The sequence below is a fragment of the Streptomyces sp. NPDC051051 genome, assembly GCF_040682975.1.
Classification (GTDB): Bacteria; Actinomycetota; Actinomycetes; order Streptomycetales; family Streptomycetaceae; genus Streptomyces.
In genome coordinates this window covers 1-57,443 of sequence record NZ_JBFBCB010000028.1, presented here as the reverse complement: position 1 = coordinate 57,443, position 57,443 = coordinate 1, and the positions used below count along the sequence as shown (strand labels likewise).

Sequence of the window (57,443 nt, the reverse complement as noted above, 5' to 3'; positions counted from 1 at the left end):
CGGCGGGCGCCACCAGCATCTGACCGAGGGTGAGAAGGACGACGAACCCGGCGGCGGGCAGCAGCCCCGTCGTCCCGGTCGCCCCGGAGGGCACCGTGAGGGCGACGACGCCGGACCCGGCGGAGATCAGTGCCAGCCCGGCCGCCATGGAGCGGTGCAGGGTGAGTCGCTCCCCCACCCACCGGGTGACCGGCAGCTGCGCGGTCACCACCAGCAGGGACGACAGCGCGAACAGCCAGGCCAGCGGCGTCTGGGAACCGGCGGCGCGTTCGACCTCGGCGGGCAGGGCGAGGTAGAGCTGGTTGTAGGCGAGGAGGTAGGCACCGTACGCGCCGCACAGCGCGAGGAAACGCCGGTTGCGCAGCAATGGCCTTGTGCCACCACGCACGTGGACACGCACGCGTCCGGGAACGTGCTGGGGCAGCAGCCGGGCGTGGCCCGCGAGGACCAACACGAAGACGCCGGCTCCGGCCAGGCACACCGCGCGGAAGTCGACCGCCAGCAGCAGTGCGCCGAGCAGGGGTCCGACGAACGCTCCGGCCTGCCCGGCGACGGTGAACAGTGCCAGGACGCGCCTCCGGGAGCCGTGGCCCGACTCCTCCCACGCCACGGCCTGCCGCACCACCTCGGACTCGACGGCGGGCGAGAACAGCGCGGCGGCGAACCCGATGAGGAGCACCGCCCCAACGACCGCCCAGGCCCGCTCGGCGTACCCGAGCCATCCGAACCCGGCGATGCGCAGTACGCAGCCGGCGAGCACCACGGGCCGGATGCCGTACCGGTCGGTGAGCGCCCCGCCCACCACGAACAGCCCCTGCTGGCTGAAGGTCCGCAGCCCGAGCACGAACCCGACCGTCCAGCCGGCCATCCCGACCGCCCCGCCGAGGTGTGCGGCGAGGAAGGGCAGCACGGCGAAGAAGCCGACGTTGAAGGCGAGTTGCGTGAGGATGAGGAGCCGCAGGAGCGGCGAGAGCCGGGCCCTTCCCCGCACCCCGCGCACGATCGTCGGTGCGATCACGTGACTTCCACCGGCCGGTCCGACGCGGCGGCCGGAGTGTCGACGCCCGTCCGAGCCGTCGCGGCCGTACGGCGCCGGGTCCCCCGTGTCCCGCCTCCCGACGCCGTCACCGCGAGTGCGCCCAGGAGGGCGAGGACGGCGGCGGGGGCGAGGACGGCCCAGGGGGCGCGTTCGGCGTAGGGCTGGTTCTCGGCGAGGAGCAGCCCCCACTCGGGGGACGGGGGCTGGGCGCCGAGACCGAGGAAGCCGAGGGAGGCCAGCGCGAGGGCGATGCCGGGCAGCCGCAGGAGGGCGTGGCGGGTGACGGACGGCAGGACGGCCGGCAGGAGTTCGCTTCTCAGCAGGTACATGCGGCCGGCGCCCAGCGCGCGGGTGGCGGTCAGGTGGAGGGTGGCGCGCTCCTGCCGCAGCAGCGCGGAGGTGTGCGCGGCCAGGGGCGCCCAGGCCACGACGGCGACGGCGAGGACGGGAGTGCCGGCGCCGCCGCCCTGGACGGCGGTGACGAGGAGCGCGGCGAGGACGGGCGGGACGGCGTTGACGGTGTCGACGAGCGGCCCGGACAGCGCGGACAGGCAGCCGAGCAGAACGCCGGCGAGCCAGGCGAGCGCGCTGACGGCGAGGGCGAGCAGCAGGGTGTCGATGGCACCGTGGGCGACCCGCGCGAGGACGTCCCGACCGAGGGCGTCGGTGCCGAAGGGGTGGGTGAGGGAGGGGGCTCGGAGGCGGGCGGCGGTGTCGAGGGCGAGGGGGTCGCGGGGCAGGCCGAGCATGATGACGCCGGTCAGCAGTAGACCGTAGGCAAGGGGCAGGATCCTGCGGACGGTCGGCCGTGGTGGCGGTGGCGGCCGGTGCGGGCTCTGCAGGGCGCCGTCGCGCAGCGCGGGGCCGATAAGCCGCCCGGCGGTGAGGCGTGCGGCGGCCGTGGTGACGGCGGCGAGGGCGACGAGCAGGAGGGTGCCGGCCTGGAGGACGGGCAGGTCCTGGGCGATGGCCGCCTGGAGAGTGGTACGGCCGAGGCCGGGTATGTCGAAGATCTGTTCCACGGCGACCGAGCCGCCGGTGAGGCCGACGACGAACAGCCCGAGGTTGGGCAGCAGTCCGGGCGCACAGCGGCGCAGCGCCTGGCGGGCGACGGCACGGCCGGGCAGTCCGCGGGCGGCGGCGGCCAGGGCCCAGGGTTCGGCGAAGGCGCCGGGGAGTTGGTCGTCGAGGAGGCGGCCGAGGACCGCGCCCGCGGGCAGGCCGAGGGCGAGCGCGGGCAGCACCGTCCACTGGGGGCCGTACCAGCCGAGGGCGGGCAGCCAGCCCCACTGCACGCCGACGACGGTGGCGAGCACGGACGCGGTGAGGAACTCGGGCAGCGCGGCGAGCACCGCCGCACCCGAGCGGCCGGCCGGCCGTCCGGCGAGGCGGCGACGGGCCCCGAGGCGGAGGGTGCGGGCGCACACGGCGGCGGCCGTGGCGAGGGCGACGAGCAGGGCCACCGCCATCAGCAGCAGTGAGACGCCGAGCGCCCCGAGCACCTCGGGCGCGACCGCGGAGCCGGAGGTCCACGAGTGTCCGGCGTCCCCGCGCGGCAGGCCGGCGAGCCACCGGCCGAGCAGGCGCAAAGGTCCTTCGTCCAGGCCGAGTTGGGCTCGGATGTCGGCGAGCACCTCGGGGGTGGGGTCACGGTCGGCGGACCGGGTCCTGAGCACCGTGAGCGCCGGGTCGGTGCGCGAGAGCCAGGGCAGCAGCCCGATCCCGCACACCAGCAGCGCGGCCAGTCCGGCGCGCCACAGCAGCGCGCCCACCCCGCTCCCCCTGCTTCCCCCGTTCCCCCTGCTGCTCATGGATCAGCGCCGCGTCCCGGTGCCGACGAGGGTGCGCTCGTAGGGGTCGAGGAGTACGCCGCTCACCCGGGGGCCGACGCCGGTGATGACGCGCTGGTGGACCAGGGGGACGACGGCGTCGGTACGCAGGATCGCGGCTTCTGCGGCCATCACGGCGTCCTGGCGTTCGGCGGTGTCGGCTGCGCCCTCGGCCTTCGCCACCGCCGCGTCGACGGCCTTGTCGCAGAGCTGGGCGAGGTTGTACCCGCCGCCGCAGGTGTGATCACCGGCGAGGACGGCGACGGGGTCACCGGTGTCGACGAGGGTGTTGCGGGCGAGCACGAAGGCGTCGAACTTCCCGGCGAGGGCGTCGCTCTCCAGCCGCGAGTACTCGCCCACCGTCAGCTTCACCGTGAACCCGGCCTTCTCCAGCTGCTGCTTCAACACCTGTGCCACTTCGGGTAGTTCGGGCCGGTTGTCGTAGGTGGCGAGGGTGATGGAGGTGCCGGTGGGCTTGCCGGGACGGGTGGCCCCGGTGGACGGCACGCGCTTGCCCGCGGCCCAGGTGACGGCGGGGCCGTAGATGCCGGCGCCCGCGTCGGCGTGGCCCTCGTACACGTTCTTCGCGAGGACGGAGGTGTCGACGGCCGCGCGGGCGGCGGCGCGCAGGAACGGATCCTTGAGGGCGCCGGACCGGGCGTTGAGGAGGAGGCTCGTGGTGCGGGTGGTGGCGGTCTCGCGATGGGTGCCCGCGTCGAGAGTGGCGGCCTGGGCGACGGGGATCGCCTCGGCGACGTCGATCTGGCCGGTGCGCAGGGCGTTGGCGCGGGCGGTGCCGTCGGCGATGAAGCGGGCGTCGATGCCGGAGGCCTGGGCGCGGCCGCCCCAGTAGTCGTCGAAGCGGTCGAGCCGGGCACTGGTGTCGCCCTCGACGCCGGTGAGTTCGAAGGGGCCGGTGGCGGTGCCCGCCGGGTCGGCCGTGCCCTTGGCGTCGTACGCCTTCGGGGAGAGGATCGCCAGGCTGGGGCTGGACAGGCGCAGCGGCAGGACGGGGTCGGGTGCTTTCGTGGTGACGCGGACGGCACCCGCGCCACCGGCCCCGGTGTCGGCCTGGGCCGTGAGGGTCACGCCGGAGAGCGCGGCCGGGGCGGGCCTGGCCTCGACGGCGTGGGTGAGGGAGGCGGCGACGGCGGCCGGGGTGACGTCGGTGCCGTCCTGGAAGGCGGCCTCGCGCAGGGTGAACAGCCAGGTGCGGTCGTCCTCGCGCCGCCAGGACGCGGCGAGCGCGGGGGCGGCGGCGCCGTTGGCGTCGAGCGCGGTGAGCCCTTCGGTGACGCCGAGCCGGCTGAGGATCGTGGCGTCGGCGCCGTACGGGGAGAGGTTCTCGGCGGGCGGGAAGGCGAGGGCGACACGCAGCCGGGAGCCCTCCTTCGCGTCGGCGGTGCCGCCGTCGCCGCCGCCGGAGGCGAAGCAGCCGGCGAGGGAGGCGGACAGCAGCGGGGTGAGCAGGAGGGCGGCGAGAAGCCGCGGGCGGCGGTTGAGGCTCATGGAGGATTACCGGCCTGTGAGGTGGGGGGTGCGGATCCGGGCGTGCAGGGGGATGTCGAAGTGCACGATGCCCTGGCCGCCGCCGGGTTCCCGACGCTCGTCGTGCACGACATTGCCGAGGGACCGCCAGAAGGCTTCGGCGCCTTCGACGGACGGGTCCGTGTGCAGGTAGACGGCCCGGTATCCGCCGTCGGCGGCGGCGAAGGCCAGCAGTTCGGCGACCAGTTGCCGGGCGAGGCCGCGACGCCGGTGTTCGGGACGGACGTAGACGCGGCGCAGTTGGGCGGTCGCGCCCGAGGGGTAGCGCTCGGCGACGTGGCGCGGGTTCGGCGGGTGCAGGGGCCCGCGGGAATCGAGCGCGCCGGTGCCGACGACGTGCCCCTCGCCGTCCACGGCGACCAGCAGCGTGTGCCGGGCGGGCACCAGGTAGGCGGCGGCCGGGTCGACGATGTCACCGTGCCAGCGGGGCACGTAGCCGGTGCCGAAGTCGCGGTAGACGGTGTCGAGCATGACGGCTCGGGCACCGTCGAGGTCCTCGGGGCCCGCAGGCCTCACGCAGTAGTCACGCACTTGCACATCATATGCATTAAGCCGAGCGCCTTGATCCACTAGGGCACCAGGGCACATCCCCGACCCGTCCGACCGTCTCCCGCCTCCCCCTCCCCCTCCCCGCCTCCCGCCTCCCCCTCCCCGGCTACTCGGCTCCCGTCGCGTCGACGAGTCGGACCAGGTCCCTGCGTCCGTATCCGAGCAGGCGGGCGCGGTGAACGGCCATCAGCAGCAGATGCGCGACGACTGTGCCGGGGTGCCCGTCCCGGTCGTCACCGAGCCACTCCTGCGGTTTCTCGACGCCCAGGCTGTTCATCACCAGCCCGTGCGCGCGACGGATCTCCGCCACGGTCCCCGCGACCGCGTCCAGGAGCGTCCGCCCCGGGCGCTCGCACTCCAGGGCGAAGCAGCCCCGGTCGACCGGTACGCACCCCTCCGGCGGACGCGCCCGCAGGCCCTCGTACCGCTCGTCCGCGAAACCGGCGGCCTCGAACTCCTCGTGCACCAGGGAGAACCGGTGGAAGCCGGGCGGAACCGGGGGCGGAGGCGGCGTGTACTCCCACCCGGCGTCCTCGTACAACCGCCGCTTGACCTCCTCCGCGTCGGCGTGGGTCACGGTGAGACCCGACCCCTCGTTCCGGCCGGTGGTCGTGCCGTCCGGGTTGCGACGGAAAGTCAGACCCATGTGTGCCCCCGTTTGCCGCGATGAAGGATGAATGCGTTGAACACGATGAGCGTGATGAACGCGACCGAGATGTCCTCGTCACTGGATCAAACGGGCCGCCGGTCCGAAGCGTGCCCGCCGCTGGTGACCTCACCCGAACGTGTGACCAGAGATGCCCGGGGTGGCAGGCGTACACAACCGGGCAGGGCCGCCCGGAGTTCGCCGGTCGACGACCGCGAACCGCTCGGACGGCCCCGCCTTCACGCGTACTCGGCCGGCCGCGTCCGTGGACCCGACGCGTGACGAGGACCGGCACCGGCACCCATGCTCATCCACCCCGTACGCGGCCGGGGCGTCGCCCACGCCATCACCCCGAAGCCCCCTCGACCGAAAGGAATCACGAACCTCCCCCTTTGGGGAGCGCTTGCGTTCGTCCGGCACAACAGGGTTCCCCGGCGCGCCACGACGCGTCCGGGCACACGGTCGTCAGTCGTTCAGCAGCTCCTCGATCTCCTTCATCTGGTCCTCGCCCAGCGGCCCGTGCGTCATGGCTGCCGCGTTCTCCTGTGCCTGGGCCACCGAGCGGAAGCCGGGGATCGGCAGACTGTGCGGGCTGCGGGCCCACAGCCAGGCCAGTGCGCCCTGGGCCAGTGTGCGTCCACCGCTGGTCAGCACCTCCCGGACGGCCGCCACCCGCTCCGCCCAGGCGGGAGCGGGCACTCCGCCCTCGTCGTACCACGTGAGCCAGGCCGGGGGCACCGCGCGGATGTCGCCGGCGTCGACGGGTCCGCCGCCCTTCTGCGTCCTTCTGGCCAGCAGTCCCATCGCGAGGGGACTGCGGTTGATGCTCGTGAGGTCCCGGTCGGCGCAGAGCGCGAACATCTCCGGCGCGTCCTGCAGCACGTTGGCCGCGTGCTGGACGGCGACGCAGTGCGGGCCGTCGGCGAACAGCGCGGCTCTCCGCGGGTCGTCCGTGCTCCACGCGTAGCCGCGTATCAGCCCCTCCCCCACCAGCTCCTCGCAGGCGTCCCGCAGTTCGAGGGCCCGGTCGAGGGGTGCGTCGGACAGGTGGAGCTGGTACAGGTCCACGCGGTCGGTGCCGAGACGCTCCAGGGAGGCGGTGAGCGCCCGGCGGACGTAGTGGGGCGAGTCGTCGGCGCCCGTGAGGGTCCGGGTGCGCTCGTCGAAGGTGTTGCCCCACTTGGTCGCGATGACGACCTCGTCCCGTCGTCCCCGCAGAGCTCGTCCGAGGACACGTTCGCTGTGGCCGGCGCCGTAGGTGTCGGCCGTGTCGAAGAAGGTGATGCCGAGGTCCAGTGCCCGGTGCACCGCGGCGACGGACTCGTCGTCGTCGACCCTTCCCCACCCGAGCGGATTGCCGTCGGGGTCCTGCCACTCACCGCCGATCGCCCAGCACCCGAATCCCAGTGCTCCGACCTCGATGTCGCTGTGTCCCAGTTTTCTGTGCTGCAAGGCGTTCATACGAGGGGACCTTAGGGGTCCGGCGACGGCTGCGCACAAGAGCATGATCACCCCCGGTGATCGCACAGAACCTTTCCGGTCACTTCTCGCGTGCCCGATACGGGGTCTCGGCATGCGGCTTTCGCGCCCACATCGGCAACGTTGCCGACATCGTTGTCCACCAAAACGGGCGAAGCCGTGGAAGCGCTCCCACGCTCAACGCGAAGTCGACATGTCGGCGTCGTCCGCGCGACATCCGCCCGACACGGCCGACGGGGGACCGAGATCGGCTGCATGCTTTCGCTGACTGATCGTCAGATGACGATGCTTCTTCACCCGACACCTGACCCCATGTCATCGTTCCGGCGAGACGGCCCGCCAGCGCCGACGGGTGTCCCGCTCCAGCGTTCACCGATCTCTTCGCATGACGCAACGAACGGAATCAGCGTGAAACAGCCTTCTCCCCTCCACGCACCTCCAGCTCTGTCATATGCCGGAGTCTCGTGCCAGAGCGTTCCCGCCGTCGACACGCCGACGCTGCCGGAGCCGGCTCTCCCCGTGTCCCACGGCGCGCCCCACCGCCTCCCCGGCGCCGCACAGACGGAGACGCCGACGTGCTTAACCGCGTAGTGGTCACGGGCAGCAGCGGCATGCTCGGCACCGCGCTGGTGCGGCGGCTGGCCGAGAGCGGCTGCGAGGTCGTGGGAATCGATCTGGCGCACCGCGGCGACTCACCCGCCGCCCGGCTGGTCACGGGCGACATCCGCGACGCCGCCCTGCTGCGGCAGACCGTCAAGGGCGCCGACCTGGTGGTGCACAGCGCCTCGGCCCTCCCCAGCTACCCCCCGGCCCAGATCGACTCCATCGTCGTCGGGGGAACGCGCACGGTGCTCGCCGCGGCGGCGAGCGAGGACGTGCCGCGCGTCGTCCATCTGTCGACGGGGTCCGTGTACGGACTGCCCACCCTGGTACCGACGCCGGAGACACACCCCCGCCGGCCGATCGACCCCTACGGCACGGCGAAGGCCAGGGCCGAGGAGCTGGTGGAGAAGGCCCGCGCCGACGGCATGGTCGTCCCCGTGCTCCGCCCGAAGACGTTCCTGGGGCCGGGACGTCTCGGCATCTTCGCGATGCTCTTCGAGTGGGCCGACGAGGGACACCACTTCCCCGTGCTCGGCGACGGCCGCGTACGCAGCCAGATGCTGGACGTCGAGGACCTCATCGACGTCATCCTGCTGGCCGCCGAGGCCCCCGCGGAGGCGGTCGACACGGAATTCAACGTGGGCTCCGCGGAGTTCGGGACCCTGCGGGAGGACTTCCAGACGGTGCTCGACGCCGCCGGGCACGGCAAGCGTGTCATCGGACTGCCGATGAGACCCGCCGTGGCGACCCTGGAGCTGCTCGCCCGGGCCCGTCTCTCCCCCGTCTACATGCGACTCATCCACAAGCTGCGCATGGACTCCTACATGGACATCACCCGCATGCAGGAGCGGCTGGGCTTCACGCCGCGTCACTCCAACCGCGAGGCCATCCTGCGCAGTTTCGCGTGGTGGCGGTCGCGTTCACGCCGCGGTGGTGCCGGAGCGGGCGGCAGGACCAGCCGCGACGCCTGGGGGCAGGGAGCGCTCAAACTGGCGAAGGCGGTCTTCTGAACCGTTGTGAGACCGGCTCGAGAGCATTCGCGCACCCCCGCCCCTCACATCGGTCCTGAGGAGAGTCATGCCCGGCGTCAACTCCACGGTGTCCCCACTCCCTTCAATCCCCGCTCCCGCCTCGTCCGCGCCCACCGTCCCCGGCGCACCCGCCGCCACGGCGTCCACCCCCTCCGTCGTCCTCCCGACGCCCGCCGCGCACGGCGCTTCCCCGGTGGCGCGACCGCCCGGGGGCCCCCTGCACCGCGTGCTGCGCGTCCCCCGTGCGCTGCTGCGCCTGTCACGGCCCTACCAGTGGGCGAAGAACCCGGTCGTCATCGCCCTGCCGGCGGTCCTCCTGCACCGGGGTACGGCACAAGCGGCGCTCGCGGTGCTGGCGGCGACGGCCCTGTTCACCCTGGCCTCGATAGCCGTCTACGTGCTCAACGACATCCTCGACCGGGAGCGCGACCGCCTGAACCCGGCCAAGAGCCACCGCCCGCTGGCCTCCGGCGAGTTGTCCCCGGGTGCGGCCTGGAGCTACCTGGCCATGGTCTGCGCCGCCCTCGCGGCGGGCGTCGCCCTGGCCTCCCTGGAACGGGCCTGGCCGGTGCTGGTGTACCTGGCGCTCAACCTCGCCTACAGCTACCGGCTGAAGCACGTGTCACTCGTCGACGCCTTCGTGGTCGCCGTGGGCTTCGTCCTGCGCGCCGTCCAGGGCTACCTGGCGCTGGACGCCCGGCCGTCGTCCTGGTTGCTGCTGACCGTGTTGACCGGCTGTCTGCTGCTCGCACTCGGCAAGCGCCGCAGGGAACTCCTCGACGTCGGCGGGGAGCACCGGCCCGCCCTCGCCGGGTACTCGGTGCAGTTCATCGACTACCTCACCCTGGTCAGCGCCACCTTGTCCGCGGTGACCCTCGGGATCTACCTGACGGCCGCTCCCGACGAGAGCCCCGAAGCCACGGTTCTCGTCTTCCTGACGCTGGGCACCTCGGTGTTCGCCGTCTTCCGCTATCTGCAGTTGCTGCTCGTGGGCGACGGCGGCGCCGACCCGGTGCGCACGCTGTTCCGGGACCGGTTGATGGTCGGCTGCGGACTGGTGTGGACCGGCGCCTTCATGTTGCTCTCCTGAGGCCCGCACGACGCCCTGCGGGCGCGCCGCTCCCCGCCTCCACGCCCGCCGGCGCCACAGCCTCCGCCGCTCCTCCCTCCCCCTCGTATCCGCTGTTCCTGCGTGTCCCGCTGCCCTCCCGGCCGCGCCCCGCCGGTCGCGAGGCCCCTTCGTGACCGGCGGGAAGAACGCGGGCCGGGTGCGCGGCGGCGGCACGGGCCGTAGGGCACCGGGACACGGCGGACCGGCGACCGGCGACCGGCGACACGAACCGAAGAGTCAAGAAAGTAAGGACCCCATGGAAGAACCACTGGTCTCCCTGATCATCCCCAACTACAACTACGGGCGCTCCCTGGGCTTGTGCATCCAGTCCGCCAAGGACCAGGACTACCCGAACCTGGAGATCATCGTCGTCGACGACTGCAGCACGGACGGCTCCGAGGAGATAGCGCAGTCCCACGGTGTGACCGTGGTGAGCACCGGCACCAACAGCGGCGTCGCCGTCGCCCGCAACACCGGGGCCGCCCGGGCCCGCGGCAGCATCCTCTTCTTCCTCGACTCGGACGTGGCGCTGAGCGCCGGTGCCGTCCGCGCCGCCGTCGACCTGCTGCGGGACAACCCGGGGATCGGCGCGGTGTGCGGCATGTACGAGCCCGAGCCGCTGATCCGGGACAGCCTCGTCGAGGAGTGCCGCTGCCTCCAGGCGTACTACTGGAGGACCAGTTCCGAGGGCACGGTCAGCTTCCTGATCTCCGCCATGTGCGCCATGCGCGTGGAGGTCTTCGAGGAGATCGGCCCGTTCAACCCCAGGCTGCGGCAGACCGAGGAGGTAGATTACGGGCAGCGGCTCAGCCAGCGCTACGACCTGCTGCTCACCCCGGCCGTCCGGGGCGCGCACGACGACGATCACGAGATGTGGCCGCTGGTGCGGAAGATCTTCACCCGGGGGCGGCTGCGTGTCCCGCTCTACGCCCGGCGCAAGCGGTTCGCCAAGGGTTTCGAGACGGCTTCCCGTTCCTGGGCGAGCCTCGCCTCCGCGCTGGCGGTGGTGTCGCTGGCGGCTCCGGTCGTGCTGGGCCCGGCCGGGTGGGCGCTGCCGGCCCTGCTGTTCGGCGCCGCCATCGGTCTCGACTTCGGCATGTACCGTTTCGTCGCCGCGCGGCGCGGACTGCTGTTCATGCCCGCCTTCGTCGGCGTGCAGCTGACCTTCAACCTCACCGTCGTGGCGGGAGTGGCCTTCGGCACGGCGCACTGGCTGCTCTCCTCGTCGTTCCGCAGGCTGTACGACCGCGACCAGGCGGTCCCGTCCGCTGCGGCCGCCCTGTGACCGTCTTCCACGGGCCGGCTCCCGGGGGCACCGTCCTCGAGGAGCCCGGTCCGGACAACGGAGAACGGGCCCGTACGAGCCGTCCCGGGCAGGGCCGTGCGGTCCGCTTCCTGGTGACCCTGGCCGTGCTGTGGGTCTGTTACACGGTGCTGCAGCGTCTGATCAGCGGCCGGTGGTGGGTGATGCTGGCACCCGATCTCCTGCCGCCCGTGACCTTCCTGCTGGTGCCGGTGCTGCTGACCGCGGCAGCCGGTGTCCTGGCGCTGCGGCGGAACGGGCGGCGCGGGCGGGGAGCCGGCGTCGCGGTCGCGAGCGGAGCCGAGGAGGGTTCCGACACGTCGGGCAGCGTGGTCCCGGCGAGCGCCGGCACACCGGCCTCCGGTTCCGTCACGGGTTCGGGACTCCGCGGGCGTACGGCGCCGGGGCGCCGCCCGCGCGGTACGGCCCTGCTCCTGGTGTGCTGCCTGGCGCTCGTCTCGGCCGTGGTGAGCTGGCCCCGCAACGGGATACGGCTGTCCGCGCTGACCCACCAGGGCTCGTCGGCCACCGGTGACCTGCGCGTCGTCTCCTGGAACACCACCTGGTGGGGCCAGGACGTCGACACCGACCGGTTCTGGGCGACCCTGCGGGCCCAGCGGGCGGATGTCTACCTGCTGCAGGAGTACGTGCACGGGATCGACTACCGGCAGGAGAACCTGAGGCCGGTCGACGACCTGGCGCGCATCGGCCGTGAGTTCCCCGGTTATCACGTCGTCTCCCGGGGTGAGCTGATCACGCTGTCCCGCTTCCCCGTGACCGGATACGAGCTGGTGGGTCCGGGCGGCGCGATCGCCGACCGGCCCGACGCACCGTGGCTGGAGGTCTACCGCGCGGTGAAGACGCTCCGCGTCGACATCCGGGTGAACGGCCGACCCCTGTCCCTGTACAACGTCCACATCCCCGTGCAGATCGATCCCGGACCGCACCTCGTCTCCCCTTCGTTCTTCGGCATGTTGCGGGAGCGGCAGCGGACCCGGACGGCGCAGTTCGAAGGGCTCGAGGCGGAACTGCGCGAGCAGCGCCGACGTGGTGCCGCCGCCGTGGTCGCGGGGGACTTCAACAGCAGCCCCGTGATGGGGGAGATGGACGAACTGCGCGCCACCCTGCGCGACGCGGCGGACAGCGGCGGTGGTCTGTACCCCCGTACCTGGAACGAACTCGTCCCGGTTCTCGGCCTGTGGCGGCTCGACTGGGCGTTCTCCACCGGAGCGGTCACCGTGGACGGTTACCGCCTCGACGACATGAACAGCTTGTCCGATCACCGAGCGCAGATCCTGGAGGTGTCCCTGTGACCGGCACCGACCCCGCGACGGCGGCCGTTCCCGGTGACGGCGGCGGCGATCCCGGCGACGCGCCTCCCCGGGTGTCCGTGGTCATCCCCAACTACAACTACGCGGGGACGCTGGAACTGTGCCTGGCCTCCCTGCGCCGGCAGACCCTCCAGCCGTTCGAGATCATCGTGTCGGACGACGCGAGCACCGACGACTCCGTCGCTGTCGCGGAGCGCTTCGGCTGCCGTGTCCTGCGCGCCGACACCAACGGCGGTGTCTCCACCGCGCGCAACGCCGGTGCCGCCGCCGCGCGGGGCGACATCCTGTTCTTCCTCGACTCCGACCAGGCCCTGTCCCCCGACTCGCTGGAGAACGCCGTACGGCTGCTGCGGGCGGACCCCGGACTCGGCTGTGTGCACGGCATCATCGACCCCGTACCCCTCGTGGACCACGGGCCGGTCGAGTGGTACCGCACCCTGCACGCCCATCACTGGCGCCTCAAGGGAGTGGGTCCGACCCCCACCGCGTTCTTCGCCGCGGCGGCCGTACCCCGCCGGGTCTTCGAGGAGATCGGCCCCTTCCATCCCGCGCTGCGCGACAGCGAGGACGTGGAGTACAGCGAACGGCTCTCCGCCCGTTACCGCATCCTGCTCACCGACCAGGTGGTCGCCGCCCACGACGAGGAGCACCGGCTCGGTCCCATGCTGCGCGAGCAGTTCCGGCGGGCCCAGTACCTGCTCCCCTTCGCCGCCGCCCACCGCCGCCGCCCCGGAGCGCTGCGGGCGAACAGCATGGCGGGGGTGGCGGCGGCCACGTTCACCGTCGCCACCGTGCCGGCCGCGGTCTTCGCCGCGCCCTTCGGGGTGCTTCCCGTCCTCGGGATCCTGGCGTTCGCCTGCGCCGATCCGTCCCTGCTGCGCTTCGTGCGGCGCCGGCGGGGGCTCGGTTTCCTGCCGCTGTTCATCGGGCTGCACCTACTGGTCAACCTGCAGATCGCGCTCGGCGCCGGCACGGGCTGGCTGCGCAGCAGGTTCGACCCCGGCTTCGGCGGGGTCGCCGACGGTCCGTCCCACGGCACGGACCTCCCCGCCGGGTCCGACGCGGGCTCGGGCGTCGGCAGGCCCGACGCGATCGAAGGACGAACGGGATGACCGAAACCGTGCACGACACCGGGGGCGCGCCCGTCATCCACCCGGGACGGACAGGAGTGCCCCTTCCCGGACAGTCTCGCGGAACGCCCGGGGAAGCCCCCGGGGAGCCGGACTCCGGACATCCCGAGGTACCGGCCGTCCCGGCTCGGGAGCCCGGTATCCAGGCCGACGCGCGCGCACAGGCCGTGCGGGAACGAGCCCAGCCGCCGACCGGCGGTGTGCCGGAAGGCCCCGGGGGAACGCCGGCGGGCAGGCGCGGCTGGACCGCGCTGCTCCGGCCCCTCCTGGCGGCGGCGCTGATCGCCGGCGCCGGGTACGGGATGTGGCGGGCCCTCGGGGGCAGCGGTGATGTCGTCCGGGAGCTGCTCGCCCGTGACGGCGCCGCCCCCTGGCTGGTCGGCTCGGCAGTGGTCAACCTGGCGGGGCTGGCCCTGAGCATGGCCTCCTGGCGCAGCACGGTCACCGGTCTGGGGAGCCCGCTGTCCTGGGGTCCCACGTGCCAGATCTTCGGTGCGACCGTCCTCGGGAAGTACCTGCCCGGCCCTTTCTGGAGCGCCTTGGCCGGAGTGCATCTCGGGCGCCGCCACGGAGTCACCGCACAGCGCATGGTCACGGCCTACGTCCTCAACTCCGTGGTGGTGCTGCTGACCGCCGCGGTGGTGGGGACGCTGGCGGCACCGCGCGTGATGGGCGACGGTGCCTGGTGGTTGCTGCCGGTGGCCCTCGCCCTGGCGGTACTGCTGCGGAGGCCGGGCGTCATCGTACGGGCGGCCGGCCGGGCGGCCCGGCTGCTGCGCCGCCCCGCACCGGACCTGCACGTCGCGGACGGCGACCTGCGCCGTGCGGTCGTCTGGGAAGTGCTGTCCTGGCTCGTCGGCGGCGCGCACCTGTGGATGATCGCGGTGGTGCTCGGGGCGTCCTCGACGGGTTCCCTCGCCCTGTGCGTGGGAGGGTTCGCCCTGGCCGCGGCGGCGGGGGCGGCCGCCCTGGTGGTGCCCGGTGGTGCGGGCGTGCGTGAGGTCGTTCTGATGGTGGTCCTGACGGCCGACCTGCCCTGGGCGCAGGCCGGAGCGGCGGCCCTGGCCAGCCGTGTGTGCTGCACGGTCACGGAGATCGTCGGCGCGGGTGCGGCGCTGCTGGCCGTCCGGTGGGCCCGGCGCGGCCACGACCGGGCCACGTCCGAGGTCACCGAGGAGGTGCCCCGTGTCGCATGACACGCGTCCCGCGGCCCTGCGCGCCCTGGGCTCCCAGGTGGCGTGGAGCATCGTCCGCCGCGCCGAGGCGCTGCGCACCGGGAAGGCGGGCCACGGCGGGAGGGAGCCCCTCCTCGCGCGCGGCCCGGTGTTCCGCGTGCCGCACGGCGACGCGGTCGCCGGACCGGTCCCCGGCAGGGGTGGGGGAACGGCCGTCGGCGCCGGTGAGCCGTCCGACGTGGCGACGCCCGTCGCTCTCACCGTCGACGACGGTCCCGACCCCACGTGGACACCGGCCCTGCTCGACGTACTCGCCGCCCATGCGGTGGAGGCCACGTTCTTCGTGGTCGGCGAGCGTGCCCGGGAACACCCCGGGCTGCTGCGACGTCTCCTGGCTGCCGGCCATCACCTGGGCAACCACTCGTACTCGCACTTCCAGCCGTTCGCCGCACTGCCGGCGGCGGCCGTCGCCCGGGAGTTGCACGAGACCCAGCGGGTGGTGACCGGCGAGACCGGCGTCAGACCCGCTCTGTTCAGGGCTCCGGCCGGAGGCTGGTCGCGTCGTGTGCTGGCGGCCGCACGCGACCACGGTCTGACGCCCGTGGACTGGACGGTCGATCCCAAGGACTGGCGGGAGCCCCCCGCGGACCGTATCGCCGAGCGGGTCGCGCGGGCCCGCCCGGGCGACATCGTCCTCTGCCACGACGGCGGCGGCGACCGCTCCCGCACCGTGAAGGCGCTGGACCTGGCACTCACCCGGCTGCGCGAACGGGGCACCCTGTTCACCGCACTGTGACGTCCCGGCCCGGAGGAGAGCCACGAGCGGTGCCCGCCGGCCCGCAGCAGGCGGGAGGGGCGGGCACCGCTTCACGGTGTTCGAACGGCTCGTTCAGCCGACCCGCTTCCACTCCTGGCACCGGTTCGTCTTGAAGTACTCCCCCTTGTCGAGGGTCACCCGCCCCGGTCCCTCCAGGTTGTTGTTGGCGATGATCGAGCCGAACTCGCCGCTGGCGTCCTTGGCCCGCTCCCAGTAGCAGCCGAACGCGCCCTCGGAACCGGCCGTCTTGTACGTCCCCGGCTTGACGTCCTCGCCGACGAGGTACTCGCCCTCGCCCGAGAAGGTGGTCGCGGGACCGGCCGGCTCGGTCTTCTTCGGCCGGGCGGTGACCGTCTCGGTGACCGTGGGGGCGGGGGCCGCCTCACCCTTCGCGGTCCGGGTGACGGTGACGGTCGGGCGGGGCCCGGCCTTCGCGTCGGTGGTGGCGTCGGCCGCCGACTCACCGCCGCCGCCGGCCCCGATCCCGACGCCGACGAACAGGGCGACGGCGGCGGTGGCCCCGTACGTGATCCGCTGCTTGCGGCGGGCCGCGAGCGCGACGGAGGCCGACGGGACCGGCGGCATCGGGCCCCAGCCGGGCTGCGGGGCGAGGGGAGCAGGCGGCGGGGTGGGGCCGGGCTGCGGGGTGGGGTTCGGGGTGGTCATGGAGTACTCCGTTCGGTGTCGCCCGGGCTGACCCGCGGTGCGGGCGGGGGCGGTGAGCGAGTGGGTCGGTGCCGGCCTGTGGTGCGGAGCCGCCCGTCGGAGGGGCACGGAAGGCGCCCGCCGCGGTACGGCCCGGCGTGCCGGAACGGCACGACGTCGGGGCACGACGTCGGGGCACACCCCCGGCAGCGGACCTGCCGGACGACCGCTTCCCTTCGGAAGCATCCACAGATAAGCATGACACTGAAAGCATCGTCAAACATGCCGACAGATTTGACGGGTGCTATAGGTTGTTGACGTTCCCATCCGCACGCCAGAGAGCCAGGACTCCCCTCATGCCCCAGCCATCCGCCCAGGTGACCGCCGCCGAGATCTCCCGCATCGCGGGAGTCACGCGCGCCACGGTCAGCAACTGGCGCCGTCGGCATGACGACTTCCCGGCGCCGTCCGGCGGCACGGACAGCAGTCCGCTGTACGACCTGGAGTCGGTGCGCTCGTGGCTCGCCTCGCGCGGCCACATGTCGGCGGCGAGCCCGTCGGAGGAACTGCGCACGACGCTGCGCCTGCACGCGCAGGGCGGTGGAGGCACGTCGGGCTTCCTGCTCCTCGTCCTCGCGGCGGCGGGCCTGTCACCGGAGGAGCTGACGGCCGCCGCGCAGTCGCCGGACGCGGACCTCGTCTCCCGCGCCGGGCGCGATGTGGCCACCGCGGCCGACGCCGTGCCGGCCGCGGACGCCGTCCGTTTCGAGGCGGACGACGCGGCGGTGCTGCGCGCGCTGTACACGTGCGTACGCGACGAGGGCGGGCAGGCCGCGCTGGGCGTGCTCGCGGAGCGGGAGTTGGAGGACAGCGCCGCCTCCGGTGCGTACCGGACCCCCGCGCAGCTCGCGGACCTCATCGCGCACCTGGTCCCCGGCTCCCCGGCCCGCGTCCTCGACCCGGCCTGCGGCAGCGGCACCCTCCTGGCGGCCGCCGCCCGGCGGGGCGCACGCGAGCTGTACGGCCAGGACACGCTCCCCGTGCAGGCCCGGCGCAGCGCCGTCAGCCTGATGCTGACGGCACCGGAGGCCGCGGTCACCGTGCGCGCCGCCGACAGCCTGCGCGCGGACGCCTTCCCCGGCCTGGTCGCCGACGCGGTGCTGTGCAACCCGCCGTTCGGCGTCCGCGACTGGGGCCACGACGAGCTGGCGTACGACCCGCGCTGGGCGTACGGCGTCCCGCCGCGCGCGGAATCGGAGCTGGCGTGGGTGCAGCACGCGCTCGCCCACCTGGCTCCCGGCGGTCACGCGGCCCTGATCCTGCCGCCGGCCGTGGCGGGCCGTGCGTCGGGCCGCCGCGTACGGGCGGAGCTGGTACGGAACGGAGCCTTGCGCGCGGTGATCGCCCTGCCGGTCGGCGCGTCGGTGCCGCTGCACGTCGGTCTCCAGGTCTGGGTGCTGCAACGGCCCGAGCCGGGCGGCCCGGAGCGCAAGTCGGTGCTGTTCGTGGACGCGGCGGAAACGCCGACGGGCCCGGGAGGCGGCGGTACGGCCGGAGCCGGCCGCACGCGGGGCGGGGCGAGCCGGTCCGCTTCCCTGGACTGGGCCGCGATCACGGCACGGGTCCTGGGGGCGTGGCGGGCGTTCGCGGAGAGCCCGGACACGTTCGAGGGCGAACCCGGTGTCGCGCACGCGGTCGGGGTGGTGGACCTCCTGGACGACGTGGTGGACCTGACCCCGGCGCGTCTCGTACGGGCGTCACGTTCCGAGGTCGATCCGGCGCAACTGACGGCGGAGGTCGACGCGACGCGACGCGACCTCGCCGAGGCCGCGAAGTCTCTCGCACGGGCGGCCGGTCACGAGGAGTGGAGGAGCGCGGGCGCCGCGGTACGCGAGTGGCGGACGGCGACGGCGGCCGACCTCTCGCGCGGCGGGGCGCTCACCCTGCTGCGGACGGTGCCGGAGGGCGCGCGGGGCACACGCGCGGAGGGCGGCGACGGCGAGGGGGACGGCGGGACCGAGGCCGCCCGCGCGGTCCTCACCGGCTCCGACATCGCGTGCGGGTCGGGCCCCACGGGCGACCCGGCGGAGCTGCGCGGCGCGGTGGCGCCGCCGGTCGCCGTCGGAGACGTCCTCGTGCGGGCGGTCGCGGGCGGGGACGGCCCGATGACGCGGGTCGCCGGCGAGGAGGACGCCGGCGCGCTGCTCGGCCCGCACGTCCACCTCTTCCGGCCGGACCCGGCCCGCCTGGACCCCTGGTTCCTCGCCGGGTTCCTGGGCGCGGAGGAGAACATCGCGGGCGCGTCGACCGGCAGCACGGTCCTCACCGTCAGTCCGGGCCGGTTGCGCGTACCCCTGCTGCCGCTGGAGGAGCAGCGGCGGTACGGGGAGGCGTTCCGGCACGTGCACGAACTGCGGGCCGAGGCCCGGCGGGCGACGCGGCTGGCGGAGGAGACGGCACGGCTGCTGGCGGGCGGGCTGACCGGGGGGCAACTGCTTCCGGAGCGGGACGGGGCGCCACGGACACCGGGGGGCGGTCCGTCCTCGTGACTTCCGTGGCTTCCGCGCCGGGGGGGGTCGATGCCTCCGTCCCGCAATCCCCGCCCCCGGCCCCCACCGCGTCCACTACCGTGTCTCAGGCGCGCATCGCCGCTGATCAGACGCTCGCCATGATCGCCCACCGGCCTCCAGCACCGCGTCCGCCCGCTCGATGAACTCCGGCCCCGGGATGCGCCGCCCCAGCCCCACCGACGCGACCATGTCCTCGCCGTACCCGAGCTTCGCGCCCAGCTCCGCCCGCGTCAGCCCCCGGCTCGCCCGCGGCAACTGCAACTGCCGCCCGAAACACCGCAGGATGCCCCTCTCACCCTCACTGCCGCCCTGAGCCGTCACCGGTGACCTCACCCCGTCCGCCGTGCAGAGGCACCCGCCCCGCGTCCCGCCGCAGGCACCCCACCGTCACTCACACCTCACTCCAGGGACACGGACCGTGACTTTCGCGCCACTCGGCGCCGCTCCCCCCGTACCGCGTACCAGCACCCGCCCTCTCCACGCACAGCCCCCGCCTGTACACCAGCGCCCCCGTCTCCCGAGGCGGCGCCGATCGCGTGACGAGACGTTAGAGTTGCGCCTCCAGGGGAGGGCGTCGAGCGGCTGTTGTGCCGCTCGCCGAAGCAACGCGCGGAGACGGCAGCCGGGGCCCGCGCCCCGCAGCTCGGCCGGCCGGCCGCGGAACAGTCTGGGGGAACCGCCGTGACAGACGCGCCGACGCACGCTGCCGACACCGGTACGGACGAAGCCGGTGACGCCGCCGACCGGAAGGTCGTCGAACAGGAGCAGGCCGAGATCAAGGACTTCGTCAAGGGCCTGAGCGCGGACGACATCAAGTCGGGCAACTGGTTCACGAAGCTCGCCGCTCACGCCATGAACGCGTACACCGAGAAGGTCGACTGGCAGTACTTCCAGGACCGGTACGCGGGTGTGCCCGCGGACGTCATCGTGGATCAGCGGATCAAGATGGCGTCCCGGTACGCCGCGCTCGAAGGCGGGCTCTCGGCCGGGGCCTACACGGCGACCGTCGCCGCCACCATCGGGAGCCTCGGGGGTGCCTCACCGGTGACCGTCCCCGCGGCCGTGGCAACGATGATGGTCGACGTCGCGTTCCTCACCCAGCTCCAGCTTCGCCTGGCCTACGACGTCTCCGTGCTCTACCGGGTCCCGCTCGACGTGCACGACCCCGAGGACTTGTGGAAGCTCATCCGCGTGGCCTTCACGATCAAGAGCGGGGAAGCGGCCAACAAGACCGTGGTCAAAGCGGTCCCGGCCCTGGTGCGACCGTTGGTCAAGCGCTTCTACTCCGGATCGGCACTCACTGCAGGGAAGGCGCTCCCCGTCGTCGGGAAGCACCTCCTTCAGCGCAACATCATCAAGATCGGCATCCCCTTGGTCGGCGTCCCCCTCGCCGTCCTGCTGAACCGCTACACGACTCTGCTCGCCGGCCGGCACGCTCGGGCCGTCTTCCGGAACGAGGCGCGGGTGATCGAACTCGCCGAGGGGATGAGCAGGAACAGCCGGCACCCGCAGTTGATGCTGTGGGTCGCATGGCTCGTCATCGGAACGAACCCCAAGATCGCGGACGACGAGGCGCTGCTGATGCGGCATCTGGTGAGGCTGGTCCGGGAGCGGCACGAGGTGGTCGACGAACAGCTCGCGCACGTCATCGCCATCGACCCGGCCGAGGTGTGGAAGCGCGTGGACGCCGAGCCGGGCGATCTCGGCGACGTCCTCGACGCGGCCGAGCGCGTGGCCACCGTGGACGGTGACGTCAACTCCCGTGAGAAGGCGGTCCTCGCGGAGCTTCGTGAGCGGTGCCGCCGGGGCTGACCTCGTCGTGCGGCAGCACTCTCGTGCCGCTCCCCCGCCGCGGTCCGGCGTCCGTGTACAGCGCGCGGCCGTACAGGTGTCGCTCCTGGTGACACGCCCGGCCCGGCCGCGACGCCGGCCGCATGCACACGCCGCTTCCCCCTCCCCTCGGAGCCGCGAGGACCAGTGAGTTCGCCATGTCGTTCACGTCGGCCCCGCGGCGGGCGCCGGCCCGCCGTCGCCCCTCTCCCGGACGCCGACGCCGAATCCGGCCGCAGGCTGCTCCTCGTCACCGCCCTGGTCGACGACTGGGGCGTCACGGACCGCCGTGGCGGATACGCTGAGCCACACTCGACAAGGACACCGGCCGATTCGAGGACGCCAAGGAGGAGCTCAAGCGAGGGCTCGGCCTGCCGGTGCTCCGGGAGAGCGACGGCCCCGCGGTCGCCCGCGAGGCGCTGAAGCACCGGCTGATCCCCTCCCCGCGCGGCGGCAACCGCTCGTACGCGGACTTCGTCGGGGGCTTCACGGGCTGGAGCTGACCTCTGGTCCACCTCCCCGGTCCACCGGCGCGGGGAAGCCCGCGGGCCGGATCAGACGCCGGACAGGACTGTCGCCACCGACCGGAACCATGCTCCGTAGGAAAACGGCTCCGGCGGACCGACCTCCATGCCGAGTTCGGCGGCCGCCAAGGCGTAGTCGCCCTCGTCCAGGGGGAGGGCGAGCAGCTCGTGGAGTTCGCCCACGAGGCGTGCGACCAGGTAGGGGTCGGTGGTGGTGGCGTAGTCGGCGACGGCGGCGTCGTGGTCGGGGAACTCGTCGACGATGTCCTGCGAGAACCAGCCGCCGAGCAGCTGCGCGGTCTCCGGGAAACGCGCGTGCCACTCCCAGTGCGTCTGCGGGGACGACGATTCGGGGACGTCGCCCTCCTCGACGCTCCTCTTCAGGTGATCGGCCAGCACCACCAGCCAGTCACCGATCTCGGACTCTGCCGTCCCGGTGTCCGGGATCGCGTAGAACTCACCCAGCTTCTGCCGGACGCGACCGGGAGGGTTGCGGCTGTACTCGCGCAGCTGGCGCTCCGCCTCCGCGACGGCCCAGGGGCGGGTGTGCCAGGTGTGACGGAGGTACGCCTCCAGCGCGCGGCTGCGCCGCTCCGGGGTGTCGTCGGCCGGCTGCCCCAGGTACGCGCGCATCACCTGGTCCAGCTCGCCGTACCGGCGGTCGTGTTCGAGGGGCTTCATGAACATGTGCGGGCAGCCCCTACAGGTAGAACGGAACGGTCGTGCGGACGACGAAGCCGTGGGGGCTCGACGGCTCGCGGCGCAGCACCACGCGCGCCGCGCGGACGTCGACGGGCCCGCGCCCGGCCAGCAGGTCGCCCGCCAGCTGGACCCGCCCCACGGGCTCCTCACGGGACGGCCAGGCGGCCTCGATGGTCAGGCGGGCCCGGGTGCCCTGGGCGAGCCAGCGGTGGACGACCTGCTCGTTGGCGGTCACCACCTGCTGGGTGGCCCAGTGGGCGGTCTCCCGGTCGGGGTAGGAGGCGGAACGGGTCAGCACGGGGACATCCTCTCAAATGACCTGGTCAGGAGCTGCGCTCGTACGGGATCAGCAGCCGGGTCATAGGTCGTTGAAGTTCCAGAACAGACCGACCTCGGTGTCCGAGACGACGACGAGGCCGCAATCCTCCGTGAAGACGGTCATCGGGCTGTACTCCAGGCTCTCCAGCGTGAAGTCGAGTGTGCCGGGCGCGCTGCCGGTCTGGCCGACGTTGGTGTGAAAGGTGGCCGCGTCCCCGTACCGCGCGAGGACCGTGCGTGCCATCGCCCTCAGCTCGTCCGGGGACTCGTCGAAGTAACGGAGGTTGGACAGGGTGCAGCCGCCCTCGGTGAGGGCCAGGAGCAGGTTCTCAGCACTGTCCCGGTCAATCTCCTTGAGGCGCGGCCTGACGTACTCCGGGGGGTGGGCGACGAAGGGCCACGTAGGGTTCCCCACACGTTCGGGGTCCTCTCCCGCGTCGTCGACGCGGGCCCATCCCCTGGGGTCTGGCACGGCCCGGGCCATCAGTGCGAGGACATCGAGCGTCCAGTCCTCGTGACCGCGCAGGCCGGTGGCGATGTACGCGGTCGCATCCCTGTACAGGTGACGTACCGCAGCGTCCCAGGACGCCTGTTCGGCGGACATGTGGTGCGGGCCTTTCTCGGAGGGTTGCCAGGGCTTGTAGGGCATCGACGTCATGACGGTGAACGGCGGGTTGCGGCCGCTGTCATACCTGATACGCGTGTCGATGCCGGTGACGTCGTACGCCTTGGCGTTCATGCCGCCCTCCTTGTACCCGGACAGCGGGTCGTTCGGGTCCACCGGCTGCTTGAACACGCTGCGGCCGCTGGTCTCGCCGTTGGGCGCCGTCGAGTAGAACGGCTTGGATTTACCCTCCTCCGGCGGCGGGCCCTTGATCCACGCCTCGATGGCGGCCTTGTTCTGGTTGAGGTTGTATTCCGTCAGTTCCTCCGCCCGCTGGTAGTTCGGGAAGGACGACGCGGCGCCGGGGTACGGCTTGCCGTACGGCCAGGCCTGGGTCGGCCCGTTCGTCTGCTGGTCCCGCAGGCGCTGCGCGAGCTGCTCGTCCGTTTTGCCGACGTGCTTGTCCAGGGTGTGGCCGTTCTCCATGTACTCGTTGGCGCCGAGGTTGAGGTCGTACTTGCCCGCCGAGTCGATCTTCAGCCGGACCTGCGAGTCCTTGAACTCCTCCAGGGCCCGCATCCCGAAGCCCTGCGCCCGCGCCTCCTGAGCCTCGAACTTCGGGGCGCTCCGGTGCGCCTCGTCCAAGGGGCCCATGAGCGCGTCGAGTTTCGGAACGAGCGCGTCGACCCGTCGGTTGTACTCGGTGACGATCGCGTTCAGCTTGGCGGTGTCCATGTTCAGGACGATTCCCTGGCCCAGCTGGCTCGCGCCCTTGGCGACCCCCTTGGCCACGCCTTTGAGGAAACCCTTGACGTCGTCCATGCCGACGCCGTCCTTGAGGTTGACTTCGACCTTGGGGATCGCGTCGCGCACGGCCTCGATGTAGACGTCCCACACCTCGCGGTTGAGGTAGACGGCCGCCTCGGCGAACTCGTAGAGGAGGTCGCTGACCTTCTGAGCCGTGTCGAACAGCACGGTCATCACGGGGTGGGTGGCGGTCTGCGAGGAAGAGCTGTCGTGCTTCCACTCGTAGCCCTCACGGCTCTTGCCCCACGCCGTCGTGCCCCACAGCGAACTGCAGAAATGACGCATCGCGTCGTGCCACTCGCTGTTGCTCTGCTGCGTGATGCTGCTGACGTTCCCGGTCAACCCGCTCTCCGCCATGGAGAGCGAAGTGGTCGTCGCCATCCACGCCTTCGACAGCGAGTTCAGGTAGTGCTGCTGGGGAAACGGATAGACCTCGGCGACCTTGCCCATCCGGAAGGCGTGCTTCACCACCGGCCTCAGCACGTCCCGGACCGGCTCGGGCACCCACTCCAGGACCCTGCGGATGAAATCGTCGCCGCCGTCGTCGTCGCCCCACTTCAGATCGGGCACGGAGCCGTAGACGGGCGGCTTCTCGATGACCTTCGGCAACGGCTGGACGACCGGTTTCGCCTTCCCGGTGGGGTCGTTGGCCGCCTCGGCTTTCGCGTAGGTGTTGGCCGTCGTGGTGAAGCCGACCGCGGCACCGCCGATGCTGACGACGCTCTTGGCCCATACCTCGAGGAAGCGGTTGCCCACCTTGACGTACGACGTCGCGAAAGCCTGGGGCGAGGTCCCGTAACCGCCGGCGTCCGGGTACTTGTGCAGGTCTTCGAGCAGGGGTCTTGGCGCCTTTGTCCACCACCGTCTGCCGGCTCGCCACACCTGCGGAGACGCGGTGGAGGTCGGCCGGCTTGACGTCGATGGTGCCGGTTCTGGCCCGGCGGCGGCGTCCCCATCAGCCGGCCCCCCAGCCGCGCAGCACGGCCTGGTGTGCCGCCGCGTAGTTGACGTGGCTCGTGGTCGCGCACTCGTGCAGCCACTTCTGGGCCGCCTGGAGGTCCTGCGCCGAGCGGTCCCACTCGTCGAGTTTGTCGACGAAGACCTCGCGGGCCTCTCCCTCCCAGGACAGGACCACCGGCACGACCCGGTCGTGGAGGTCGTCCAGACTGTCGTTGAGCTTCTTGAGGATGTCCTCCAACTCGGCGGCGAGCTCGCGGAGGGTGGCGAAGGAGACGGTGATGTGGCCGTCGTCCGCACTCCCGGTTGTCATGGTTCCCCGTTTCACAGATGTCGTCGCGGTCGCCGCAAGGGCTGTCGGAGGAGCCGTCAGAAGGAGTCGAGGCTGCTGCGCGGAGGGACGGGCCCGGTGGCCTCCGGGTTCGGTGTCGACAGCTTGTCGACCTCGCTGTCGATGTCCACCGTGATCGCCCGCAATTGGGCCATCACCTCGAGTTCCTGTTCCGTGAAGCCGTCCCGGCTCAGACGGACGGCCTGCTCGATGTGCCGGATCACTTCACGGATGCGTACGGCGTCCTCGGCCGCCGCCCGGTGGAACCCGCGGTACGCCGTGGCCGCCGGTCCTCGCCAACCCGCTTCGATGCGGTCGACGATCGCGTCCATCCGCCTCACCTGCTTGTCCAGGTGATCCTGCATGTCGTCGAGGTCGTCGGCCAGTGTGGTGAGGTCCTGGCCCGACACCTTCAGATCGACGCCGCCCTCCTGGCTCGCGCCTGCTCCACCCATACCCATGCTTACTACCTCCGCCCCCGTGACTTCGGCATGGCAAACCGCGTGTGCACGGTGATCGTAACCTCGTGCTCTTCCGAAGTCGGCGCCCGGCGGCGGGCCCGTGGAAGGGCCGTCGAGGGGCAGGCACGGCGCCTTCGGCCATGGGCGTCACCGGGCACCCGCGCCCCGTCCGTGCCACGCGGCCGGCGTCCGGGATTCGACCAGGCGGGTACCGATGTCCGAGGTGGGCGTTATTTTTGACGCTGATCGTCACGATGTCCTCGCCGCCTGTCACGGCGTGATACATGCGGCCTTGGCCTCCCTCTCGAAGCGTGCCAGGGCGGTGCCGCGCCAGCCGGGCGGCGCGAGAAGATCCGCGGTGACGGTCCTGACCGCGACGGGGCGCTCCAGATACACGTCCGTCCCCTGCCAGACGTGTCCCATCGCCCCCCTGCCCAGGATCCGCTCCAGCCGGCACCTGCCGCGCAGAATCCTGCCCGCAGCGAACTGCTCCACGTTCATGTCCGCCGGTGAGTCCCCGCCGTGACCCGTCACGTACGTGTGCCGTGCATCGGGCACCGTACCCGAGCCGGTTCCACGAGCGTTGGAAGCCTGGACGACCACCGATAAATGAAAGCGCTGGTTAACAGGTTGACACGAAAGAGGATCGCATACGATCATCGGGGCGGTCGGGCAACGCAATTCTCGTGTCCGACCACCCAGGCGAGAGGCGCGCTTGCCTCCCGACGCACGATCCACGACGACCAGCGGAGAAGACACCCCACATGAACGACACGTCAGCCTCCTACCAGCTCCTTCCCGGAGCCCCCGACTCCCCCGTGATCCTCCACGTCCCGCACTCCTCGCGGGCGATACCGGCGGCGGTGCGGCAGGACATCGTGCTCGACGACGCCGCGCTGGAGCGGGAGTTGGACCACATCACCGACTCGCACACCGCGCAGATCGCGGCGGCCGCCGCGGCGCGCTGCTCCACCACGCCCTGGCGCTTCGTCAACCGGCTGTCCCGGCTGGTCGTCGACCCCGAGCGGTTCCCGGACGAGCGGGAGGAGATGCTGTCGGTCGGCATGGGCGCGGTGTACACGCGGACCACGCACCGGGAGGAGCTGCGCCCGACCGGGTACGACGGGCGGGCGCTCGTGGCGGAGTACTTCGAGCCGTACGCCGCCGCCATGACCGACGCGGTGGCCGAACGGCTGGCCGCGGTGAGGCGGGCGGTGGTCGTCGACGTGCACTCGTACCCGACCGAGCCCCTGCCGTACGAACTGCACGGCGACGGCCCGCGCCCGCCCGTCTGCCTGGGCAGCGACGGTTTCCACACCCCGCAGGAGCTGCGGCTCGCCGCCGAGCGGGTGTTCGCGGGCTTCGGCGGTACGGGGATCAACAGCCCGTTCGCCGGTACGTACGTCCCGCTGGCGTACTACGGGAAGGACCCGCGGGTCAGCGCCCTGATGATCGAGATCCGCCGGGACGTCTACATGACCGAGCCGGGCGGCCCGGCCGGTCCCGGGCTGGACGCCCTCGCCGGCGCGCTCGCGGAGCTGGTCGACGCGGTGGGCGCGGCGTGACCGGGGCGTGAGCAGGGCGTGACCGCGGGCGCCGGACACGGCGCCGAGCACCGGGGGCCGGGCAACCGGCCCCCGAACATGCCAAGATGCATGTTCGCGGCCTTGGTTGACGGACCCTCAGCATGAAGGTCCGTCGCCGCGGTGAACGAGTTCAGGAATCCAGGACGGAGTCAGGCCACATGTCCTCCCCCGGTAGCGGTGACCGGGGCGGTGCCCCCGCCGCCCACGTGATCGACACGAGCAGGCCCCACCCGGCCCGGATGTACGACTACTTCCTCGGCGGGAAGGACAACTACGAGGTCGACCAGGAGGCCGCCGAGGAGTTCATGAGGGTGGCGCCCGAGGTGCGGGAGGGCGTCCGCGCCAACCGGCGCTTCCTGCGGCGCGCCGTCGAGCACGTGGTCGCCGAGGGCGGGATCCGGCAGATCCTCGACGTGGGCACGGGCCTGCCCACCGAGCCCAACGTCCATCAGATCGCGCGGGCCGTCGCGCCGGAGACGCGGGTCGCCTACGTCGACAACGATCCCATCGTCAGCACGCACTCGATGGCGCTCCTCGACGAACCCGACACCTCGGTCGTCCTGGCCGACCTGCGTGATCCCCGGGCCGTCCTCGACCATCCCGAAGTGCGCGAACTCATCGACTTCGACCGGCCGGTGGCGCTGCTGCTGGTGGCCGTCGTGCACTTCATCGCCGAGGCGGAGGACCCGGACGGCATCCTCGCCACCCTCCGCGACGCGCTCCCGGCCGGCTCCTACCTCGTCCTGTCGCACGCGACCGGCGACGTCCACGAGGACCGGCGGGAGGACGCCGCCGCCGTCTACCGCAAGGCCACCGCGTCCATGAACCTCCGCCCGCACGCCCGAATCCTGGACTTCTTCGGCGACTTCACCCTGATCGACCCCGGCCTGGTCCGCGTCACCGACTGGCGCCCCGAGGAGCCACCGCGGCCCGACCAGCCGGCGATCGGCATCTACGGCGGAGTGGCCAGGAAGGACTCCTGACCCGGTCGGCCCGACGGTTCCGTCCCGACAGTTCGGTTCCGGCAGTTCCGTACCGACAGTCCTCGCTGATGACCGCCGAGGCGGTGGGGCTCCGCGTCCGGGGCGCCCTGCCGCCTCTCCGCCCGCTCTCCTTCTCCCTCTCCGCCGGGCCTCATCCGCCCGAAGCCGCGCCGTTGTCCACTCCGTGGGACCGGCGTCTCGACACTCATGTGCGGTGTGTATAGTCCCGCCCCATGGAATCCGGCGTCGAGCTCGTCAAGCGCGCGCACATCGACCTGCTCAGGGTAGCCACGGCGCTCTGTAGCTGATTCCGCACGCCCCGCGGGCGGCGCACGCCCGTCCGGGGCCGCGCCCGTCAGGGTCTGCCTCCCCCGTCCCACGTGCTTCCGGCGTGTCCGGCGTGGTTCGACGCTGCATCGGCACCACGTCCTCGGCCCCCGTCCCGTGGCCCTCGATCCTCGGTCCTCCGCCGTCGGTCCCACGTGACCGCGGGGGTTCCCCCTTCGTTCGCGCCCTTCGCCCCGGCGCTCGCCTCCCGTGCCCGACCGCCGTGCCCCCGGCACCCCTTGGAGATCTCATGACCGTGCGCCTGCACTGGTTCCTGCCCACCACGGGCGACGACCGCAACGTGGTGGGCGTGACCGCCCGCGACTCGCTCCAGTCCCGCGCCACCGCCCGTCCGCCCACCCTCGACTACCTCGCCCAGGTGGCCCGGGCCGCCGAGTCCGCCGGGTTCGAGGCGGTGCTGACCCCGACCGGCAGCGACTGCGAGGACTCCTGGCTGACCACGGCCGCGCTGATCCCGCAGACCAGTCGGCTGAAGTTCCTGGTCGCCTTCCGGCCCGGCGTCATCGCGCCCCCGCTGGCCGCCCAGATGACCGCCACCTACCAGCGGCTGTCCGGCGGGCGCCTGCTGCTCAACGTCGTCACCGGCTCCGACGCCGACGAGCAGCGCTCCTACGGCGACTTCCTCGCGCACGACGGGCGTTACGCCCGCACCGGCGAGTTCCTGCACCTGCTGCGCACCGCCTGGCGCGGGGAGGCGTACGACTTCGAGGGCGACCACTACCGGGTCGCGGGCGGGCGGCTGCGCAGGCCGCCGCTGGCCCGGCCGCCGGTCTTCTTCGGCGGCTCCTCCGAGGCCGCGCTCCCGGTCGCCGCCCGGTACGCCGACACCTACCTCACCTGGGGCGAGCCCCCGGCGGCCGTCGCGCGGAAGATCGGCCGGGTGCGCGAACTGGCCGCCGAGGAGGGCCGCGAACTGTCCTACGGCATCCGGCTGCACGTCATCAGCCGGGACACCGCGGCCGAGGCGTGGGCGGAGGCGGACCGCATTCTCGACGCCCTCGACCCGGTCGCGATCCGGGCCGCCCACGAGCGCTTCAGCCGCTCGGAGTCGGAGGGGCAGCGGGCGATGGCCGCGCTGAGCGGCGGTCGCACCGACCGGCTGGAGATCCACCCCAACCTGTGGGCCGGCTTCGGGCTGGTGCGCCCCGGCGCGGGCACCGCGCTCGTCGGCAGCCACGAGCAGGTCGCCGAGCGGATCGAGGAGTACGCCGCCCTCGGCATCGAGCACTTCGTCCTCTCCGGGCAGCCGCACCTGGAGGAGGCGATCCGGTTCGGCGAGTGCGTCCGGCCCCTGCTGACCCGGCAACTCAGCTACCTCTGAACCCTTTTGACCTTCCCTCACCTCACACCTCACCCCTCACACCTCACCCGAACTTCACCCCTCACCCGAACAAGGACTTCGCCATGCCCCGATCCCTCGACAGAAGGTCCGCCCTGCGTCTGTTCGGCGCCGCGGGCCTCGGCCTGGGTCTCGCCGCCTGCGCCGGCCCCGGCAGCAGCTCCTCCGACGCCGCGGGCGGCGCCTCCCCCTCCGGCCTCGCCACCTCCGGGGCCGTGAAGGGGACCGTCTCCTTCGCGCACTGGCGGGCCGAGGACAAGGCGGTGCTCGCCGGCCTGGTCAAGGCGTTCGTGAAGAAGCACCCGGACGCGGGCGTCGAGCAGGACATCGCCCCGTCCGCCGACTACCAGTCCACCGCCCTGCGCCGCATACAAGGCTCCAAGACGGGTGACGTGTTCACCGCCTTCCGGGGAGCCCAGTTCCAGCAGATCGTCAAGGCGGGGGTGTACGCGCCGCTGACCGGCACCGGCGTCGTCGACGCGTACCAGCGGAACCTCATAGGCCCCGGCGCGCAGGACGGCAAGCAGTACGGCCTGCCCTACCAGCTCGTCTTCAACATGCCGCTCGCCAACACCGACGCCCTGGACAAGGCCGGCCACACCGCCGCGCCCGCGGACTGGGACAGCTTCCTGCAGCTCCTGGACGGCCTGAAGGCCAAGGGCTACACGCCGCTGGCCTGGCCGGGCGGCGACTCGGCCAACGCTGGCCAGCTGCTGAACGTGATGGTGATGAACAACGCGCCGAGCGACGACGCGTTCGCCCGGATCGAGTCCGGCGCCCTGAAGGTCACCGACGACTGGTTCCTCGGCACGCTGGAGCAGTACGCCGCCCTGCGGCCCTACCTCCAGGAGCGGGCCACCGGGTCCGGCACCGACGCCGTCACCCGGCTGTTCGCCGAGGGCAGGGCCGGTCTGCTGGCCACCGGCTCCTTCCAGATGGCGGGCGTGCGCGCGCTCGGTGCGAAGTTCCCCTTCGACCTCGTCGCCCCCATCACCACCACCGCCGGGAAGGCGAAGTACGAGGGCGTCTTCAACACCACCTTCATCCTCGGCGTCAACAGCGCCTCCACGGTGCAGCCCGCCGCCTACGCCTTCCTGGAGTTCCTCAGCGACCCCGAGAACGCCGGCACCTACGCCAACGGCACCGGTCAGCACGTCACCGTCGAGGGCGTCGAGTACACCAACGCCGACCTGAAGGCGGTCGCGCCCTGGCTGACCCGGAAGACGCTGCTCGCGCCGCGCTTCCAGTTCCTGGACCTCGACATCCGCACGGCCGTCGAGAACGCGACCGTGGCGGTCGTCGGCGGCAAGAAGCCGGAGCAGGCCGCCGAGGAGGCGCAGCGTGTCATCGACCAGAAGCGGTCGTAGGCTGCGGCGCACGGCGCGGGCACTGTGGCTGTTCCCGGTGCCCGCCCTCGCCCTCTACCTGTTCTTCTTCGCCTACCCGGTCGTCCAGGGCGTGCAGTACGCGCTGACCGACTGGGACGGCTACAGCGCCGGCTACCACGACGTCGGCCTGCGCAACTTCACCGAACTCGCCACCGGCGACGACATGTTCCGGAACGCGGCGGAGAACAACCTCAGGCTCACCCTCACCGTCGTCGTCGCCCAGACCGCCCTGGCGCTGCTGCTGGCCCTCTGGCTGGTGCGCACCACCCGCGCCTCGACGCTGCTGCGGGCCGTCTTCTTCCTGCCGACGGTCCTGTCGTCGGTGTCGGTCGCGTTCGTGTGGCGGTTCGTCTACGACCCCGACGGCGGCCTGCTCGACTCGGCGCTGCGGGCGGCCGGGCTGGACTCCTTCCAGTCGGTCTACCTCGGCAACCCGGACACGGCCGTGTTCTGGCTGGCGCTGACCCAGGTGTGGTTCCACGCGGGCCAGATGATGGTCGTCTTCATCGCCGGGCTCCAGGCGATACCGAGGGAGCTGTACGAGGCGGCGGAGCTGGACGGCGCCGGCCGCCTGGCCCGGTTCCGGTACGTGACCTGGCCGCTGGTCGCCCCGGCCACCGCGATCGTCGTCGCGTACACCACCGTCCAGTCGTTCAAGGCGTTCGACCTCGTCCTCGGACTGTCGGGCAACCCGCCGGGCCCCGCCCTCGACATCCTCTCCACCCGCATCTACACGACGTTCTCCAACAACCAGTTCGGCTACGCGGCCGCCCAGTCGGTGGTGTTCATGGCACTCATCGCGCTGCTCACCCTGGTGCAGCGGCGGGCGACGGGAGGGGCGACCCGATGACCAGGACCGTACGCCCGATCGCGCTGGTGACGGGCGCCGCCGTCGTCGTACTGCCGCTGCTGGTGGTGGTGTTCGGCACGTTCAAGACGCTGCCGCAGCTGTTCGACGCGCCGTTGGCCCCGCCGTCGTCGCCGACCCTGGACAACTACCGGCGGGCGGTGGAGGAGGGCGGTCTCGGCGCCGCGTTCGCCAACAGCGCCGTCGTCACGGCGGGCGCGGTGACGCTGACCCTGGTGGTGGCGAGCCTGGCCGCGTTCTTCTGCGCCCGGATTCCCGGCCGGGTGGGCTGGGCCGTCTTCGGCGTCCTGGTCGCCGGGCTCGCGGTGCCCGCGCAGGCGGCGATCGTCCCGCAGTACGTCCTCTTCGACCGTCTCGGGCTGACCGACAGCCTGCTCGGACTGGTCCTCGTCGACGCGGTGACGACCCTGCCGACGGCCGTGTTCATCCTGGGCGGTTTCCTGCGCACGATCCCCGAGGAACTGTACGAGGCCGCCGAACTGGACGGGGCCTCGGCGCTGCGGGCGTTCCGCTCGATCGCGCTGCCGCTGACCCGGCCGGCCCTGGCCACCACCGGCATCTTCCTGTTCGTGATGGACTGGAACGACCTGCTCTACCCCTTGCTGTTCATCCGCTCCCAGGAGCACCGCACCCTGCCGCTGGCGCTGCTCGACTTCCAGGGCGAGTTCCTCACGCAATACCCCCTGCTGTTCGCGGGTGTCGTCATCGCCTCGGCCCCGGTGGTCGTCGTCTACGTCCTGCTGCAGCGCCACTTCGTGACGGGCCTGACGACGGGGGCGGTGCGGGGGTAGGAAGGGGGGGTGGTACGGGAGTGCGGGGTCGTGACGTCGCGGGGATGCGGGGGTGCGGGACCGTGACGTCGTAGGGTGTCGCGGCCTCTTCCTTTCGCGCCCTTCTGCGGCGGGCCCGCGCCCGTCACACTGGTGCCGCTCGGCACCGGTCCGGCCCATGTCCCGGGCGGGGTAAGCGACTTGGGGGGGAGCGGGTTTCGTGGTGGCACCAGACGATCCGTCCGACGACGAGGTGCGTGCGGCGCTCGCCGCGTCCCTGACGCGCGGCGGGAGCGGGCGTCCCGGCCCGCCGGCCGCGGATTTCCTCCTCACCCGCCTGCACCTCCTCGAGGGCACCGTCACCCGGCGCGTCGAGCGCCGCGCGGAGGAGACACGGCACCGGCCCGGCACCGTCGACCTCGCGGAACGGCCGGTCTACGACGTGCTGGGGGACTACGAGCTCGGCCCGCACGAGACGCCCCTCGACCAGCCGCTCGACCTGGTCAAGCGCGGCACGCCGCACCTCAGGTCCTGCGACTGCGGCAACGGCCGACGGCGCTGTGCCGACTGCGACGGCACGAAGTACCGCCCGTGCGAGCCGGCCCAGGTGTGCGCCGTGTGCCAGGGCGTCACCGCGTGCACGCACCACCTCAAGCACGGCGGCCTGCCCGGCACCCCGCCCCGGCCGCCCAGCCAGGGCCGGGCCCACCGCCCCGACGAGCGGGTGACCTGCGAAGGCTGCCACACCCCCGACAGCGCGTGCCCCGGGTGCCGGGGCTGGGGGAAGACCACATGCCAGGAGTGCCGGGCGAGCGGACGCATTCCCTGCGAGCCGTGCGGGCGTACGGGCACCGTCGAGTGCACCACCTGTAAGGGACACGGGAGCCTGACGTCCTGGACGGCGGGCCGGATCGAGTGGACCTCGCGGACCGAGAACGTGCCGCCCCCCGTCCCGCGGCCCCGTCGGGTGGCCTCGGAGCTGGGCTCGGGCGGCTGGCACACGAACCGGCTCGACGCCGGCGATCCGCTTCCCGACGACCTCTCCCCCGACCACCGCGCGGCCCTCGAACCCCACCTGCGCCGGGCGAAGGCGGAGAAGGACCGTCAGGTCGTTCTCCGGCGGCTCACGGTCGTCAAGGCGACGCCGCCCGGCTCCGGCAACCTGGAGTTCTACGTCTTCCGGAGCACCGACGGCCGGCTCAGCGTCCTGCGGCGGCTGTCGGAGGAGGCCCGGTGGAAGGCCTCCCTCGCCGTGGCGGCGGTCGTCGCCCTCGTCGTCCTCGTCCTGATCCTGGCCTCGTCCTGATCCTGGCCTCGTGACGATCCTGGTCCTCTGACCGGATGACCGGACGGCACTCCCGGGGCGCCGCCGCAGGGGTGGGACCGGCCACCCGGACGGCGGGAGGACCGGGGCGGGGCGGCGGCCGTGCGGCGGGGCGGGCGTGCCGACGGGGCGAACGCCCCTTCCCGCTCCGCGCACCCGCCTCCGGCTCCTGGGTCAGGCCGCCTCCGCCGCCCCCTCCCGGTGTCTGCGGATGATGTCCGCGTAGTGGCGTCCGGTGCCCTTGATGGTGCGCGCCTGGGTTCGGTAGTCGACGTGGACCAGCCCGAAGCGCTTGTCGTAGCCGTACGCCCACTCGAAGTTGTCCAGCAGCGACCAGGCGAAGTAGCCGGCCAGCGGGGCGCCCTTGCGGGCCGCGGAGGCGCAGGCCGCGAGGTGTCCGGAGAGGTACGCCTGGCGCTCGGGGTCGTCGACCGTGCCGTCGGGGCGGAGGACGTCCGGGTAGGCGGAGCCGTTCTCCGTGACGTACAGGCGGCGGGCGCCGTACTCGTCGGTCAGGCGCAGCAGCAGTGCCTCGATGCCGCTCGGGTCGACCTCCCAGTCCATGCCGGTGCGCGGGACGCCCGGGCGGCGTACGGAACGGGCGTACGGGGCGGGGCCGTCGGGGTCGTCGGTGACGGTCGCCGGGAAGTAGTAGTTCAGGCCCAGCCAGTCGAGGGGTGCGGCGATCGTGTCCAGGTCGCCGCTCCGTTCCGGGAGTTCGACGCCGTAGACCTCGCGCATGTCGGCCGGGAAGCCGCGGCCGTGGACCGGGTCGAGCCACCAGCGGTTGGTGTGGCCGTCCACCCGGCGGGCGGCGGCGAGGTCCTCGGGACGGCCGGAGGCGGGGTGGACGGTGGAGAGGTTGTTGACGATGCCGACCTCGGCGCCGGGTGCCGCCGCCCGGATGGCCTGGACGGCGAGACCGTGGCCGAGGAGCAGGTGGTAGGAGGCGCGGACGGCGGCCGTCAGGTCGGTCAGGCCGGGGGCCATCGTGCCTTCGAGGTGGCCGATCCACGCCGAGCACAGGGGCTCGTTGAGGGTGGTCCAGTGGGAGACCCGGTCGCCGAGCCGCCCGGCGACCACCGACGCGTACGCGGCGAAGTGCTCGGCGGTGTCGCGCTCGGGCCAGCCGCCGCGGTCCTGGAGCGCCTGCGGCAGGTCCCAGTGGTAGAGGGTGACGGACGGGGTGATGCCGGCGGCCAGCAACGTGTCGATCAACCGGTCGTAGAACGCGAGGCCCTTGGGGTTGACCGGGCCGTCGCCGCCCGGCATCACCCGCGGCCAGGCGATCGACATCCGGTAGGCGTTGGTGCCGAGCCGGCGCATCAGGTCGATGTCCTCGCGCCAGCGGTGGTAGTGGTCGCAGGCGATGTCGCCGTGGTCGCCGCCGGCGGTCTTCCCGGGGGTGTGCGAGAAGGTGTCCCAGATCGACGGCGAACGGCCGTCCTCCGTCACGGCCCCCTCGATCTGGTAGGCCGAGGTGGCCGTGCCCCACAGAAAGTCGTGCGGGAGTGCGGCGAGGTCGATGGTCACGGAAGTCCCTTCGGGATCACGGAGGTTGTTCACTTCACCGCTCCTGCCGTCAGGCCGGCGACGAGGTAGCGCTGCAGGAGGAGGAAGCCGGCCACCACGGGCACGCTGACGACCAGCGAGGCGGCCATGATCTGGTTCCAGTACACGTCGTTGAGGGTGGAGTAGCCCTGGAGTCCGACGGCGAGGGTGCGGGTGGTGTCGTTGGTCATGACGGAGGCGAACAGCACCTCTCCCCACGCGGTCATGAACGCGTAGACGGCGACCGCGACGATGCCGGGGACCGCGGCCGGCACCACGACGCGGAACAGCGCCCCGAGCGGGCCGCAGCCGTCCACCAGCGCCGCCTCGTCGAGATCGCGCGGCACCGAGTCGAAGTAGCCGATCAGCATCCAGATGGAGAAGGGCAGGGAGAAGGTGAGGTACGTCAGGATCAGCCCGCCGCGCGAGCCGAACAGGGCGATGCCGGTGGCGTTGCCGATGTTGACGTAGAGCAGGAACAGCGGGAGGAGGAAGAGGATGCCGGGGAACATCTGCGTGGACAGGACGGTGACCGTGAACGCGCGCTTGCCGCGGAAGTCGTAGCGGCTCACCGCGTAGGCGCTGAACACCGCGATCACCACCGAGCAGACGGTCGCCGCGCCCGCCACGACCAGCGAGTTCACGAAGTAGCGGGCGAGCGGGACGGTCGACCAGATGTCGATGTACGGCCGGAGCGTCAGATCGCTCGGCAGCCAGCGGAACGTGCCCGAGACGTCCGCGAGCGGCTTCAGGGAACTGGAGACCATCACGTACACCGGCACCAGCACGAAGCCGGCGAGCAGGGTGAGGAAGACGCGCCGCGACCACAGGAACGAACGCGGCGGCGCCATGGGCGGGTGGGGCGTCGGCCGGGGAAGGCGGGGGTCAGGCATCGGCGGGCCTCCGTCCGCGTGAGGTGACGGCCAGGTACACGCCGGTCACGGCCAGCAGGAACAGCAGCAGCAGGACCGACATGGCGGAACCGGCGCCGAAGTTCCAGGTGACGAACGAGGCCTGGTAGATGTGGACCGAGACGAGGTCCGCCGCTTCCGGAGCGGCCTTGCCGAACAGGACGTAGGGCGTGTTGAAGTCGTTGAACGTCCACAGGAACAGCACCAGGACCAGGACCTGGTTCACGGCGCTCAGCGACGGCAGGGTGATCCGGCGGATCTGCTGCCACACCCCGGCGCCGTCCAGGGCGGCCGCCTCGTACAGCTCACGGGGGATGTTCTGCAGGCCGGCCATCACGATGAGGAAGGCGAACGGCCAGCCCTTCCACACCGACACGGTGAGCAGCGCGTAGAAGCTGTTGTCGCCGATCAGCCAGAAGGACGGCTTGTCGGTGAGGTGCAGCTGGTCGTGCAGGACGTGGTTCACCAGGCCGTTGTCGTGCTGGAACATGAACACCCAGGTGATGACGGCCGCGTAGACCGGCAGCGCGTAGGGCACCAGGAACAGCGCGCGCAGCAGTCCGCGGCCGCGGAAGGTGTCCTGCATGAAGATCGCCGCGGCCGTGCCGATCAGCCAGCACAGCCCCACCGACAGCAGGGTGAAGGCCACGGTGACCAGGAACGAGTGCAACAGGGCTTCGCCGACGGGGGCGTTGAAGTCGACGGACATCGTGTAGTTGTCGAGACCGGCCCACGGGGCGGCGTCCCAGTCGCGGATGAAGAACTGGGTGAGTTCCTTGAAGCTCATCACGATGCCGATGACCATCGGCACGAGGTGGACGAGGAGTTCGAGGACCAGGGCGGGCAGGAGGAGCAGGTAGGGCAGTCCGATCCGGCGGATCCGTCCGGGGCGGCGGCGGGGGCCGTCCGCCGCTCCCGGGGAGTCCTTGCGCACGGTGGCCTGCTCGGTGACCGTGGTCGTCATCGTGCTCACTTCGTCGGCATCTGCTGCTGGGCCTTCTCCAGGCGGGCCTTCACCGACCCGGTGGTCACCGTCCGTCCGGCGGCCGCGTCGGCGAACAGCTCCTTCACGGCCGTACCGACCGCCGTCTCGAACTGCGACTCGTCGGCGACCTGCGGCAGCGCGGCGGCACTCTTGGCGAGGGTGTCCTTCAGCACGGCGTTGGCCGGGGTGTTGAAGGCCGGGTCCTCCTGTGCCGCGGCGACCGGCGGGATCGAGCTGTAGGCCTTGTTGAGGATCTTCTGCTCCTCGTCGCTGGTCATGAACTTCACGAACTTCGTGGCGCCGTCGAGGTTGTCGGTGTTCTTGAAGACGGCCAGGTTGATGCCGGCGACCATCGAGTTGACCTGTGTGCCGGTGCCGGGCGTGCCCGACCGCACGGGCACGGGCGCGATGCCGTACCGGTCCTCGCCCATGCCCTGGGACGTGAGGTTGGCGGAGGCCGACTGCCAGAGCAGGAACGCCGTCCTGCCCTTGGCGAAGTCGCTGACGGACTGGTTCTGGGCGTACTCGGCGTTGCCCTGCGGGATGGCCTTGTCCTTCGCCATCAGGTCGACGTACTGCTTGACCGCGCTCACCGCGCCGTCGGAGGTGAAGTCGGGCTTGCCGTCGGCGGTGAAGAAGTCCGCGCCGTGCTGCTTGGCGAAGGTGAAGACGTGGTGGACGTTCTCGGAGACGTTCGCGCCCTCGGCGCCCAGGACCTGCTTGCCCTTCGCCTGGATCTTCCTGCCGTCGGCGACCAACTGGTCCCAGGTCGCCGGGGGCCGGGAGATGCCCGCGTCGGCGAGGATCTGCTTGTTGTAGTAGAGCGCGTACGCCATCGAGTACAGCGGCACGGCGGCCGGGTCCTTGCCCTGCGCGCCGGTGGAGCCCAGCGCCGACGCCACGAACCGGTCCTTGCCGCCGATCCGGGCGAAGTTCGCGTCGTCCCAGGGCAGCAGCCCGCCGGTCGCCTGGAGCGAGGCCGACCAGGTGTTGCCGATGTTCAGGACGTCGGGGCCCTGTCCGGAGGTGGTGGCGGTGAGGATCCGGTTGAGCAGGTCGGACCAGGGCACGACCTCCAGCTTCACCTTGATCCCGGTCTCCTTCTCGAACTTGTCGAGCTCCGGCCGGAGGACCTTCTTGTCGATCTCCGTGCTGGCGCCCTGGTTGGACGCCCAGTACGTCAGTTCCTTCGGCGAGTCGTCGGACCCGCTCCCGTCCGTCGACGAACCGCCGCCGCAGGCCGTCACGGCCAGGGCGAGTGACATCACGACGGCGCCTGCGGCCGCGGCTCGGAGGGTACGCATGGGTCGGCTCCCGGGGTCTCTCATCATGGCTTAATTTAGGACGTGAGTTAAACCTCGGACGCGAGCCGCGTCAAGAGTTTCGACGAGGGTTGTGCAACTCGGATGCGGCGGGCGCCGCCGTCTTCGCCGGGCTCCCGCCACCGCTCTTGACGCGGCTCACGGCTCACGGCTCAGGTCGCCGCCTGGGGCGGGGTGTGCGGGGCGGGGCCCGCGGTGCGGACTCCGCCCGTCACCCGCGCCGCGGCCCTCGCCCGTACGCCCCGGAGGGGTGGGCCTCCGGGGCGTACTGGTCCTACGGCGTCGGCGTCGGCGTCGGCGTCGGGGCGTACCCCGTCGGCCGGGTCGTGAAGGTGCCACGGCCCTGGGTGCGGCTGCGCAGCCGGGTCGCGTAGCCGAACAGTTCCGCGAGCGGCACGGTGGCGGTCACCACCGCCGCACCGCCGCGCACCTCGGAGCCGGTCACCCGGCCGCGCCGGGCGGCGAGGTCGCCGAGGACCCCGCCCACGGCGTCGCCGGGCACGGTGACCGTGACCTCCACGACCGGTTCCAGCAGCACCATCGCGCAGGCCCGCAGGGCCTCGCGGAGGCCGAGCCGGCCCGCCGTGCGGAAGGCCGTCTCGGAGGAGTCCTTCACGTGGGTCGACCCGTCGGTCAGCGTGACCCGCAGGCCGGTCACCGTGTGCCCGCCCAGGGGGCCTTCGGCGAGGGCGTCCCGGCAGCCGGCCTCGACGGCACGGACGTACTCCTGCGACACCCGCCCGCCGACCACGGTGGACCGGAAGTCGAACCCGTCCTCCAGGGGTTCCACGTCGAGCACGACGTGCGCGAACTGACCGGCGCCGCCGTCCTGTTTGACGTGCCGGAAGACCAGTCGGGACACGCCGCGGCCGACCGTCTCCCGGTAGGTGACGCGCGGCCGGCCGACGTTGACCTCCAGCCCGTGGGCGAGGCGGATCTTCTCCACCGCGACCTCCAGGTGCAGCTCGCCCATGCCCGAGAGCACGGTCTGGCCGGTCTCGGCGTCGGTGCGCACCGTGAGCGACGGGTCCTCCTCGGCCAGCCGGGCGAGCGCCGGGACCAGCCGGTCGGCGTCGGTGCCACGCCGCGGTTCGACCGCGACGGAGACGACGGGATCGGCGACCCCGGGCGGTTCGAGGACCAGCGGGGCGTCCGGCGCGCACAGGGTCGAACCCGCACGGGCCGCCTTCAGCCCGATCACGGCCACGATGTCCCCGGCGACCGCCCGTTCCAGTGGGGCGTGCCGGTCGGCCTGGACCCGCAGGATGCGGCCGACGCGCTCGCTTCGGCCGGCGGTCGCGTCCCACAGCACGTCTCCCTTCTCGATCGTCCCGGAGTACACCCGCAGGTAGGTGAGCCTGCCGGTGGGGGTGGCGTTGACCTTGAACGCGAGGGCCGCCAACGGTGCGGCGGGGTCGGCCGGCCGCCGCTCCTCGGCACCGTCGTGCACACCGCATACGGCCGGCACGTCCAGTGGCGACGGCAGATAGGCGACCACGGCGTCGAGCAACGGCTCGATCCCGCGGTTGCTGTAGGCCGAGCCGCACAGCACGACCGCTCCGTCACCGGTGCGGGTCAGGTCGCGCAGCGCCGTGGCGAGCGTCCCGGCCGTCAGCGTCTCCCGGTCGCAGAACTCCTCCAGCGCGGCCGGATGCCGTTCCGCGACCGCCTCCTCCAGCAGTCGGCGGCGGCGCCGCGCCTCCTCCCGCAGTTCTTCGGGCACGGGTCCCTCCACGGCCGCCCCGCCGCCGTCGTCCCAGGTCAGCGCCCGCATCCGGAGCAGGTCGACGACGCCGGCGAAGGCGTCCTCGGCGCCGATCGGCAACTGGACGACGAGCGGGACGGGATGCAGCCGTTCCCGGATCGACGCCACTGCCGCGTCGAGGTCGGCGCCCGTCCGGTCCAGCTTGTTGACGAACGCGATCCTCGGCACGCCGTGCCGGTCGGCCTGCCGCCACACGGACTCGCTCTGCGGCTCCACTCCCGCGACGGCGTCGAACACCGCGACCGCCCCGTCCAGCACCCGCAGCGAGCGCTCCACCTCGTCGGCGAAGTCGACATGTCCCGGGGTGTCGATCAGGTTGACGCGGTGGCCGTCCCAGTCGCAGCTGACGGCCGCGGCGAAGATGGTGATCCCACGGTCGCGCTCCTGGGGGTCGAAGTCGGTGACGGTGATGCCGTCGTGGACCTCACCGCGCTTGTGCGTGGTGCCGGCGGCGAAGAGGATCCGCTCCGTGACGGTGGTCTTGCCCGCGTCGACATGGGCGAGGATGCCCAGGTTGCGTACGGCGGCGAGGTGACGGTCGAGGTTGTTGCGCACGGCCCATGGCCTTTCGAGGCGTGTCTCGTGAAAGGGGCGGCGCGATTCCTGACGGGACGGCGGTCGACGTGACGACAGAGCCGCCACCCCGAGGCATGGTGTGCCAAGGGGGGCTCTGCAGCAGTGACTGACGTGGCGTCAGACCATCCGGTGCCGGCCGCGCCGCGGGCACCGGACGGACAAGGACACGAGGATCACCTCGTAGCGGGAACGGGGAGCTGCGGCGGCGGCGTGGTCACGCATGGCCGGGCCCCCCTCGTTCGTCGCGGTGCGGCGCGGCCCTGTTCGTGGGCGGCGCTCGATGGAGTGAGTGTAGGGAGGAAGGGTCCGGCGGGGCACGCGCTTTTCCCGGACCCCTGGGAGACCTCGGCCGAACCGGGCGGTCAGGACGGGTAGAAGTGCCGCCGTACCTTCCTCAGCCACGCGTCGGCGGCTCTCTCGTCGGGCTGCTCGGGCAGCACACTGCGGGCTTCGTCGAACGCCGCCTCGTACCGGCGCAGCAGCGGAAGGGCGGCATCGGGATCGGCCGCCACCTGTTCGCCGAAGCGGTGGAAGCTCTCCGGGTCGTCGACGCGGATGCCCAACGTGCCCGTGGTGTACAGCTCGTAGCCCTGCCCGCACAGCCGCTTGAGGTGCCGGGCGTGCTTGGCGGTCCGCTTGCGCGTGTCGGCGGAGAACGAGCCGTCGCCGCGGCCGAGCAGTCTGCGGAACTGCTGGGTGGCGTAACCGAGGTAGGCGTCCCGGACGCGCCGGGCGCTCAGGAACGTCGTACGGATGCCGACGAGTTCGTCGCCGAGCGGGGTGCGCACCTCGTACAACTCGTCGGGCAGCCAGACGAGTTCCGTGACGGTGGGATTGCCGCCGAGCGCGAGCCGGCACCACTTGGCGGCCTCGTGCAGGGTCCGGTCGGGTGCCGTGCTGACGTGGGACTCCTTCGGCGGGTGCAGGCCGTGCAACTCCTCGGTGGGCGCCGCGAACAGGCCGAGCCGGTCAACGTCGGACCCGGCGTGCGCGAGGCCGTAGGCGGTCGAGCCGACCACGCCGGACAGCAGGATGTTCTGGACGGTCACGGACTCCCCCGGTGGTGATCGGCCGACACCGCGAGAAGGCGGCGGAAGTCGCCATGATGCCCCGGCGACCGGCCCCGCCACCTCGCATTTTCCGGCCCGCCCGGCGCCCGGGCCCCACCGCGGGCCTGTTCGGCCACCGGGCCGCCGGACGGCCGGTCCGGAGCCGGACGGCCGCAGGGTCGGGCCGAGCCCCGCCGTCGGCCGGCGGCCGGCGGCGGGGCTCGGTCGCGCCACGGCTCGGTCGCGCGGCCGGGCGGCGCCCCGCCCACCCGCGCTGCCGCGCCCGCCCGCGCTGCCGTGCCCGCGCGCACCGCCGCGCCCTCACCTCCCTCCCGTACCCGGCGTACACCCTCACCCGTATGACCCCCTGCGTTGGTCGAGCGGCCGGGCCGGTGGTGCGGTGGAGGCGAGGGGGGCCGCCCGGGCACGCGTGCGCCGGGAATCCGTCCCGTCCTCGCCCGCCCCGTCCCGGCCGTCCCCGTCCGTCCCGTCCCGACCGCCCTCAGGAGGCAAACGTGATCACCCCTCGCCCGACCGGCCGCCCGTCCCGACCGGCGCGGAATGCTGCCGCGCCGGACCCGGCCATGCCGTGTACGGCCCCGCCCGTCGCGGCGGCGCCCCGCACGGCGGGCCGTCGGGCCCGCGCGGCCCGCCCGGCCCGTCTCCTGGCCGCCGCGATGGCCACCGGGACGCTGCTCGCCACGGCGGCCTGTGCCGGCGGGGACGACGACACGTCGGCAGAGTCGGAGACCGCCGCCGCCACCGTCGCCGAACGGCCCCTCGCCGCGCGGACCGCCACCCCGTCCCCGTCCGTCAGCAAGTCGGCCGGTGCCACCCCGTCCCCGTCCGTCAGCAAGTCGGCCGGTGCCACCCCGTCCCCGTCCGTCAGCAAGTCGGCCGGTGCCACCCCGTCGCCCACCGCCACCCTCTCGGAGACCGGCGCCCGGAACGCGCTGATCACCGCGGCGGACATCGAGGACGACTGGGTCCAGGTGAAGAACCCGCAGAGCTGGAGCGACAAGCTGCTCATCGGGCAGGTGGACGCGGCCCAGTTCGTCACCGGCAAGACCGACGCGGCCGACTGCCAGCGCCTGGTCGACGGACTCTACGACGAGAACCTGCTCGGCACTCCGTCCGGGGCGTCGGCGCTGAACGGCTTCGAGGAGGGCGACTCCCGGCTGCTGTACCAGGTGGCCGCCTACCAGAAGGCCACGCTGGACAAGTCGATGGACTGGCTGAAGAAGCTGCCCGACACCTGCGACCAGTTCAGCCTGACCGGCGGCGACAGCGGCGAGCGTACCGTCCAGGTCGTGGAGGCCTCGCTGCCCAAGGAGGGCGATGCAAGGCAGGGCCTCACCGTGACGGTGAAGGGGACCGCGAACGGCGACCCCGTGACGCTCACCCTGGACGTCGCCGTCGTCCGGGTCGGCAACGACGCCATCACGATCACCAACGGCGGGCTCGACGGCGCCGACGAGGACACCACCAAGGCCGCCGTGGAGCAGGGCACCAAGCGCCTCAAGGAGGTTCTGGCGGGTCGTACGCCGACGCCGACGCCGAGCATGCTCGACTGAGCCCCGACCGGACCCAGAACCCCCTCCCCCTCGTCCGTCCGCCCACCCGCCACCGCACCGAACCGACCCGGAGCGCCCCGTCGGCCGAAGCCCGCTCGGCTGAACGGGAGCGCTCCGTCGGCCTGTTCCCCTCCTCCGGACCATGTGACATATTACTGGCGTGACCAACCAACCGTCCTGTGACGTCGTGGTCGTCGGCGCCGGCATGGTCGGCGCCGCCTGCGCCCTGTACGCGGCGCGCGCCGGACTGGACGTCGTCGTGGTGGACCGCGGTCCGGTGGCCGGCGGCACGACGGGCGCCGGTGAGGGCAACCTCCTGGTCTCCGACAAGGAACCGGGACCGGAGCTGGAACTGGCCCTGCTCTCCTGCCGGTTGTGGCGCGAGATCACCGGAGAACGACGACCGGACGACCGCCGGCCGGCCCTCCCGGGGCTGGGCCGCACCATCGAGTACGAGCCCAAGGGCGGCCTCGTCGTCGCGTCCACGCCCGAGGCGCTCACCGCCCTCACCGCGCTGGCGGCCGGACAGCGTGCCGCCGGCGTCGAGACGGCCGCCGTCGGCGAGGACCGACTCCGCGACCTGGAGCCGTACTTGGCGCCCGGCCTCGCCGGGGGCGTCCTGTATCCCCAGGACGCCCAGGTCATGCCCGCCCTGGCCGCCGCGCACCTGCTGCGCGCCTCGGGCGCCCGCGTGGAGACCGGCCGGACGGTGACGGGCGTGCTGCGCGGCGCCGGCGATGCCGTGCGGGGCGTACGGACCGACCGGGGCGATCTCCTCGCGCCGGCCGTGGTGAACGCGGCCGGGACCTGGGGCGCGGAGGTCGCCGCGCTCGCGGGCGTCCGGCTGCCGGTCCTTCCACGGCGCGGATTCGTCCTGGTCACCGAGCCGTTGCCGCGGCGCGTACGGCACAAGGTGTACGCCGCCGACTACGTGGCCGACGTCGCCAGCGACTCCGCGGCCCTGCAGACCTCCCCGGTCGTCGAGGGGACGGCGGCCGGCCCCGTACTGATCGGCGCGAGCCGGGAACGGGTGGGTTTCGACCGGTCGTTCTCCCTGACCGTCGTCCGGGCGCTGGCCGCGGGCGCGACCCGCCTGTTCCCGTTCCTGGAACAGGTCCGGGCGATGCGCACGTATCTCGGCTTCCGCCCCTACCTGCCGGACCATCTGCCGGCGATCGGCCCCGACCCGCGCGCGCCGGGACTGTTCCACGCCTGTGGGCACGAGGGGGCGGGCATCGGGCTGGCCACCGGCACCGGACACCTGATCGCGCAGGCGCTGACCGGTGAGTCCCCCGCACTGGACCTCACTCCGTTCCGTCCCGACCGCTTCCCCGAGGAGGCCGCGCCGTGCACCCCTTGAAACTGGTCGGGGCCCGTCCCGGCGCATCCTTCACCGTCACGTTCGACGGCCGGGAGATCGAGGCGCTGCCCGGGCAGACGGTCGCCGCCGCGCTGTGGTCGGCGGGCGTGACCGCCTGGCGCGCCACCCGTGAAGGGGGCCGCCCGCGCGGGGTGTTCTGCGGGATCGGCGTCTGCTTCGACTGTCTGGTGACCGTGGACGGCCGGCCCAACCAGCGCGCCTGCCTGGTGCCCGCCGTGCCGGGCGCGGACGTCCGTACGCAGGAAGGCACGGGCCACGATGTCTGAGCGGCGGCCGGTGCTCGCGGTCGTCGGCGCCGGTCCGGCGGGCCTCGCCGCCGCCCTGGCGGCTGCCGCGCGAGGGGTACGGGTGGTGCTCGTCGACTCCGCCCCCGAGCCGGGCGGCCAGTTCTACCGGCAGCCCGCCCCCGGACTGGGCGCCCGCAGGCCGCAGGTCCTGCACCACCGGTGGCGGACCTGGGAACGCCTGCGCGACGGGCTGACCACCCACCTCGCGGACGGTCGTACCGAATACCTGAGTGGCCATCATGTGTGGTGCGTGGAGCGGGAGTCGACCGGTTTCGTCGTGCACGCGCTGCTCGGTCCCGAGGAGCGGGAGCCGGCGTCGGTCCGTGCCGACGGGGTGGTGCTGGCGACCGGCGGCTACGAGAAGGTGCTGCCGTTCCCCGGCTGGACCCTGCCCGGCGTGATCACCGCGGGCGGGGCCCAGGCCATGCTGAAGGGCGGACTGGCACTGCCCGGCCGCACGGTGGTGGTCGCCGGCACCGGCCCGCTGCTCCTCCCCGTGGCGACCGGCCTCGCCGCGGCCGGCGCCCGGGTGACGACCCTGGTCGAGTCGGCCGCCCCGGCCGCTCTCGTACGGCGGTCCGCGGGCCCGCGTGACGTCGCACGCCGGGCCCGCGTCCTGGCCGCGCACCCCGACAAGCTCGCCGAGGCGGCGGACTACGCCGCTCGGCTCCTGCGCCACGAGGTGTCCGTGATGACACGTCATACGGTCGTGGAAGCGCACGGCCGGGACCGGCTGGAGTCCGTCACCGTCGCCGCGGTCGGCCCCGACGGCCGTCCGGTGCCCGGCTCCGCTCAGCGCCTGGCCTGCGACACCCTCGCCGTCGGCCACGGTCTGCTGCCGCACACCGACCTCGCGTCGGCACTCGGCTGCCGTCTCGATGCGGCGGGCGTGCGCGTCGACGACGAGCAGCGCACCGACGTCCCCGGCGTGTGGGCCGCCGGGGAGGCGACGGGCATCGGCGGCGCGGCCCTGTCGCTGGCCGAGGGCCACATCGCCGGCCGCTCCGCCGCCGCCCGCCTGCACGGCAGCGCGCCGGACCCGCGCGCGTGGACCCCGGCCGCCCGCTCCCGGACCCGGCTGCGGACGTTCGCCGCCGAACTGGAACGGCTGTACGCGGCGCCCGTGCGGTGGGCGGAGGAGGTGACCGACGCGACGGTGGTGTGCCGGTGCGAGGAGATCACCGCGGGCGCCGTCCGCGAGGCCGTCGGCGCGCTGGGCGCGGGCGACCTGCGCACCGTGAAGCTGCTGACCCGGGCCGGCATGGGCTGGTGCCAGGGCCGGATGTGCGAGCCGGGAGTCGCGGGCATCGCGGGCTGCGACCTGGTCCCCGGACGACGGCTGCCGGCCCGCCCCGTTCCTCTCGGCGTCCTGGCCGCGCCGCCCCCGCCGGACGCCGGGACGAGCCGGCCCCGGTGAGAGCCCCGCCCCGCTGCCGCCGTCCGCCCCACCGTTCAGTGCCATGTCACGTATCGGTTTTCCCAGAGAGGCAGTTCCCGAGATGACCAGTCCCCGCCCCTGGCACGGTGTCCTCGTCGCCACCGCCCTCCCCCTCCGTGCCGACCTCTCCGTCGACCACGACCGCTACGCCGAGCACTGCGCCTGGCTGGTGGCGAACGGCTGCGACGGCGTCGTACCGAACGGCTCGCTCGGCGAGTACCAGGTCCTCACGCCCGAGGAACGCGCCGGGGTGGTGCGGACCGCGGTGGCGGCGATCGGCGGGGAGCGCGTGATGCCGGGGGTCGCCGCGTACGGCTCGGCGGAGGCCCGCCGCTGGGCCGAGCAGGCACGTGAGGCGGGCTGCGGTGCGGTGATGCTGCTGCCGCCCAACGCCTACCGCGCCGACGAGCGTGCGGTCGTGGCGCACTACGCGGAGGTCGCGAAGGCGGGCCTGCCGGTGGTGGCGTACAACAACCCCGTCGACACCAAGGTCGACCTCGTGCCCGAACTGCTCGCGCGGCTGCACGGCGAGGGCCTCGTCCACGGCGTCAAGGAGTTCTCCGGCGATGTACGGCGTGCCTACCGGATCGCCGAACTGGCTCCGGAGCTGGACCTGTTGATCGGGGCGGACGACGTGCTGCTGGAGCTGGCGGTGGCGGGCGCCAAGGGCTGGGTGGCCGGCTACCCCAACGCGCTGCCGCGTGCGTCGGTGGAGCTGTACCGGGCCGCCGTCGCCGGGGACCTCACCGCCGCGCTGCCCCTGTACCGGCAGCTGCACCCGCTGCTGCGCTGGGACTCGCGGGTGGAGTTCGTCCAGGCCATCAAGATGTCGATGGACGTCGTCGGCCGGCACGGCGGGCCCTGCCGGCCGCCGCGCGTGCCGCTGCTGCCCGAGCAGGAGAGGGCCGTGCGAGCGGCCACCGAGAAGGCCGTCGCCGCGGGTCTCGCCTGAGCCCACGGCCCGGCCGCCACCACGCACGCGCCCCCCGGAGCCGACCGACGCCGCACACTCCCCCGCCCCGGCACCCGCACCCCGAGCACGGAAGGCATGTCATGCGCAGCAAACTCGTCCTGCACGCCGTCGACTCGCACACCGAGGGCATGCCCACCCGGGTGATCACCGGCGGGATCGGCACCATCCCCGGCGCGACGATGAACGAGCGGCGGTTGCACTTCCGTGAACATCGCGACGAAGTACGGCAGTTGCTGATGAACGAGCCGCGCGGTCACTCCGCGATGAGCGGCGCGATCCTCCAGCCGCCGACCCGGCCGGACTGCGACTGGGGAGTCGTCTACATCGAGGTCTCCGGCTTTCTGCCGATGTGCGGGCACGGCACGATCGGGGTGGCCACCGTGCTGGTGGAGACGGGCATGGTGGAGGTCGTCGAACCGGTCACCACCATCCGGCTGGACACCCCGGCCGGGCCGGTCGTCGCCGAGGTGGCGGTCCGGGACGGCGCGGCCACGGCGGTCACCCTGCGCAACGTCCCGTCCTTCGCCGTCGCCCTGGACCGCGCGGCCACCCTGCCCGACGGCCGGACGGTGACCTACGACCTGGCGTACGGCGGGAACTTCTACGCGATCCTGCCGCTGGCGGAGTTCGGGCTGCCCTTCGACCGGACCCGCAAGGACGACATCCTGCGCGCCGGGCTGTCCCTCATGGAGGCGATCAACTCCGGGGCGGAGCCGGTGCACCCGGAGGATCCCACCATCCGCGGCTGCCACCACGTCCACCTGTACGCGCCCGGCGCCACCGCTCGGCACTCGCGGCACGCGATGGCCATCCACCCGGGCTGGTTCGACCGCTCGCCCTGCGGTACGGGGACGAGCGCCCGCATGGCGCAGTTGCACGCACGCGGTGAACTGCCCCTGCACACCGAGTTCGTGAACGAGTCCTTCATCGGCACCCGGTTCACCGGCCGGCTCCTCGGCACGACGGAGGTCGCCGGGACCCCCGCGGTCCTGCCCAGCTTCACCGGACGTGCCTGGATCACCGGTACGGCACAGTACCTGCTCGATCCGGCGGACCCGTTCCCGGCCGGGTTCGTGCTCTGATCCCGCGCACCCGTGGCCGTGCCGGGGCGGCCGCACGAACGCCGTACGGACACCGGGAGACGCCGTGGATACTGGTGGCACATGACATGGCACGTGACACGGCACGCGCCACGGCGCCCGACAGCACACCCGACAGGGCACGTGACGTCGCACACCCGTTTCGAGGAGATCGCGCATGGCCGCCCCGCGCAGCAGCAGCCCCTCCCCCGTCGCGCCCGCGCTGCCCGTGCTGGGCGGGCGGCGCAGCAGCTACCGCGAGCGGGTCGCCGACGCGCTGCGGGCCGCGCTGATCGCGGGCGAACTGCGCCCCGGCGAGGTGCACTCGGCGCCCGCGCTGGCCGCCCGCTTCGGGGTCTCGGCGACCCCGGTGCGCGAGGCGATGCTGGACCTCGCCAAGGAGGGGCTGGTCGACGCCGTGCCCAACAAGGGGTTCCGCGTCACGGACGTCTCCGACCGGCAGCTCGACGAGTACACGCACGTCCGCGCGCTCGTCGAGATCCCCACGGTGGTGGCACTGGCGACGGCCGCCGACCCGGTGTCGCTGGAGGCGCTGCGTCCGGCCGCCCGGGAGATCGTCGCCGCCGCCGTCGCGGGCGACCTCATCGCCTACGTCGAGGCCGACACCCGTTTCCACCTCGGCCTGCTCGCCCTCGCCGGCAACGGCCACCTGGTCGAGGTGGTCCGCGACCTGCGCGGCCGGGCCCGGCTCTACGGGCTCACCGCCCTGTCCGCCTCCGGCCGGCTGCTGGCGTCCGCCGAGGAGCACCTGGAACTCCTCGACGCCCTGCTGGCCCGCGACGAGCAGGCGGTGCGCGCGGTGATGACGCGGCACCTGGGACACGTACGAGGGCTGTGGGCGTCCGCCGACGCGTAGCCGGACGGGCCCGAGGCGCCGGCGGTACCCGACGTGCCGGTGCCATGTCGCACGGCGGACGTCTGTGATCTTTGTCGCTGGTTGGGCGAAGTGACCGATGGGCAGGCACTGCGGGTGTCCGTAGAGGTGGTGTCTTTCCTGTGGGGGAAACCGTGAGAGTGTGTGTGATCGGTGCGGGCCTGTCGGGGCTGGCCACGGCACGGGCCCTCAAGACGGCGGGCGTCGACTTCGTGTGTCTGGAGAAGTCGGCCGACGTGGGCGGCATCTGGCGCCGCCCCGGGGCCGGTGAGCGCGGACCGGGTTACCTGTCCCTGCACCTCAACACGACCAAGAAGCTGACCGGGTACGCCGACTACCCGATGCCGGCCTCCTACCCGGTCTATCCCCGGCACAGCCAGATGGCCGCCTACCTGCGTTCGTTCGCCGAGTGGGCCGACGTCCTGGATCACGTCGAGCTGGAGACGGCCGTGGAGTCGGTGCGGCAGGAGGCCGACGGTTCCTGGACGGTCGTCGTCGTGGACGCCGGGGGCACGCGCGGCACGCGGAGCTTCACCCATGTCGTCGTCGCGTCGGGGCACAACACCGAGCCCTCGCTGCCTGTGCCGCCGCCTGGTGCGGACACCTTCACCGGAACGATTCTGCACGCCCTGGACTACCGCGACGGCAGCGACTACGCAGGTCAGGAGGTGGTCGTCGTCGGGCTCGGCGCCTCGGCGGTGGACATCGCGGCGGACCTCTCCCGGTACGCGGCGACCACCCTGCTCTCGGTACGCCGGGGCCTGCACATCCTGCCCAAGCAGTTGTACGGCACACCGCTCGACGAGGTGGCCGAGGCGCCGTGGTGGACGCGCATGTCGCTGGAGGAGCAGCGCCGATTCATCGAGCAGGCCCTGCTCGTGGCCCGCGGCAGGCTCTCGGACTACGGCCTGCCCGAGCCGGACCACCCGGTGTTCGCCTCGGCCGTGACCATCTCGGACGAGATCCTCACCCGCATCCGGCACGGCGGGGTCGTCCCCAAACCCGCCATCGCCTCCCTCGACGGCGACCGGGTGTTCTTCACCGACGGGACGTCCGCCCGGGCCGACGCGATCGTGCACTGCACCGGCTACCGCATGGCGTTCCCGTTCCTGCCGTCCGGCTGCCCGATCGGACCGCGGGGTTCGGTCGAGTTGTACAAGCGGGTCGTCGCACCCGGCCACGCCGGTCTGTACTTCGTCGGCCTGGTCCGTCCGCACGGCTCCATCACCCGGCTCGTGGAGGCGCAGTCGCGCTGGATCGCGCGGATCGTCACGGGAGCGGCGGTGCTGCCGGAACCGGAGGTCATGCGCAAGGAGGTCGCCACCTACCTCAGCGGCATCGCGGGCCAGTACGGCCAGGCGGAGGGCGCCTCGATCCAGGTGAACGTGACTCCGTACCTCCAGGAGTTGCAAGCGGAGTGACGCTTCGTCAGGCAGGGGTCGGCGGGCGGAGGGTTCCTCCGCGGGCCGGCCCCTTCGCCGTGCCGCGGTCCTCGGCTCGCGCGTTCCGCCGCCGCGTCACGTCGCCTCGCCTCCGGGTCGCGGCGGTGGGAGGGGAGCGGTCCGGCGTCATCGGCGTACGGCTCCCCGGGAAGTGCCCCCCGGTACCACCTGCCGGTTACCGCACGGTCGCGGGCTCGGCGGGCAGCAGGCCGACGGGCGGGCGCACCGCGTACGCCTCCGAGGAGAGGTACGCCGTGACACGGGGCGGCTGCCCCTGCTGGTGGGCGAGCGCCAGGTAGGCGACGAGTCCCACCCCCTCCTCCGGGTCGCGGTCGGTGACGGCGGACACGGCCGCCAGCAGCGGGGCGGGGTCCTGCCCGTGGCGGCCGAGCAGGGCGGTGGCGCGGGTGAGGGCCTCGCCGTCGTGCGGCGCGTAGTCGCGGACCGGGACGTAGAGGGTGAAGCCGCTGGGCAGGCCGGACGCGCTCTCGGTGAAGGCGTGGCAGGACTGCACGGGGCGCCGTACCGCGGGAGCCGGCTCCGCGCCGCCGCCGTCCGTGCCGTCCCGGCCCGCGACGATACGGAAGAACTCCTCGTTCTCCTCGGCCTGGGGAAGGCCGCCGGTGCGGGACAGTGCGCCGGCCTCCGCGGCCGACAGGTCCTGGTGGGCGAGGTAGACCTTCACCCGGGGTTCCGCCCAGTCGCCCAGATCCAGGGCGAAGAACAGGTGGCGGTCGTGCGGCGGCAGTGCCGCGAACGCGTCGTGGTGGCCGAGCCGCCGCAGCGCCTCGCGCACCGTCGCGGCGGCATGTCCGCGCCCGGTGGCCGCGGGATTGAGGTAGACCTTGACCTTGGGGACGCCGCCGGGGCGCAGTTCGAGCGCGCACCACAGGGCGAACGGGCCCTCGGGCGACGCCGGCAGGAACAGGTCCTCGAGTTCGTCGAGCCGGTCGGTGGCGAAGCCCCAGCGTGCCGCCATCTCGCGGACGGCCCGCAGTCCACGACGTCCGTTCTGCGCCAGGTCGCCGAACGCGCAGCCCGGCTCCAGCAGCACCCGGAGCGTGGGCGCCGCGCCCGGCACGAAGGAGAGCGAGAACTCCACCGGGGTGTGGTCGTCGGAGAGGAACGTCGGGTTCGGGGGCGGCAGGTCCAGCGGCCGTGCCGCGGCCGCACCCAGCATGGCGGTGAGGGTACGCGCGTAGACCTCGGCGTCATGGGCGGTGAGCCCCACGACCTCGCACAGGCGCAGCAGTTGGCGGGTGGTGTGGCCGCCGAGCGTGTCGGTGCCGACGAGTCCCGGTGCGCCGGGCCGGACGGCGGTCACCGGCCCTCCTGCCACGGGCCGGAGCCGACATGAAGATACCCGCCGGTGGGGGCGGGTATCTCGAGGCTCAACACTGCGGGATGTTGGTGGGGAACGGCGTTGGTGGATATGTGGTCCACGTCAACTCCTCGGGCTGGTGGGACATGCGCATTACCGCATGGCTCACTACCCCTGAGGTTGAACCGTCATACAAGAGTGAAGAATTGGTCGGTGTTGTGTGAATCACCTCGTCAGCCAGTTGAGGAACTGGCTCCACACTCCCGCGCGTTCGGGCCGGGTGCCCGGCTGGGGCTGCTGCGGACGGGCGGGGGCCTCGGTGTGCGCCGGGGCGGCGGGCTTGCGCGCGGCCACCGGGGTGAACCGTGCGGGCAGCGCGACGAGTCCCCGGTTGAAGGGGCCGGGGCGCCAGGTCAGGCTCTCCTCGGGGACGGCGAGTTCGACGTCGGGGAGGCGGTTGAGGAGGTTCTCCAGCGCCGTCACGGTGATCTGCCGGGCGGGGTCCTTGGACGGGCAGGCGTGCGGGCCGGCGCTCCAGGCCAGGTGGGCGCGGTTGCTGCCCGCCTGACGGGCGGCCGTCAGCGCGGGGCCGGTGTTGGCGGCGGCGAAGCTGACCAGGACCAGGTCGCCCGCCTGGAACTTCTGACCGGCGAACTCCATGTCGGCGGCCGGGTAGTGCGGGGCGAGGTTCTGCATGGGCGGGTTCTCCCACAGCGTGTCGTCGATCGCCTCGTCGATCAGACCGCCCTGGTTGGCGTACGCGTCGTGGGTCAGCAGCCGGTGCAGGGTGTTGCCGATCAGGTTGCGCAGCGGCTCGTTGCCTCCGACCAGCAGGAGAGCCAGCTGGTGGACCATCTCCTCGTCGGTGAGGGCGGCCTGGTGCTCCATGAGCCAGGAGGTGACGTCGTCACCGGGCTTGACCCGCTTGAGCGCGACGAGTTCGCCCACGGCGCCGAACAGCACGCCCATCGCGCGCTCGGCGTTGACACCGTCGAACATGCCGCTGATGCCGTAGACGACGCGGTCGCCGATGTCCGGCGGGCAGCCGAAGAGTTCGTTGAACACGAACAGCGGCAGCTGCTTGGCGTAGTCGCCGAGCAGGTCCGCCGAGCCACGGGACCCGAACTGGGAGATCAGGTAGTTGGAGACCTGCTCGGTGGTGTGGCTCAGCTTGCGCGTGTCGACGCGGGCCATGCTGTCCGTCACGGCCTGGCGCAGCCTGAGGTGTTCGGCGCCGTCGCTGAACATGCAGTTGGGCCGGTAGGCCAGCACGGGCGCGACCGGGCTGTCGGGCGAGATCTTGCCCTCGTTGAAGTGCCGCCAGCGGCGCGCGTCCTTGCGGAACGAGCCCGAGTCCTGCAGAAGTTGCAGGGCGGTGGCGTAGTCCGTGACGAGGGTGGCCTCGACGCCGGGGGCGAGTTCGACCGGGGCGGTCGGCCCGTAGTGACGCAGGTAGCTGTAGTAGGCCTGCGGGTCAGCGGCGAACTCGGGGCCGTGGAGCGGCACTCGGGCGCCGCTGTGGTGCGCCGGGCACCCGGGCGGGGGCACGGGAGCGGTGGGTTGGTCCATTTCTGCTCCTAGTGGGCACGGTCCTGCAAGTGGCGGACGAGAGTGATGAGCGCTTCGGCCGACGACTGCTCGTCCCGCGCGTCGCAGGTGACGACGGGGGTGTCGTCGAGCAGGTCCAGCGCGTCGCGCAGGGCGGTCTCGTCCCGCAGGGGGGAGCCGTCGAAGTGGTTGACGGCGATGGCGTAGTCCAGCCCGTACTGCTCGATCAGGTCGATCACGGCGAACGAGTCCGCGAGCCGTTCGGGGTCGACCAGGACGAGGGCGCCGAGCGCGCCGCGGGCCATGTCCTCCCACATCTGCACGAAACGCTGCTGACCGGGCGTTCCGAACAGGTAGAGCACGACCCGGTCGCTGATGGTGAGGCGACCGAAGTCCATGGCGACCGTGGTGGTGGTCTTGCCCTGGACTCCCTTGAGGTCGTCGACGGACTCGGCGGCCCGCGTCATCGTCTCCTCGGTGGACAGCGGGGGGATCTCGGAGATCGCCCCGATGAACGTGGTCTTGCCCACCGCGAAGTGGCCGACGACGAGGATCTTCACGGCCGTCTGCGACGCGCCCTCACGGACGTACGCCTGTTCATCCAAACTTGGCCCTGAGACCATTCAGCACCTCCTCCAGGATCTCCCGGTCGGCGAGGGGCGCCCGCTGCACGGGCGGGCGGGTGATGAGGTAGCCGCCCTCGGTGAGGGCGGCGAGGAGGATCTTCACCACGCCGAGGGGCAGTTGGGTGTGCCCGGCGATCTCGGCGACCGACAGGTAGCCCGCCGAGCACAGCTCGAGCAGGCTCTGCTCCTCCGGGGACAGCCGGGTCGGCCGCTGCCGGTGGTCGGCTGCCGCCGTCACCAGGGTGATGAGGGAGAGCTGCTCCTCGTCGGGCAGTCCGCGTCCCTTGGTGATGACGTACGGACGTACTAACTCCGGTGCTTGCGGCTCCAGTTCGTCGAAACCGTTCATGACCGCGCGCCGAGGTTCTCGCGCGGCGGTGTCGTCAGCGCCTTGCCGAGCTGGCCGACGAGCTGCTGCATCCGGAAGGTGATGTCCGCCATGTCGACATCGGGCGAGGCGGAGACGCCCAGGTAGGCGCCCTCTCCGGCGGAGATCAGGAAGACCCAGCCGCCGTCGAACTCGACCAGTGTCTGCCGCCACCGCTGCTGGGCGTCCTCGCAGAAGAAGGCCAGGGAGCGGCTGAGTGACTGCACACCGCTCATGGCGGCGGCCACCCGGTCCGCGTCGTCCTTTCCGAAGTCCTGCGTCCGGGCCATCAGCAGGCCGTCGGCGGATATCAGGACGGCGTGCAGGGCCCCGGGTATCTCCAGGGCGCTGTCAAGCATCCATGACAGATCGTCGTTCACGAGAACTCATGCCCTTCGCTGCTTGCGCCACGTGTACTGCTGGACTGTTCCGCGGGGTCCGCAGGGGTGGCCCGCCGGCCGGACTGGGTACCGCGCTGGAAGGCGCCCATGATCGCCGCCGTCTCCGCGCCCGAGCGGGAGGGGGCGGCGGCGGTCGGTGCGCTGCCGGGCACGATGGCCATCGGCCGCTTGCGGCGCCTCTTGGGCAGGCCGTCGGCGGTGGTGCTCGGGGCCGGCGCGACTTCGGGGCCACCACGGGTGGGTGCGGCCACGGCGACGGGCGGGACGACCGGCGCCGGTTCCTTCTGCTCGGGTGCGTTGGTGAGCAGGTCGTGCGGCAGGAGCAGGACCGCGCGGACGCCGCCGTAGGGCGAGCTGGAGTCCACCGAGACCTCGAAGCCGAAACGCTCGGCGAGGACGCCGATCACCGCGAACCCGAACTGCGGGGGGTTGCCGAGCCCGGAGACGCCCGAGACGCGGTCGCTGGAGAGGAGTTTCTCCGCTCGGGCCCGCTCCTCGTCGTTCATGCCGACGCCGGCGTCGTCCACGACGATGCAAATACCCTTGGGCACGGTGCGGATGTTGATTTCGACGACGGTGTCCGGGCTGGAATAGCTGGTGGCGTTGTCGAGCAGTTCGGCGAGGGCCAGTGCGACCGGTTCCACCGCGCGGCTGGTGATGCCGAAATCGACCTGCGAGAGAATTTCCACCCGCCGGTAGTGGCGGATCCTGCCCTGGGCGCTGCGGACGACGTCGTAGACCGACGCCACTTCGCGCTGACGTCCCAGCCAGCCGTCGCAGAGGACGGCGATGGACTGGGCCCGGCGGCCGAACTGGGAGTTCGTGTGGTCGATCTCCAGAAGGTCCTGGAGGATGACCGACTCGCCGTATTTGTTCTGCAGCCGGGAAACGATCAACTGCTGTTCCGCGGCGAGGCCCTGAAGGGTCCGCATGGCGGACTTCAGGACTGTTTTCGTTGCCTCTTCGGCTCTTTCCTGCGCCGCCTCGACGGATTTCGCGTACCCGTTCTCCAGCTCGCTGTGCCGAGCCCTGAGATCCGCGAATTCCTGCCTTAACGTCCGCGCCGCCCTCCGTTGACGAACAATGAGGGCGACGGCGACGAGCACGGCGACGAGGAGAGCCCAGAGTACCGGGTTCTGTATGTAATCGGTCATAAGACTCTCTTCAGGCGACTGACGGCCAGTTGCTGAATTCCCGTCAATGCGGGTGGACCGGCGGGACCGCCCGCATCGGGGCCACCGCCCGGACTGTCCCCGTAGTCGGGGATGTCGTCCTTCACCCATCCGCCCGCTCTACAAGCGCCGTGATCGTATCACCACACGAAGCGGTCACAGACCGCCAACAGGGGCGGTCCGGATGAACATTGACGGACCGTCAGTGAGCGGGAGGCGGGCCGCCCTCGACACAACCGACAAACGGGCTTCCGCGGCATTCGGGAGGCAATCAAGGTGTTGGGAGGATTTTCCCGGGAGGGGACACATCCGGAGACGAGAAAACCCGCCTCCGGGAATCCCGGAGGCGGGCGACTTCTGCGCGGATACCCTCCGCGACCCTCTCCTCACCGAGCGGAACGCACTCGGTGCAGAGGGTGATACGTGTCCGAGGGGGGACTTGAACCCCCACGCCCGATAAAGGGCACTAGCACCTCAAGCTAGCGCGTCTGCCATTCCGCCACCCGGACCAGGTGTCTGCCACCGCGACTGTTCCCCGCGGCGACATGGACAACAATACCAAGCTTTCGGAGTGTGTCTCACCCGAGTATTCGCTGGCCGGGGGCCTGCGGACACCCGGGCGGCGCGCGCTCCACCGCGTCACGGAGCGTACCCGAACGCTCACGGACACGCCCCGGCCGGCGGCGTCGGCGGCGCGTTCGTCGGCACGGCCGTCCGTGGGGCGGCCCTCCCCGGCCCGGTTGGGGATCTAGGACCGGACCGGAACCGGGCACCGCAGAGTGGTCCAGACCTATTGACCTGTGGTCCAGACCTTTCTATTCTCGCGGCACCGTG

Annotated in this window: 52 protein-coding genes and 1 tRNA gene (1 of these 53 running past the window's edge); 26 read left to right on the top strand and 27 right to left on the bottom strand. The window is 72.5% G+C overall.

The window, feature by feature from the left end:
* The 6 genes from AB0N31_RS21685 to AB0N31_RS21660 all read right to left on the bottom strand — a co-directional run.
* Positions 1-1,018 carry the 5' portion of an MFS transporter gene (locus AB0N31_RS21685; RefSeq protein ID WP_366060014.1) on the bottom strand. The gene continues 206 nt to the left of window position 1, outside the view, so 1,018 of the gene's 1,224 nt are visible here — the first part of the coding sequence; the start codon lies at positions 1,016-1,018; its stop codon lies off the left edge, out of view.
* A complete protein-coding gene (locus tag AB0N31_RS21680; RefSeq protein WP_366060013.1) occupies positions 1,015-2,850 on the bottom strand; it encodes an ABC transporter permease subunit in 1,836 nt (611 codons plus the stop codon). The genes AB0N31_RS21685 and AB0N31_RS21680 overlap by 4 nt, the downstream gene beginning before the upstream one ends.
* Before the next feature lie 3 nt (positions 2,851-2,853).
* Positions 2,854-4,377: an ABC transporter substrate-binding protein gene (locus AB0N31_RS21675; protein ID WP_366060012.1), complete on the bottom strand. Its 1,524-nt coding sequence runs from the start codon at positions 4,375-4,377 to the stop codon at positions 2,854-2,856.
* Between the two features lie 6 nt (positions 4,378-4,383).
* A complete protein-coding gene (locus AB0N31_RS21670) occupies positions 4,384-4,947 on the bottom strand; it encodes a GNAT family N-acetyltransferase (protein ID WP_366060011.1) in 564 nt (187 codons plus the stop codon).
* A gap of 124 nt (positions 4,948-5,071) precedes the next feature.
* The gene (locus AB0N31_RS21665; protein ID WP_366060010.1) at positions 5,072-5,611 is read right to left on the bottom strand and encodes a hypothetical protein; all 540 of its coding nucleotides are present in this window, start codon (positions 5,609-5,611) and stop codon (positions 5,072-5,074) included.
* A gap of 465 nt (positions 5,612-6,076) precedes the next feature.
* The gene (locus AB0N31_RS21660; RefSeq protein ID WP_366060009.1) at positions 6,077-7,072 is read right to left on the bottom strand and encodes an aldo/keto reductase; all 996 of its coding nucleotides are present in this window, start codon (positions 7,070-7,072) and stop codon (positions 6,077-6,079) included.
* 593 nt (positions 7,073-7,665) lie between these two features.
* On the opposite strand from AB0N31_RS21660, the gene AB0N31_RS21655 reads away from it, so the two are divergent.
* The 7 genes from AB0N31_RS21655 to AB0N31_RS21625 all read left to right on the top strand — a co-directional run bounded on the left by AB0N31_RS21655 (position 7,666) and on the right by AB0N31_RS21625 (position 15,570).
* Positions 7,666-8,703 carry an NAD-dependent epimerase/dehydratase family protein gene (locus AB0N31_RS21655; RefSeq protein ID WP_366060008.1) on the top strand — a complete coding sequence of 346 codons (1,038 nt, stop codon included), beginning with the start codon at positions 7,666-7,668 and terminating at the stop codon, positions 8,701-8,703.
* Positions 8,704-8,770: 67 nt separating this feature from the next.
* Positions 8,771-9,814 carry a UbiA family prenyltransferase gene (locus AB0N31_RS21650; protein WP_366060007.1) on the top strand — a complete coding sequence of 348 codons (1,044 nt, stop codon included), beginning with the start codon at positions 8,771-8,773 and terminating at the stop codon, positions 9,812-9,814.
* Between the two features lie 277 nt (positions 9,815-10,091).
* The gene (locus AB0N31_RS21645; protein WP_366060006.1) at positions 10,092-11,120 is read left to right on the top strand and encodes a glycosyltransferase; all 1,029 of its coding nucleotides are present in this window, start codon (positions 10,092-10,094) and stop codon (positions 11,118-11,120) included.
* Positions 11,117-12,451, top strand: coding sequence for an endonuclease/exonuclease/phosphatase family protein (locus AB0N31_RS21640; protein ID WP_366060005.1), 1,335 nt, complete (start codon positions 11,117-11,119; stop codon positions 12,449-12,451). Before AB0N31_RS21645 ends, AB0N31_RS21640 begins: the two co-directional genes overlap by 4 nt.
* The gene (locus AB0N31_RS21635) at positions 12,448-13,581 is read left to right on the top strand and encodes a glycosyltransferase (RefSeq protein WP_366060004.1); all 1,134 of its coding nucleotides are present in this window, start codon (positions 12,448-12,450) and stop codon (positions 13,579-13,581) included. The genes AB0N31_RS21640 and AB0N31_RS21635 overlap by 4 nt, the downstream gene beginning before the upstream one ends.
* 185 nt (positions 13,582-13,766) lie before the next feature.
* On the top strand, positions 13,767-14,795 hold the full coding sequence (locus tag AB0N31_RS21630) for a lysylphosphatidylglycerol synthase domain-containing protein (RefSeq protein WP_366060003.1): 1,029 nt from the start codon (positions 13,767-13,769) through the stop codon (positions 14,793-14,795).
* Entirely contained in the window at positions 14,785-15,570 is a 786-nt protein-coding gene (locus AB0N31_RS21625) for a polysaccharide deacetylase family protein (RefSeq protein ID WP_366060002.1), read from the top strand. Before AB0N31_RS21630 ends, AB0N31_RS21625 begins: the two co-directional genes overlap by 11 nt.
* Before the next feature lie 93 nt (positions 15,571-15,663).
* Here AB0N31_RS21625 and AB0N31_RS21620 read toward each other — a convergent pair whose 3' ends face one another.
* Positions 15,664-16,257 (bottom strand): hypothetical protein, encoded by a 594-nt coding sequence (locus tag AB0N31_RS21620; RefSeq protein ID WP_366060001.1) that lies wholly within the window; start codon positions 16,255-16,257, stop codon positions 15,664-15,666.
* Positions 16,258-16,592: 335 nt separating this feature from the next.
* Here AB0N31_RS21620 and AB0N31_RS21615 point away from each other — a divergent pair, with 335 nt between their 5' ends.
* Complete coding sequence (locus AB0N31_RS21615) at positions 16,593-18,785, top strand: N-6 DNA methylase (RefSeq protein ID WP_366060000.1); 2,193 nt, start codon at positions 16,593-16,595, stop codon at positions 18,783-18,785.
* A 75-nt stretch (positions 18,786-18,860) separates the two neighbouring features.
* Here AB0N31_RS21615 and AB0N31_RS21610 read toward each other — a convergent pair whose 3' ends face one another.
* Positions 18,861-19,127, bottom strand: coding sequence for a helix-turn-helix transcriptional regulator (locus AB0N31_RS21610; RefSeq protein WP_366059999.1), 267 nt, complete (start codon positions 19,125-19,127; stop codon positions 18,861-18,863).
* A gap of 360 nt (positions 19,128-19,487) precedes the next feature.
* On the opposite strand from AB0N31_RS21610, the gene AB0N31_RS21605 reads away from it, so the two are divergent.
* The gene (locus AB0N31_RS21605; protein ID WP_366059998.1) at positions 19,488-20,618 is read left to right on the top strand and encodes a hypothetical protein; all 1,131 of its coding nucleotides are present in this window, start codon (positions 19,488-19,490) and stop codon (positions 20,616-20,618) included.
* A 395-nt stretch (positions 20,619-21,013) separates the two neighbouring features.
* The gene (locus AB0N31_RS21600) at positions 21,014-21,139 is read left to right on the top strand and encodes a hypothetical protein (protein WP_366059997.1); all 126 of its coding nucleotides are present in this window, start codon (positions 21,014-21,016) and stop codon (positions 21,137-21,139) included.
* A 51-nt stretch (positions 21,140-21,190) separates the two neighbouring features.
* Here AB0N31_RS21600 and AB0N31_RS21595 read toward each other — a convergent pair whose 3' ends face one another.
* The 6 genes from AB0N31_RS21595 to AB0N31_RS21570 all read right to left on the bottom strand — a co-directional run bounded on the left by AB0N31_RS21595 (position 21,191) and on the right by AB0N31_RS21570 (position 25,841).
* Complete coding sequence (locus AB0N31_RS21595) at positions 21,191-21,847, bottom strand: contact-dependent growth inhibition system immunity protein (protein ID WP_366059996.1); 657 nt, start codon at positions 21,845-21,847, stop codon at positions 21,191-21,193.
* Positions 21,848-21,860: 13 nt separating this feature from the next.
* Entirely contained in the window at positions 21,861-22,160 is a 300-nt protein-coding gene (locus AB0N31_RS21590) for an RNase A-like domain-containing protein (protein ID WP_366059995.1), read from the bottom strand.
* A gap of 60 nt (positions 22,161-22,220) precedes the next feature.
* On the bottom strand, positions 22,221-24,473 hold the full coding sequence (locus tag AB0N31_RS21585) for an RNase A-like domain-containing protein (protein ID WP_366059994.1): 2,253 nt from the start codon (positions 24,471-24,473) through the stop codon (positions 22,221-22,223).
* Positions 24,474-24,546: 73 nt separating this feature from the next.
* On the bottom strand, positions 24,547-24,861 hold the full coding sequence (locus AB0N31_RS21580; protein WP_366059993.1) for a WXG100 family type VII secretion target: 315 nt from the start codon (positions 24,859-24,861) through the stop codon (positions 24,547-24,549).
* Positions 24,862-24,917: 56 nt separating this feature from the next.
* Positions 24,918-25,340, bottom strand: coding sequence for a WXG100 family type VII secretion target (locus AB0N31_RS21575; protein ID WP_366059992.1), 423 nt, complete (start codon positions 25,338-25,340; stop codon positions 24,918-24,920).
* Positions 25,341-25,610: 270 nt separating this feature from the next.
* Positions 25,611-25,841, bottom strand: coding sequence for a hypothetical protein (locus AB0N31_RS21570; RefSeq protein WP_366059991.1), 231 nt, complete (start codon positions 25,839-25,841; stop codon positions 25,611-25,613).
* Between the two features lie 263 nt (positions 25,842-26,104).
* Here AB0N31_RS21570 and AB0N31_RS21565 point away from each other — a divergent pair, with 263 nt between their 5' ends.
* The 8 genes from AB0N31_RS21565 to AB0N31_RS21530 all read left to right on the top strand — a co-directional run bounded on the left by AB0N31_RS21565 (position 26,105) and on the right by AB0N31_RS21530 (position 33,928).
* Positions 26,105-26,905: an N-formylglutamate amidohydrolase gene (locus AB0N31_RS21565; protein ID WP_366059990.1), complete on the top strand. Its 801-nt coding sequence runs from the start codon at positions 26,105-26,107 to the stop codon at positions 26,903-26,905.
* A gap of 179 nt (positions 26,906-27,084) precedes the next feature.
* Positions 27,085-27,909 (top strand): SAM-dependent methyltransferase, encoded by an 825-nt coding sequence (locus AB0N31_RS21560; RefSeq protein ID WP_366059989.1) that lies wholly within the window; start codon positions 27,085-27,087, stop codon positions 27,907-27,909.
* A 233-nt stretch (positions 27,910-28,142) separates the two neighbouring features.
* Positions 28,143-28,217 (top strand): putative leader peptide, encoded by a 75-nt coding sequence (locus tag AB0N31_RS21555; RefSeq protein WP_350328511.1) that lies wholly within the window; start codon positions 28,143-28,145, stop codon positions 28,215-28,217.
* Positions 28,218-28,486: 269 nt separating this feature from the next.
* Positions 28,487-29,578: an LLM class flavin-dependent oxidoreductase gene (locus tag AB0N31_RS21550; RefSeq protein ID WP_366059988.1), complete on the top strand. Its 1,092-nt coding sequence runs from the start codon at positions 28,487-28,489 to the stop codon at positions 29,576-29,578.
* 83 nt (positions 29,579-29,661) lie between these two features.
* Positions 29,662-30,963, top strand: a complete 1,302-nt coding sequence (locus AB0N31_RS21545) for an extracellular solute-binding protein (protein ID WP_366059987.1) — start codon at positions 29,662-29,664, stop codon at positions 30,961-30,963.
* Entirely contained in the window at positions 30,938-31,834 is an 897-nt protein-coding gene (locus tag AB0N31_RS21540; protein ID WP_366059986.1) for a sugar ABC transporter permease, read from the top strand. The genes AB0N31_RS21545 and AB0N31_RS21540 overlap by 26 nt, the downstream gene beginning before the upstream one ends.
* Positions 31,831-32,643, top strand: coding sequence for a carbohydrate ABC transporter permease (locus AB0N31_RS21535; RefSeq protein ID WP_366059985.1), 813 nt, complete (start codon positions 31,831-31,833; stop codon positions 32,641-32,643). The genes AB0N31_RS21540 and AB0N31_RS21535 overlap by 4 nt, the downstream gene beginning before the upstream one ends.
* 199 nt (positions 32,644-32,842) lie before the next feature.
* Positions 32,843-33,928, top strand: coding sequence for a hypothetical protein (locus AB0N31_RS21530; protein ID WP_366059984.1), 1,086 nt, complete (start codon positions 32,843-32,845; stop codon positions 33,926-33,928).
* Positions 33,929-34,120: 192 nt separating this feature from the next.
* Here AB0N31_RS21530 and AB0N31_RS21525 read toward each other — a convergent pair whose 3' ends face one another.
* The 6 genes from AB0N31_RS21525 to AB0N31_RS21500 form a co-directional block, all read right to left on the bottom strand.
* Positions 34,121-35,479: a GH1 family beta-glucosidase gene (locus AB0N31_RS21525; RefSeq protein WP_366059983.1), complete on the bottom strand. Its 1,359-nt coding sequence runs from the start codon at positions 35,477-35,479 to the stop codon at positions 34,121-34,123.
* 29 nt (positions 35,480-35,508) lie between these two features.
* A complete protein-coding gene (locus AB0N31_RS21520; protein ID WP_366060053.1) occupies positions 35,509-36,348 on the bottom strand; it encodes a carbohydrate ABC transporter permease in 840 nt (279 codons plus the stop codon).
* Between the two features lie 34 nt (positions 36,349-36,382).
* Positions 36,383-37,372, bottom strand: a complete 990-nt coding sequence (locus tag AB0N31_RS21515; RefSeq protein WP_366060052.1) for a sugar ABC transporter permease — start codon at positions 37,370-37,372, stop codon at positions 36,383-36,385.
* A 5-nt stretch (positions 37,373-37,377) separates the two neighbouring features.
* Positions 37,378-38,697, bottom strand: coding sequence for a sugar ABC transporter substrate-binding protein (locus tag AB0N31_RS21510; RefSeq protein WP_366059982.1), 1,320 nt, complete (start codon positions 38,695-38,697; stop codon positions 37,378-37,380).
* Positions 38,698-38,989: 292 nt separating this feature from the next.
* Entirely contained in the window at positions 38,990-41,035 is a 2,046-nt protein-coding gene (gene fusA / locus AB0N31_RS21505; protein WP_366059981.1) for an elongation factor G, read from the bottom strand.
* A 383-nt stretch (positions 41,036-41,418) separates the two neighbouring features.
* Positions 41,419-42,105: a nucleotidyltransferase domain-containing protein gene (locus AB0N31_RS21500; protein ID WP_366059980.1), complete on the bottom strand. Its 687-nt coding sequence runs from the start codon at positions 42,103-42,105 to the stop codon at positions 41,419-41,421.
* A gap of 677 nt (positions 42,106-42,782) precedes the next feature.
* Between AB0N31_RS21500 and AB0N31_RS21495 the strand changes: the two genes are divergently transcribed.
* The 8 genes from AB0N31_RS21495 to AB0N31_RS21460 all read left to right on the top strand — a co-directional run bounded on the left by AB0N31_RS21495 (position 42,783) and on the right by AB0N31_RS21460 (position 51,153).
* Entirely contained in the window at positions 42,783-43,679 is an 897-nt protein-coding gene (locus tag AB0N31_RS21495; protein ID WP_366060051.1) for a hypothetical protein, read from the top strand.
* A gap of 160 nt (positions 43,680-43,839) precedes the next feature.
* Positions 43,840-45,039: an FAD-binding oxidoreductase gene (locus AB0N31_RS21490; RefSeq protein WP_366059979.1), complete on the top strand. Its 1,200-nt coding sequence runs from the start codon at positions 43,840-43,842 to the stop codon at positions 45,037-45,039.
* Entirely contained in the window at positions 45,027-45,326 is a 300-nt protein-coding gene (locus AB0N31_RS21485) for a (2Fe-2S)-binding protein (RefSeq protein ID WP_366059978.1), read from the top strand. The genes AB0N31_RS21490 and AB0N31_RS21485 overlap by 13 nt, the downstream gene beginning before the upstream one ends.
* A complete protein-coding gene (locus AB0N31_RS21480; RefSeq protein WP_366059977.1) occupies positions 45,319-46,764 on the top strand; it encodes an NAD(P)/FAD-dependent oxidoreductase in 1,446 nt (481 codons plus the stop codon). Before AB0N31_RS21485 ends, AB0N31_RS21480 begins: the two co-directional genes overlap by 8 nt.
* Before the next feature lie 82 nt (positions 46,765-46,846).
* Positions 46,847-47,737, top strand: a complete 891-nt coding sequence (locus tag AB0N31_RS21475) for a dihydrodipicolinate synthase family protein (RefSeq protein ID WP_366059976.1) — start codon at positions 46,847-46,849, stop codon at positions 47,735-47,737.
* Between the two features lie 101 nt (positions 47,738-47,838).
* Positions 47,839-48,840 carry a proline racemase family protein gene (locus AB0N31_RS21470; RefSeq protein ID WP_366059975.1) on the top strand — a complete coding sequence of 334 codons (1,002 nt, stop codon included), beginning with the start codon at positions 47,839-47,841 and terminating at the stop codon, positions 48,838-48,840.
* 175 nt (positions 48,841-49,015) lie between these two features.
* Positions 49,016-49,714 (top strand): GntR family transcriptional regulator, encoded by a 699-nt coding sequence (locus AB0N31_RS21465; protein ID WP_366059974.1) that lies wholly within the window; start codon positions 49,016-49,018, stop codon positions 49,712-49,714.
* Between the two features lie 152 nt (positions 49,715-49,866).
* Positions 49,867-51,153, top strand: coding sequence for an NAD(P)-binding domain-containing protein (locus tag AB0N31_RS21460; protein WP_366059973.1), 1,287 nt, complete (start codon positions 49,867-49,869; stop codon positions 51,151-51,153).
* Between the two features lie 196 nt (positions 51,154-51,349).
* On the opposite strand, the gene AB0N31_RS21455 is transcribed toward AB0N31_RS21460, so the two are convergent.
* The 7 genes from AB0N31_RS21455 to AB0N31_RS21425 form a co-directional block, all read right to left on the bottom strand.
* Positions 51,350-52,498 (bottom strand): tryptophan dimethylallyltransferase family protein, encoded by a 1,149-nt coding sequence (locus tag AB0N31_RS21455; protein ID WP_366059972.1) that lies wholly within the window; start codon positions 52,496-52,498, stop codon positions 51,350-51,352.
* Between the two features lie 222 nt (positions 52,499-52,720).
* Positions 52,721-54,064, bottom strand: a complete 1,344-nt coding sequence (locus AB0N31_RS21450) for a cytochrome P450 (protein ID WP_366059971.1) — start codon at positions 54,062-54,064, stop codon at positions 52,721-52,723.
* An 8-nt stretch (positions 54,065-54,072) separates the two neighbouring features.
* Positions 54,073-54,666 (bottom strand): ATP/GTP-binding protein, encoded by a 594-nt coding sequence (locus AB0N31_RS21445; RefSeq protein WP_366059970.1) that lies wholly within the window; start codon positions 54,664-54,666, stop codon positions 54,073-54,075.
* Entirely contained in the window at positions 54,641-55,018 is a 378-nt protein-coding gene (locus tag AB0N31_RS21440) for a DUF742 domain-containing protein (RefSeq protein ID WP_366059969.1), read from the bottom strand. Before AB0N31_RS21440 ends, AB0N31_RS21445 begins: the two co-directional genes overlap by 26 nt.
* Positions 55,015-55,416 carry a roadblock/LC7 domain-containing protein gene (locus AB0N31_RS21435; RefSeq protein ID WP_356561669.1) on the bottom strand — a complete coding sequence of 134 codons (402 nt, stop codon included), beginning with the start codon at positions 55,414-55,416 and terminating at the stop codon, positions 55,015-55,017. The genes AB0N31_RS21440 and AB0N31_RS21435 overlap by 4 nt, the downstream gene beginning before the upstream one ends.
* On the bottom strand, positions 55,413-56,591 hold the full coding sequence (locus AB0N31_RS21430) for an ATP-binding protein (RefSeq protein ID WP_366059968.1): 1,179 nt from the start codon (positions 56,589-56,591) through the stop codon (positions 55,413-55,415). The genes AB0N31_RS21435 and AB0N31_RS21430 overlap by 4 nt, the downstream gene beginning before the upstream one ends.
* 442 nt (positions 56,592-57,033) lie before the next feature.
* Positions 57,034-57,118, bottom strand: a tRNA-Leu gene (locus AB0N31_RS21425).
* Between the last annotated feature and the right edge of the window lie 325 nt (positions 57,119-57,443).

Bases quoted from the DNA above. Each gene is read 5' to 3' on its own strand.
- AB0N31_RS21680 (WP_366060013.1), bottom strand. From the start codon at position 2,850: ATGAGCAGCAGGGGGAACGGGGGAAGCAGGGGGAGCGGGGTGGGCGCG.
- AB0N31_RS21675 (WP_366060012.1), bottom strand. From the start codon at position 4,377: ATGAGCCTCAACCGCCGCCCGCGGCTTCTCGCCGCCCTCCTGCTCACC.
- AB0N31_RS21665 (WP_366060010.1), bottom strand. From the start codon at position 5,611: ATGGGTCTGACTTTCCGTCGCAACCCGGACGGCACGACCACCGGCCGG.
- AB0N31_RS21660 (WP_366060009.1), bottom strand. From the start codon at position 7,072: ATGAACGCCTTGCAGCACAGAAAACTGGGACACAGCGACATCGAGGTC.
- AB0N31_RS21650 (WP_366060007.1), top strand. From the start codon at position 8,771: ATGCCCGGCGTCAACTCCACGGTGTCCCCACTCCCTTCAATCCCCGCT.
- AB0N31_RS21645 (WP_366060006.1), top strand. From the start codon at position 10,092: ATGGAAGAACCACTGGTCTCCCTGATCATCCCCAACTACAACTACGGG.
- AB0N31_RS21620 (WP_366060001.1), bottom strand. From the start codon at position 16,257: ATGACCACCCCGAACCCCACCCCGCAGCCCGGCCCCACCCCGCCGCCT.
- AB0N31_RS21615 (WP_366060000.1), top strand. From the start codon at position 16,593: ATGCCCCAGCCATCCGCCCAGGTGACCGCCGCCGAGATCTCCCGCATC.
- AB0N31_RS21595 (WP_366059996.1), bottom strand. From the start codon at position 21,847: ATGTTCATGAAGCCCCTCGAACACGACCGCCGGTACGGCGAGCTGGAC.
- AB0N31_RS21580 (WP_366059993.1), bottom strand. From the start codon at position 24,861: ATGACAACCGGGAGTGCGGACGACGGCCACATCACCGTCTCCTTCGCC.
- AB0N31_RS21575 (WP_366059992.1), bottom strand. From the start codon at position 25,340: ATGGGTATGGGTGGAGCAGGCGCGAGCCAGGAGGGCGGCGTCGATCTG.
- AB0N31_RS21570 (WP_366059991.1), bottom strand. From the start codon at position 25,841: ATGAACGTGGAGCAGTTCGCTGCGGGCAGGATTCTGCGCGGCAGGTGC.
- AB0N31_RS21565 (WP_366059990.1), top strand. From the start codon at position 26,105: ATGAACGACACGTCAGCCTCCTACCAGCTCCTTCCCGGAGCCCCCGAC.
- AB0N31_RS21560 (WP_366059989.1), top strand. From the start codon at position 27,085: ATGTCCTCCCCCGGTAGCGGTGACCGGGGCGGTGCCCCCGCCGCCCAC.
- AB0N31_RS21550 (WP_366059988.1), top strand. From the start codon at position 28,487: ATGACCGTGCGCCTGCACTGGTTCCTGCCCACCACGGGCGACGACCGC.
- AB0N31_RS21545 (WP_366059987.1), top strand. From the start codon at position 29,662: ATGCCCCGATCCCTCGACAGAAGGTCCGCCCTGCGTCTGTTCGGCGCC.
- AB0N31_RS21535 (WP_366059985.1), top strand. From the start codon at position 31,831: ATGACCAGGACCGTACGCCCGATCGCGCTGGTGACGGGCGCCGCCGTC.
- AB0N31_RS21520 (WP_366060053.1), bottom strand. From the start codon at position 36,348: ATGGCGCCGCCGCGTTCGTTCCTGTGGTCGCGGCGCGTCTTCCTCACC.
- AB0N31_RS21515 (WP_366060052.1), bottom strand. From the start codon at position 37,372: ATGACGACCACGGTCACCGAGCAGGCCACCGTGCGCAAGGACTCCCCG.
- AB0N31_RS21510 (WP_366059982.1), bottom strand. From the start codon at position 38,697: ATGCGTACCCTCCGAGCCGCGGCCGCAGGCGCCGTCGTGATGTCACTC.
- AB0N31_RS21495 (WP_366060051.1), top strand. From the start codon at position 42,783: ATGGCCACCGGGACGCTGCTCGCCACGGCGGCCTGTGCCGGCGGGGAC.
- AB0N31_RS21480 (WP_366059977.1), top strand. From the start codon at position 45,319: ATGTCTGAGCGGCGGCCGGTGCTCGCGGTCGTCGGCGCCGGTCCGGCG.
- AB0N31_RS21475 (WP_366059976.1), top strand. From the start codon at position 46,847: ATGACCAGTCCCCGCCCCTGGCACGGTGTCCTCGTCGCCACCGCCCTC.
- AB0N31_RS21470 (WP_366059975.1), top strand. From the start codon at position 47,839: ATGCGCAGCAAACTCGTCCTGCACGCCGTCGACTCGCACACCGAGGGC.
- AB0N31_RS21465 (WP_366059974.1), top strand. From the start codon at position 49,016: ATGGCCGCCCCGCGCAGCAGCAGCCCCTCCCCCGTCGCGCCCGCGCTG.
- AB0N31_RS21450 (WP_366059971.1), bottom strand. From the start codon at position 54,064: ATGGACCAACCCACCGCTCCCGTGCCCCCGCCCGGGTGCCCGGCGCAC.
- AB0N31_RS21445 (WP_366059970.1), bottom strand. From the start codon at position 54,666: ATGGTCTCAGGGCCAAGTTTGGATGAACAGGCGTACGTCCGTGAGGGC.
- AB0N31_RS21440 (WP_366059969.1), bottom strand. From the start codon at position 55,018: ATGAACGGTTTCGACGAACTGGAGCCGCAAGCACCGGAGTTAGTACGT.
- AB0N31_RS21430 (WP_366059968.1), bottom strand. From the start codon at position 56,591: ATGACCGATTACATACAGAACCCGGTACTCTGGGCTCTCCTCGTCGCC.